At 64.9% G+C, this 54786-nt stretch carries 50 protein-coding genes and 1 tRNA gene (1 of these 51 cut by a window edge); 33 read left to right on the forward strand and 18 right to left on the reverse strand.

Features of this window, described 5'->3' with window-relative positions; genetic code table 11:
• Positions 1-706 carry the 5' portion of a cation diffusion facilitator family transporter gene (locus GTW58_RS01300; protein WP_342453285.1) on the reverse strand. It extends 218 nt beyond the left edge of the window, so only the first 706 of its 924 coding nucleotides appear in the window; it begins with the start codon at positions 704-706; its stop codon lies off the left edge, out of view.
• A gap of 214 nt (positions 707-920) precedes the next feature.
• Here GTW58_RS01300 and GTW58_RS01305 point away from each other — a divergent pair, with 214 nt between their 5' ends.
• On the forward strand, positions 921-1580 hold the full coding sequence (locus GTW58_RS01305; protein ID WP_052209478.1) for a hypothetical protein: 660 nt from the start codon (positions 921-923) through the stop codon (positions 1578-1580).
• Positions 1577-2200: a CDP-alcohol phosphatidyltransferase family protein gene (locus tag GTW58_RS01310; protein ID WP_052209477.1), complete on the forward strand. Its 624-nt coding sequence runs from the start codon at positions 1577-1579 to the stop codon at positions 2198-2200. Before GTW58_RS01305 ends, GTW58_RS01310 begins: the two co-directional genes overlap by 4 nt.
• Positions 2201-2238: 38 nt before the next feature.
• Here the strand turns inward: GTW58_RS01310 and GTW58_RS01315 are convergent, their stop codons facing one another.
• A complete protein-coding gene (locus tag GTW58_RS01315; RefSeq protein ID WP_157980502.1) occupies positions 2239-2910 on the reverse strand; it encodes a GNAT family N-acetyltransferase in 672 nt (223 codons plus the stop codon).
• Positions 2911-3068: 158 nt separating this feature from the next.
• Here GTW58_RS01315 and clpB point away from each other — a divergent pair, with 158 nt between their 5' ends.
• Positions 3069-5708 carry an ATP-dependent chaperone ClpB gene (clpB, locus tag GTW58_RS01320; RefSeq protein ID WP_119933158.1) on the forward strand — a complete coding sequence of 880 codons (2640 nt, stop codon included), beginning with the start codon at positions 3069-3071 and terminating at the stop codon, positions 5706-5708.
• A 173-nt stretch (positions 5709-5881) separates the two neighbouring features.
• Positions 5882-6091: a DUF3073 domain-containing protein gene (locus tag GTW58_RS01325; protein WP_047689669.1), complete on the forward strand. Its 210-nt coding sequence runs from the start codon at positions 5882-5884 to the stop codon at positions 6089-6091.
• A 118-nt stretch (positions 6092-6209) separates the two neighbouring features.
• Here GTW58_RS01325 and purM read toward each other — a convergent pair whose 3' ends face one another.
• The 5 genes from purM to GTW58_RS01350 form a co-directional block, all read right to left on the reverse strand.
• On the reverse strand, positions 6210-7409 hold the full coding sequence (purM, locus tag GTW58_RS01330) for a phosphoribosylformylglycinamidine cyclo-ligase (protein ID WP_052209475.1): 1200 nt from the start codon (positions 7407-7409) through the stop codon (positions 6210-6212).
• Positions 7378-8895, reverse strand: coding sequence for an amidophosphoribosyltransferase (gene purF / locus GTW58_RS01335; RefSeq protein WP_119933159.1), 1518 nt, complete (start codon positions 8893-8895; stop codon positions 7378-7380). Before purF ends, purM begins: the two co-directional genes overlap by 32 nt.
• A 4-nt stretch (positions 8896-8899) precedes the next feature.
• Positions 8900-9343 carry a hypothetical protein gene (locus GTW58_RS01340; RefSeq protein ID WP_157980503.1) on the reverse strand — a complete coding sequence of 148 codons (444 nt, stop codon included), beginning with the start codon at positions 9341-9343 and terminating at the stop codon, positions 8900-8902.
• Between the two features lie 86 nt (positions 9344-9429).
• On the reverse strand, positions 9430-9861 hold the full coding sequence (locus tag GTW58_RS01345; RefSeq protein ID WP_047689663.1) for a sterol carrier family protein: 432 nt from the start codon (positions 9859-9861) through the stop codon (positions 9430-9432).
• On the reverse strand, positions 9861-10901 hold the full coding sequence (locus tag GTW58_RS01350; protein ID WP_119933161.1) for an asparaginase: 1041 nt from the start codon (positions 10899-10901) through the stop codon (positions 9861-9863). The genes GTW58_RS01345 and GTW58_RS01350 overlap by 1 nt, the downstream gene beginning before the upstream one ends.
• Before the next feature lie 57 nt (positions 10902-10958).
• Between GTW58_RS01350 and purD the strand changes: the two genes are divergently transcribed.
• Positions 10959-12263, forward strand: a complete 1305-nt coding sequence (purD, locus tag GTW58_RS01355) for a phosphoribosylamine--glycine ligase (RefSeq protein WP_119933189.1) — start codon at positions 10959-10961, stop codon at positions 12261-12263.
• A 5-nt stretch (positions 12264-12268) separates the two neighbouring features.
• Positions 12269-13273 (forward strand): phosphoribosylaminoimidazolesuccinocarboxamide synthase, encoded by a 1005-nt coding sequence (locus tag GTW58_RS01360; protein WP_052209481.1) that lies wholly within the window; start codon positions 12269-12271, stop codon positions 13271-13273.
• 472 nt (positions 13274-13745) lie between these two features.
• On the opposite strand, the gene GTW58_RS01365 is transcribed toward GTW58_RS01360, so the two are convergent.
• The 3 genes from GTW58_RS01365 to GTW58_RS01375 all read right to left on the reverse strand — a co-directional run bounded on the left by GTW58_RS01365 (position 13746) and on the right by GTW58_RS01375 (position 17166).
• Positions 13746-13819, reverse strand: a tRNA-Pro gene (locus tag GTW58_RS01365).
• An 83-nt stretch (positions 13820-13902) separates the two neighbouring features.
• The gene (locus tag GTW58_RS01370; protein WP_119933162.1) at positions 13903-14862 is read right to left on the reverse strand and encodes a metallophosphoesterase; all 960 of its coding nucleotides are present in this window, start codon (positions 14860-14862) and stop codon (positions 13903-13905) included.
• 3 nt (positions 14863-14865) lie between these two features.
• The gene (locus GTW58_RS01375) at positions 14866-17166 is read right to left on the reverse strand and encodes a transglycosylase domain-containing protein (protein ID WP_119933163.1); all 2301 of its coding nucleotides are present in this window, start codon (positions 17164-17166) and stop codon (positions 14866-14868) included.
• A gap of 84 nt (positions 17167-17250) precedes the next feature.
• Here GTW58_RS01375 and GTW58_RS14245 point away from each other — a divergent pair, with 84 nt between their 5' ends.
• Genes GTW58_RS14245 through GTW58_RS01385 form a run of 3 tightly spaced genes read left to right on the forward strand, consistent with a single transcriptional unit; the run spans position 17251 to position 18813 of the window.
• Positions 17251-17448: a DUF4177 domain-containing protein gene (locus tag GTW58_RS14245; RefSeq protein ID WP_047689651.1), complete on the forward strand. Its 198-nt coding sequence runs from the start codon at positions 17251-17253 to the stop codon at positions 17446-17448.
• A gap of 2 nt (positions 17449-17450) precedes the next feature.
• Complete coding sequence (locus GTW58_RS14250) at positions 17451-17924, forward strand: RidA family protein (protein WP_119933164.1); 474 nt, start codon at positions 17451-17453, stop codon at positions 17922-17924.
• Positions 17908-18813: an NUDIX hydrolase gene (locus tag GTW58_RS01385; protein WP_157980504.1), complete on the forward strand. Its 906-nt coding sequence runs from the start codon at positions 17908-17910 to the stop codon at positions 18811-18813. Before GTW58_RS14250 ends, GTW58_RS01385 begins: the two co-directional genes overlap by 17 nt.
• Before the next feature lie 148 nt (positions 18814-18961).
• On the opposite strand, the gene GTW58_RS01390 is transcribed toward GTW58_RS01385, so the two are convergent.
• Positions 18962-19639: a Crp/Fnr family transcriptional regulator gene (locus tag GTW58_RS01390; RefSeq protein ID WP_047689648.1), complete on the reverse strand. Its 678-nt coding sequence runs from the start codon at positions 19637-19639 to the stop codon at positions 18962-18964.
• 241 nt (positions 19640-19880) lie between these two features.
• On the opposite strand from GTW58_RS01390, the gene GTW58_RS01395 reads away from it, so the two are divergent.
• The gene (locus tag GTW58_RS01395) at positions 19881-21092 is read left to right on the forward strand and encodes a MarP family serine protease (RefSeq protein ID WP_157980505.1); all 1212 of its coding nucleotides are present in this window, start codon (positions 19881-19883) and stop codon (positions 21090-21092) included.
• A 101-nt stretch (positions 21093-21193) separates the two neighbouring features.
• On the opposite strand, the gene acs is transcribed toward GTW58_RS01395, so the two are convergent.
• A complete protein-coding gene (acs, locus tag GTW58_RS01400) occupies positions 21194-23137 on the reverse strand; it encodes an acetate--CoA ligase (RefSeq protein WP_119933167.1) in 1944 nt (647 codons plus the stop codon).
• A gap of 251 nt (positions 23138-23388) precedes the next feature.
• Here acs and nth point away from each other — a divergent pair, with 251 nt between their 5' ends.
• Together nth and GTW58_RS01410 are read left to right on the forward strand one after the other, a co-directional pair.
• Positions 23389-24321 (forward strand): endonuclease III, encoded by a 933-nt coding sequence (gene nth / locus GTW58_RS01405; RefSeq protein ID WP_119933168.1) that lies wholly within the window; start codon positions 23389-23391, stop codon positions 24319-24321.
• Positions 24322-24368: 47 nt separating this feature from the next.
• Positions 24369-25205, forward strand: coding sequence for an NUDIX hydrolase (locus tag GTW58_RS01410; RefSeq protein WP_119933190.1), 837 nt, complete (start codon positions 24369-24371; stop codon positions 25203-25205).
• 4 nt (positions 25206-25209) lie between these two features.
• Here GTW58_RS01410 and GTW58_RS01415 read toward each other — a convergent pair whose 3' ends face one another.
• Positions 25210-27036, reverse strand: a complete 1827-nt coding sequence (locus tag GTW58_RS01415; RefSeq protein ID WP_119933169.1) for a bifunctional 3'-5' exonuclease/DNA polymerase — start codon at positions 27034-27036, stop codon at positions 25210-25212.
• A gap of 195 nt (positions 27037-27231) precedes the next feature.
• Here GTW58_RS01415 and ssd point away from each other — a divergent pair, with 195 nt between their 5' ends.
• The 7 genes from ssd to GTW58_RS01450 all read left to right on the forward strand — a co-directional run bounded on the left by ssd (position 27232) and on the right by GTW58_RS01450 (position 32593).
• Positions 27232-28533 carry a septum site-determining protein Ssd gene (gene ssd, locus GTW58_RS01420; RefSeq protein ID WP_119933170.1) on the forward strand — a complete coding sequence of 434 codons (1302 nt, stop codon included), beginning with the start codon at positions 27232-27234 and terminating at the stop codon, positions 28531-28533.
• Positions 28530-29711, forward strand: a complete 1182-nt coding sequence (locus GTW58_RS01425; RefSeq protein ID WP_119933171.1) for a TadA family conjugal transfer-associated ATPase — start codon at positions 28530-28532, stop codon at positions 29709-29711. The genes ssd and GTW58_RS01425 overlap by 4 nt, the downstream gene beginning before the upstream one ends.
• Positions 29708-30670 (forward strand): type II secretion system F family protein, encoded by a 963-nt coding sequence (locus GTW58_RS01430; protein ID WP_232818059.1) that lies wholly within the window; start codon positions 29708-29710, stop codon positions 30668-30670. The genes GTW58_RS01425 and GTW58_RS01430 overlap by 4 nt, the downstream gene beginning before the upstream one ends.
• Positions 30667-31317 (forward strand): type II secretion system F family protein, encoded by a 651-nt coding sequence (locus tag GTW58_RS01435; protein WP_119933172.1) that lies wholly within the window; start codon positions 30667-30669, stop codon positions 31315-31317. The genes GTW58_RS01430 and GTW58_RS01435 overlap by 4 nt, the downstream gene beginning before the upstream one ends.
• Positions 31318-31412: 95 nt before the next feature.
• Entirely contained in the window at positions 31413-31670 is a 258-nt protein-coding gene (locus GTW58_RS01440; RefSeq protein ID WP_047689165.1) for a DUF4244 domain-containing protein, read from the forward strand.
• A gap of 109 nt (positions 31671-31779) precedes the next feature.
• Positions 31780-32220 (forward strand): TadE family type IV pilus minor pilin, encoded by a 441-nt coding sequence (locus GTW58_RS01445; RefSeq protein WP_280842249.1) that lies wholly within the window; start codon positions 31780-31782, stop codon positions 32218-32220.
• Positions 32207-32593, forward strand: a complete 387-nt coding sequence (locus GTW58_RS01450; protein ID WP_119933173.1) for an Rv3654c family TadE-like protein — start codon at positions 32207-32209, stop codon at positions 32591-32593. The genes GTW58_RS01445 and GTW58_RS01450 overlap by 14 nt, the downstream gene beginning before the upstream one ends.
• On the opposite strand, the gene GTW58_RS01455 is transcribed toward GTW58_RS01450, so the two are convergent.
• A complete protein-coding gene (locus tag GTW58_RS01455; protein ID WP_232818060.1) occupies positions 32580-34964 on the reverse strand; it encodes a DEAD/DEAH box helicase in 2385 nt (794 codons plus the stop codon). The genes GTW58_RS01450 and GTW58_RS01455 overlap by 14 nt on opposite strands.
• 103 nt (positions 34965-35067) lie before the next feature.
• Between GTW58_RS01455 and GTW58_RS01460 the strand changes: the two genes are divergently transcribed.
• From GTW58_RS01460 to GTW58_RS01500, 9 genes are all read left to right on the forward strand, one after another.
• Positions 35068-35523: a pyridoxamine 5'-phosphate oxidase family protein gene (locus GTW58_RS01460; RefSeq protein WP_232818061.1), complete on the forward strand. Its 456-nt coding sequence runs from the start codon at positions 35068-35070 to the stop codon at positions 35521-35523.
• A 95-nt stretch (positions 35524-35618) separates the two neighbouring features.
• Complete coding sequence (gene trhO, locus GTW58_RS01465; RefSeq protein WP_119933176.1) at positions 35619-36527, forward strand: oxygen-dependent tRNA uridine(34) hydroxylase TrhO; 909 nt, start codon at positions 35619-35621, stop codon at positions 36525-36527.
• Positions 36524-38263, forward strand: a complete 1740-nt coding sequence (locus GTW58_RS01470; RefSeq protein ID WP_119933177.1) for a DUF7059 domain-containing protein — start codon at positions 36524-36526, stop codon at positions 38261-38263. The genes trhO and GTW58_RS01470 overlap by 4 nt, the downstream gene beginning before the upstream one ends.
• A gap of 42 nt (positions 38264-38305) precedes the next feature.
• Positions 38306-38758 (forward strand): pyridoxamine 5'-phosphate oxidase family protein, encoded by a 453-nt coding sequence (locus GTW58_RS01475; RefSeq protein ID WP_119933178.1) that lies wholly within the window; start codon positions 38306-38308, stop codon positions 38756-38758.
• Positions 38759-39004: 246 nt separating this feature from the next.
• Entirely contained in the window at positions 39005-41809 is a 2805-nt protein-coding gene (gene topA, locus GTW58_RS01480; protein ID WP_119933179.1) for a type I DNA topoisomerase, read from the forward strand.
• A gap of 10 nt (positions 41810-41819) precedes the next feature.
• On the forward strand, positions 41820-42800 hold the full coding sequence (locus tag GTW58_RS01485; RefSeq protein ID WP_119933180.1) for a Ppx/GppA family phosphatase: 981 nt from the start codon (positions 41820-41822) through the stop codon (positions 42798-42800).
• A 1-nt stretch (position 42801) separates the two neighbouring features.
• Positions 42802-43662 carry a sugar phosphate isomerase/epimerase family protein gene (locus GTW58_RS01490; RefSeq protein WP_119933181.1) on the forward strand — a complete coding sequence of 287 codons (861 nt, stop codon included), beginning with the start codon at positions 42802-42804 and terminating at the stop codon, positions 43660-43662.
• 48 nt (positions 43663-43710) lie between these two features.
• Positions 43711-44583, forward strand: a complete 873-nt coding sequence (gene proC / locus GTW58_RS01495) for a pyrroline-5-carboxylate reductase (protein ID WP_119933182.1) — start codon at positions 43711-43713, stop codon at positions 44581-44583.
• Positions 44584-44801: 218 nt separating this feature from the next.
• The gene (locus GTW58_RS01500) at positions 44802-45323 is read left to right on the forward strand and encodes a hypothetical protein (RefSeq protein WP_157980506.1); all 522 of its coding nucleotides are present in this window, start codon (positions 44802-44804) and stop codon (positions 45321-45323) included.
• Between the two features lie 105 nt (positions 45324-45428).
• Here the strand turns inward: GTW58_RS01500 and GTW58_RS01505 are convergent, their stop codons facing one another.
• The 4 genes from GTW58_RS01505 to GTW58_RS01520 all read right to left on the reverse strand — a co-directional run bounded on the left by GTW58_RS01505 (position 45429) and on the right by GTW58_RS01520 (position 49605).
• On the reverse strand, positions 45429-46334 hold the full coding sequence (locus GTW58_RS01505; protein ID WP_119933184.1) for a CPBP family intramembrane glutamic endopeptidase: 906 nt from the start codon (positions 46332-46334) through the stop codon (positions 45429-45431).
• A 124-nt stretch (positions 46335-46458) separates the two neighbouring features.
• Positions 46459-47451 (reverse strand): alpha/beta hydrolase-fold protein, encoded by a 993-nt coding sequence (locus GTW58_RS01510; protein WP_119933185.1) that lies wholly within the window; start codon positions 47449-47451, stop codon positions 46459-46461.
• Between the two features lie 59 nt (positions 47452-47510).
• Entirely contained in the window at positions 47511-48185 is a 675-nt protein-coding gene (locus tag GTW58_RS01515) for a potassium channel family protein (protein WP_255349590.1), read from the reverse strand.
• Entirely contained in the window at positions 48178-49605 is a 1428-nt protein-coding gene (locus GTW58_RS01520) for a TrkH family potassium uptake protein (RefSeq protein WP_047689193.1), read from the reverse strand. The genes GTW58_RS01515 and GTW58_RS01520 overlap by 8 nt, the downstream gene beginning before the upstream one ends.
• 383 nt (positions 49606-49988) lie before the next feature.
• Here GTW58_RS01520 and GTW58_RS01525 point away from each other — a divergent pair, with 383 nt between their 5' ends.
• From GTW58_RS01525 to GTW58_RS01545, 5 genes are all read left to right on the forward strand, one after another.
• Positions 49989-51137 (forward strand): acetoin utilization protein AcuC, encoded by a 1149-nt coding sequence (locus GTW58_RS01525; RefSeq protein WP_370448281.1) that lies wholly within the window; start codon positions 49989-49991, stop codon positions 51135-51137.
• A gap of 56 nt (positions 51138-51193) precedes the next feature.
• Positions 51194-51748, forward strand: coding sequence for an ArsR/SmtB family transcription factor (locus GTW58_RS01530; protein ID WP_119933194.1), 555 nt, complete (start codon positions 51194-51196; stop codon positions 51746-51748).
• A gap of 166 nt (positions 51749-51914) precedes the next feature.
• Positions 51915-53261 carry an NADP-specific glutamate dehydrogenase gene (gene gdhA / locus GTW58_RS01535; RefSeq protein WP_119933186.1) on the forward strand — a complete coding sequence of 449 codons (1347 nt, stop codon included), beginning with the start codon at positions 51915-51917 and terminating at the stop codon, positions 53259-53261.
• Between the two features lie 28 nt (positions 53262-53289).
• On the forward strand, positions 53290-54243 hold the full coding sequence (locus GTW58_RS01540; RefSeq protein WP_119933187.1) for a FadR/GntR family transcriptional regulator: 954 nt from the start codon (positions 53290-53292) through the stop codon (positions 54241-54243).
• A 195-nt stretch (positions 54244-54438) separates the two neighbouring features.
• On the forward strand, positions 54439-54537 hold the full coding sequence (locus tag GTW58_RS01545; protein WP_005504750.1) for a 30S ribosomal protein bS22: 99 nt from the start codon (positions 54439-54441) through the stop codon (positions 54535-54537).
• Positions 54538-54786 lie beyond the last annotated feature (249 nt).

Consider the following 54786-nt stretch of genomic DNA (forward strand, 5'->3'; position numbering starts at 1 on the left):
CCACGGAGGCGTGGAGATCATGCACGGCCAGCACGCGGGGGACTGTTTCCAGGTGGGCCGCAACCTGATCCAGATCCAAACCGCGCGGAGCCGATTCCATGAGCACTGACCCTGATTCCCGCAGGATGCGGGTGGCGCGGGGAATGATCAGAAGAGCAATGGCCATGCCGGCCACGGCGTCGGCCCCGGTCCAGCCGGTCCAGGCGATCGCCACGGCGGCAATGATCACAGCCACGGATCCCAGGGCGTCATTGAGGACCTCCAGGAACGCGGCTTTCATGTTCAGAGAAGCTTCCCGGGCGGTGGTGAGCACCAGCAGGGAGGCGATGTTGGCCAGCAATCCCACCGCGCCGATCACGCCCAGCAGCACCACGTTGAACTCATTTGCCGGGGTGGGGTTGAGCAGGCGCTGGACACCCTCCGCCAGTGCGTAGATGCCCACTGCCATCAGAACGGTGGCCTGGACGCCTGCGGCGATGATCTCGGCGCGCAGCCACCCCCAGCTGCGGCGGGCCGAGCGTGGGCGGGTGATCAGGATGGAGGCCGTCAGGGCCATGAGCAGACCGATTGAGTCCACGGCCATGTGCGCGGAGTCCACCAGCAGTGCCAGGGAGCCGGTCAGGACCGCGCCCACCACTTGGGCCAGCAGCACTGTGGTGGTGATGGCAAAAGCGATGCCCAGGCGGGTGCGGGAGGAGCGCGCCACGTCATGCGAATGCCCGTGCCTGTCTCCATGGCTGTGGTCCGTGGCTGAATGCACGGCCGGCGCGCTACGACGTGATGCTTCCCCACATGACATATTAGAAAAATAGCATATGTTGCGTGGAGTGAGGCAGGTGCCGGCCGGTCGGGATGGCCGGCGGTGCTGCCGATGTGACGCTGCAATCGGCGCACGGGCTCCAGGTTCGTAGACTTGAACCATGCCCACCGAGTCCCCGGTCGAATCAACCCCCGCTGAGCACGCCGGAGGCCGTGAGTCCACGCAAAGTTCTTCAGTGGTGTTCACGGATCGCCGTGGAACGGTGGTTCAAAAAGTTGTCCCAGTGTTGGCCCCGGTCATGCCGCTGGTGTTGGCTGCGTGGCTGGTGCTGGCATCCGTACCGCTGGGTGGCCCGGGGGGCAGGGCGCTGATCTGGCTCGGAGTGCTTGCCGCACCTTTGGGTGTTCTGCTGTGGATCTCCGGGGCATTGGTCCTTGCCGAGCGGGCCTACCACCGTCCCGCATACGCTCGCCCGGTGACCACCGTGCTGATCGTGTGCGCCTGGGTGGGTGCGGTGGTGCTCGGCTTCTTCCTGCCCGATCTGATTGACGGGCGGGGGCAGTCCCTGTTCACGGCTGCGGCCGGACCCGATTCCGTGGGACTGAGCGCAGGATTCGCCAACACGCTGGGTGTGCTGACCTTTGCAGCAGCGGCAGGCTCGGTGGTCAGTGCCGCGTTGGATGTACGTTCCACCAAGGCTCGTTTGCGCGGAGACGTTGTGGAACTGGACCCTGAGGAGGAAGACCGCCTGCGGCAGCAGTGGGTCAACTCCTTCCAGGACCCAGCTGACTTTGCCCGCGAGTACGGAGATCCCCGGTGAATGGCATCCGCAAGGCTCTGCGGGACGGACTGGTGCCGCCACCGCCGAGCGCCGAACCCGTCAAGCACCGGGACGCCGGTGTCTGGACCATTCCCAATCTGTTCACGCTGCTGCGGTTCCTGCTGATCATCCCAGCGGTGATCTCCATCTTCTACATCGACGAACGCCCCTGGCTGCCCCTGACGTTGGTGGCCGTGTTCAGCTTGACGGACTGGGTGGACGGATTCCTGGCCAGGCTGCTGGATCAATACAGCGCGATCGGCGCCAAGTTCGACCCCTTGGCCGACCGCCTGGGACTGGGGCTGGTGGTCATCGCCCTGGCCTGGGAGGGGCTGCTGCCGTGGTGGGCCATCGTCATCATCGCCACCGTGGACCTGTTCCTGCTCTTCTTCATCCTCCTGATGGACGCGCACCAGGCCATGCGGGTCAACTGGATCGGCAAGTTCCGCACCGCCCTGACCATGGTGGGTGTGGTGGCCGTGCTGGCCGGCCCGGCCTTTGCCCAGCCGGTGTTGAGCACCATCGGGGTGCTGTGCGTGGAGGTCGGTGCCTTCCTGCACATCATCACCGGAGTCCAGTACGCCCGGTTGGCCTGGCTCGGGAGGCGACGTTTCCGCTGAGAACCGTCAGGGTTCAAGGCCGGTGAGCTCAGGGGCCATCAGGCGCGCAGCCACATGGCGTACTGCGTGACTGCCCGGGAATCCACCACCTCCTGGTGCAGGGTGAATCCGTGGCGTTCGTAGAGGCGGCGACTAGCCGGAGTGGTTGATTCCAGGGCCACCGATGTGCCTGCGGCGCGTTGCAATCCGTGGCGCAGCAGTTGTGTCCCGGCGCCCAGACCTTGTGCCGCAGGGCTGACGGCCAACATCTCCAGATGCCAATGCGGTTCGGGCGGGCGGGCGGCCACCACGAGTTCGTGATCTGCTGCAACCTGTTCGGCATCCAGCTGGTGGGTGCTGACAAACAGCTCCTCCAGCTCCTGCGACTGCTCAGGCGCCAGTGGCGGACTCCATTGGGCCACACCCACAATTCGGCCGTCGTCGTCCCCGGTGCCCAAGCCGGTGGTCACTACGACGACGTCGATGTTCTGGTGGGCCAAACCATGTTCGCGCAGTGCTCGCTGTTGGTATTGCGCTGCCTCGGGTGAGCCGATGGCTGCAGCTGGGATGTGCCCCAGGGTCCAGGGGTCCTGCGCAAAGGCATCCAACAGAATCTGTGCAGCCGCTTCAATGTCCGCCTCCGTGGCTGCCCGGACCGTGGTTCTGGGTGCTGCAGACGTGGGCTGGCTGGCTTGCTCACTGTATGGGCGGGGATCAGTGGGGGAGGTCATGGTCATCGAGTTTAGGTTCGGGGTCAGACGGCACCGAGCTCGTGAGGATCCACCATCGGAAAGCTCAGTGCATCTAGCGAAAGAAAGTTGATACAGGTAGACTCAAGTATGAACCTCACGGCCTCAGCACCTGGGGCCCACAACAGTCAAGGAGTGACATGGACACCAAACTCACCACGCGCTCGCAGGAGGCCGTCAGCGCTGCTGCCACTGAGGCATCCACGGCGGGCAATCCGCACATTGAACCCGTCCACCTGCTCAAGGCGCTGGTGGACCAACGCGACGGCGTTGCGGACGCCGTCCTGCAAGCTGCCGGTGTGAATGTGGCCGGGCTGGCCACCAAGGCAGCCCATGCCGTTGCGGCACTGCCGTCGGCATCGGGGTCCACCACGGCGCAGGCACAGTTCAACCGCGGCACGCTGCAGGTGATCCAGGCTGCGGAGAAGTTCGCCCAGGGCCTGGGGGATGAATACGTCTCCACCGAACACCTCCTGATGGGTCTGGCCCAGGTGGACAGCCCCGCCTCCCGTGTGCTGATGGAAGCCGGTGCCACGGAGCAGGTCATTCGGGACACCATCCCGGCCGTGCGTGGAGACCGCCGGGTGACCAGTCCGGACCCGGAAGGAACTTTCCAGGCACTGGAGAAGTACGGCACGGATCTGACCGCCATTGCCCGTGAAGGCAAGTTGGATCCGGTGATCGGCCGCGATTCGGAGATCCGCCGAGTGGTTCAGGTGCTCTCGCGCCGGACCAAGAACAACCCGGTGCTGATCGGTGAACCGGGGGTGGGCAAAACCGCCGTCGTGGAAGGTCTGGCGCAGCGCATGGTGGAGGGGGATGTCCCGGAGACCCTGCGCGGCAAGACTCTGATCTCCCTGGACCTGGGGTCCATGGTGGCCGGGGCCAAGTACCGCGGTGAGTTCGAGGAACGCCTCAAGGCCGTCCTGGATGAGATCAAGGGCTCGGAAGGCCAAGTGGTGACCTTCATTGACGAGCTGCACACCGTTGTGGGGGCCGGTGGCTCCTCGGACGGTTCCATGGATGCCGGCAACATGCTCAAGCCCATGCTGGCCCGCGGCGAGCTGCGTCTGATCGGTGCCACCACGCTGGATGAGTACCGGGAGAACATCGAGAAGGACGCAGCCCTGGAACGCCGTTTCCAGCAGGTCTACGTGGGTGAGCCTTCCGTGGAGGACACCATTGCCATCCTGCGCGGGCTCAAGGAACGTTACGAGGCCCACCACAAGGTCCAGATCGCCGATTCCGCTCTGGTGGCCGCGGCCTCGCTGTCCAACCGGTTCATCCCGGGCCGCCAGTTGCCGGACAAGGCCATCGACCTGGTGGATGAGGCCGCCTCCCGTCTGCGGATGGAGATCGACTCCGCCCCTGAGGAGATCGACCAGCGGCGCCGCCAGGTGGACCGGCTGACCATGGAGGAACTGGCACTGAAGGACGAAACCGATCCAGCATCGGTGGAGCGCCTGGAAGCACTGCGCAAGGACAAGGCGGACAAGCAAGCTGACCTTGACGCCCTCAACGCGCGGTGGGAACAGGAGAAGGCCGGTCTGAACCGGGTGGGGGATCTCAAGGCCAAGATCGACGAACTGCGCTCTCAGGCCGAACGTGCCCAGCGCGGCGGGGATCTGGGGGAGGCCTCCCGTCTGCTCTACGGGGAGATCCCGGCTCTGCAGAAGGAGCTGGATCTGGCTCAGGAGCAGGAAAACGCGGAGGAGGCTGACCATGAGTCCATGGTCTCCGAGGAGGTCACCGCGGACGACGTCGCAGAGGTCATCTCTGCCTGGACCGGGATTCCCGCCGGGCGCATGCTGCAAGGTGAGACGGAAAAACTGCTGCACATGGAGCAGCGCCTGGGCCAGCGGTTGATCGGCCAGACGCAGGCCGTGGTGGCCGTGGCGGACGCCGTTCGGCGCTCCCGGGCAGGGATAGCAGATCCGGACCGTCCCATCGGCTCTTTCCTGTTCCTGGGACCCACGGGCGTGGGCAAGACCGAGTTGGCAAAGTCCCTGGCGGAATTCCAGTTCGACGACGAACGTGCGCTGATCCGCATCGACATGTCCGAGTACGCGGAGAAGCACTCCGTGGCGCGCCTGGTGGGAGCCCCTCCCGGTTATGTGGGTTACGAGGAAGGTGGCCAGCTCACGGAGGCCGTGCGGCGTCGTCCGTACTCCGTGGTGTTGCTGGATGAGGTGGAGAAGGCACACCCGGAGGTCTTCGACATCTTGCTGCAGGTGCTCGACGACGGCCGGCTGACCGATGGGCAGGGGCGCACCGTGGACTTCCGCAACACCATCCTGATCCTGACCTCCAATCTGGGCAGCCAGTTCCTGGTGGACCAGAGCATGGATGAGGATGCCAAGAAGGAAGCGGTCATGAATGTGGTGAACGTGTCCTTCAAGCCGGAGTTCCTGAACCGGTTGGATGAAGTCATCATGTTCGACCCCTTGAGCACGGAGGACCTGTCCAAGATTGTGGACATCCAGGTCCGTCACCTGGGGCAACGGTTGGCCCAGCGGCGTCTTCAGCTGGACGTCAACCCCGCAGCCACCGAGTGGCTGGGTCTGGCCGGTTACGACCCCGCTTACGGTGCCCGGCCGCTGCGTCGGCTGGTGCAGCGTGAGATTGGCGACAAGCTGGCCAAGGGGATTCTCTCCGGGGCCATCGTGGACGGGGACACCGTGCGGGTGGACGTCAACCCGGACGTTGCCGCTGACGGACTGCTGGTGACAGCCGGCGATGCACCCGGCAGTCCTTCAGGTGAGACCTCCCAGGAGGACTGAAGCAGGGGCGGCTCGGCGCCCTGGGTGTCGTGGATTGCGAAAGCCACGGGAGTCGAGCCGCGCCGCGTGAGCGTGTACGCTGGGGCCACGACACAGACTGACAACACACCGGGGCCGTATCGTGTACCAAACGTACCGCCGACCGGGACCGAGAGACAGAGGGGGTCACGCTCATGGGGCGCGGCCGTCAAAAGGCGAAGGCAACGCGACAGGCGCGGGAGATGAAGTACTTCAGCCCGCAGACCGATTACTCCGCCCTGCAGCGGGAATTACGGCAGTCCGGCAACAGCGGACCTGCCGTGGCTCCCTACCAGGATGACTTCGCCGAGGGTGATGACTACTCGGAGGACTCGGGGTACGACTCCGACGACGACTACCGTTGAGTCGCTCTGACACGAAGGGGCCGGATCCATCACGGATCCGGCCCCTTCTGCATGCCGGCCCCTGCACATCCGGCGCGTGCCGCGATGATCAGGCCAGGTGCAGGTACGTTTCAGCGGCTCACGATGCGTAGTCACCCACCATGTGAACCACTCCACCGTCCACGCCCTTGGCACCTTGGACCCAATCGGGGCCATCCCCCACGCCTGCGGCATCCGTGGTCTCCACGGTGCCCAAGATCCACGATGGGACCCCGCGTGCTTCCAGGTGCTTGACGGCGGCCTCCGCCACGGAGGGGTCCACCACCGCGATCATGCCAACCCCCAGGTTCAACGTGCGTTCCAGGTCGGCCAGGGGGACGTTGCCCAGGGTGGAGACCAGTTGGAAGACCGGGGGCAGAGACCATGTGGCACGGTCCACCGTGGCCGTCAGACCTGTGGGCAGCACACGCGCCAGGTTGGCTGCCAGGCCGCCGCCGGTCACGTGAGTGAAGGCCCGGACACCGGCACCTGTTGCCCCGGAGGAGTCATTGACGGGGAAAGTCTGGGCAAGATCCAGGACGTCGGCCGCGTAGACCCGGGTGGGTTCCAGAAGTTCTTCACCCAGGGTGCGGCCCAGCTCAGGGACGTCGTGGTCCAGGGACCAACCGGCCACACTGACCACACGGCGCACCAGGGAATACCCGTTGGAGTGCAGACCGGAGGAGGCCATGCCGATCAGCACGTCTCCGGCCTTGACCCGCTGCGGGCCCAGCAGTTCGTCGGCTTCGATCACTCCGGTGGCCGCCCCGGCGATGTCGTACTCATCCGGGCGCAGCAGGCCCGGGTGTTCTGCGGTTTCCCCACCCACCAGGGCAGTGCCGGCAGCGGAGCAGGCACTGGCGATGCCGCGAACGATGTCCGCCACCCGCTCCGGGACCACCTTGCCGGTGGCGATGTAGTCGGTCATGAACAGCGGCTTGGCGCCCACCACCACGATGTCGTCCACCACCATGCCCACCAGGTCCCAACCGATGGTGTCGTGGATGTCCAGGGCCTGGGCAATCGCCACCTTGGTTCCCACGCCGTCCGTGGAGGTGGCCAGATAGGGCTTGCGGTAACCCACCAGGGCTGAGGCGTCAAAGAGACCGGCGAAACCGCCCACACCGCCGATCACCTGATCCGTGTGGGTGGCCTTGACCGCCGACTTCATCAGTTCGACGGCGCGGTCACCGGCCTCGACGTCCACCCCCGCCTGGGCGTAGGTGATGGTCTGCTGAGAGGGTGCGGAATCGGTCACCGAGGGTTCCTCACTGGTTGGGCTGTTCGGCAAGTTGGGCATCCGAAGCGGGAACGGGTGGTTTACGGCGGGCCTCCACCACGGATTTGCCCAGGTCTTCGGCGGCAGGAAGCTCCGTGGGGTAGCGACCGGAGAAGCATGCCGTGCACAGTTCATGGGGCTCTTGCTCGGTGGCTTCCACCATGCCCTCTTGGGAGATGTAACCCAGTGAGTCAGCACCCAAGGATTCCCTGATGTCCTCCACGGCCAGGCCGTTGGCAATCAACTCGGCACGGGAGGCAAAGTCGATTCCGTAGAAACACGGCCACTTGATGGGCGGAGAGGAAATGCGCACGTGGATCTCCGCTGCCCCAGCTTCACGCAGCATGCGGACCAGGGCGCGTTGGGTATTGCCCCGCACGATCGAGTCATCCACCACCACAAGGCGCTTGCGGGCCACCACGGACTGCAGAGGATTCAGCTTGAGTCGAATGCCCAGCTGGCGGATGGTGTCCGAAGGCTGGATGAAGGTGCGGCCCACGTAGGCATTTTTGACCAGACCGTTGCCGAACGGGATCCCGGAGGCCTCCGCGTACCCGATGGCAGCCGGTGTCCCGGATTCGGGGGTTGGCATGACCAGATCGGCCTCCACCGCGTGCTCGCGGGCCAACTGGCGGCCCATCTCGACCCGGGACTCATAGACCGAGCGGCCGTGGATGGAGGTGTCCGGGCGGGCCAGGTAGACGTATTCGAACACGCAGGCGGCTCGGCGAGTTTCCGCAAAGCGCTGTGACCGCAGCCCGTCCTCGTCAATGGCCAGGAACTCACCGGGCTCCACCTCCCGAACAAAGGAGGCGCCCACGATGTCCAGGGCAGCCGTTTCAGAAGCCACCACCCAGCCGCGTTCCAGGCGTCCCAGCACCAGGGGGCGGATTCCCTGGGGATCCCGTGCCGCGTAGAGGGTGTGTTCATCCATGAAGGTTAGGCAGAAAGAGCCCACCAGCTGCGGAAGCAGTGCCATGGCGGCTTCTTCCAGGGACCCATGGGGGTGTTCTGCCAGAAGGGAGGTGACCAGAGCGGTGTCCGTGGTGTTGCCCATGGCCATCTCACCACGGGACGGGAAGCCCGATTTGTCGATCAGGGAGTCGTAGAGCTCAGCAGAGTTGGTCAGATTCCCGTTGTGGGCCAGGGCAACAGTTCCGTGCGGGGTGGCTCCCAAGGTGGGCTGGGCATTGGCCCAGTTGGAACCGCCCGTGGTGGAGTAGCGGCAGTGTCCCACGGCAATGTGGCCGGTCAGGGTGTTGAGCGTGGATTCGTCGAAAACCTGGGAGACCAGGCCCATGTCCTTGTAGACGTTGATCCGGGAGCCTGTGGAGGTAGCGATTCCCGCGGATTCCTGTCCACGGTGCTGCAGCGCGTAGAGGCCGTAATAGGCCAGTTTGGCCACGTCCTCACCCGGCGCCCACACGCCGAACACACCACATTCGTCCTGGGGTGATTTCTCACCAGGGAAGGTTTCGAAGCTCAGCTTTCCATCAGGGCGCGCCACGGGCTCATTCTTTCACGCCAGATTCCGAATCGGGCACCTGAGCGTGACGATTGTTTCCAGGGGCATGCTCGGCCGTGCGGCGCACGACGCGTTCGCTGGCATGTGCCTCCACGCGAGTTTGCACTTCCTGGGCCCGCTTGAGTGACACACGATCGAGAATCAGGGCGACGACGGCGCCCACGGAGAAGCCCAGTAGCGTGAAAATGGCGATCATGTAGCCCACCACCTGGCCGGTGGTGAACATGGCGTTGCCTGAACCCAGCACTCCCACCAGCATGCCCACCACTGCTCCCAGGGCCCCGCCAAGAATCAGGAACACCGGCAATTTGGGTGCCCGGCGATAGGACATGACCTCCGTGTATTGCTGTTGCTGCTCACCGTGCTGGTGCGATTGCTGCGTGGCTGGTGGCTGCGGATTGGGGTCGGCGGGGTGGCTTGCTAGGACCATGGTTTCCACCCTAACGCGATTCACGGGCCGCAGATCCGGCCCGCCAGCGCCTGTGCAGGGAGTTCTCAGCTGGTTTGTGGCAATCCTCAGGCCTGCGTGCGGGTGGGCCCGGAGAACAAGGGAAGGACCTGCTCCAGTCCGGCCCGCGTCCCGGAGGCGTTGACGGCACCTGTGGCCAGTGCTTGGTCCCATGTCAGTTCTCCCGTGACCAGTTGCAGCCACGTGGTGGCATCGGTCTCCACCACGTTGGGTGGAGTACCGCGGGTGTGCCGTGGACCTGGGATGCACTGGGTCACGCCAAACGGTGGAACGCGCACTTCAACACTGTTGCCGGGAACCCGCTCACCCAGCTCTTCCAGGCTGAACCGGACAGCGGTGGCCAGGGTCTTGCGGTCCACCCCTTGGCGTGGGGCAGCCGCAGGATCCCGGGGCTGCTCATCCACCACGCCTTCTTGTGCGCGACGCCATGACGCCAGGGCCAAGGTTCCGTCCGCTGGGTCCACTCGACGCCGGCCCATCAGACGGCGGTCTTTCCGGCCAGGTCATCGATGGCCTGCAGGGTGGCTGTACTGAGGGCAAATCTGCCTGCACTCTGTGCTCCGCCGGTCACAGACGGAGTGAAGCGCTCGGCAACCGCACGGGCCGCACCGGCTTCCACGGCGCCGGCGGCGATCAACAGTTCCAGGCACACCAGGTGATTGGTGCGTCCGCTGCCGTCCAGGGACTTGAGGACCACGGAAATTCCGGACTGGGTGGCCAGGCACAGCACGCCTTCCGCACCGAACTTGGCCAGCACCCCCAGGTCCTCCATGACCACGGTGTTGGCGCGGTCCGGGGCGTGCACGTATTCGGGGTAGTCCAACATGGCGGTGGCCACCGTGGCCAGGCGGAAATCAGCCCGGATGTTGTAGGCGGCCGCCCCCAGTGCTGAGTACATCCGTCCCAGAGCGGCCAAGGACACCGCAGGAAGTGGAGCCCCGCAACCGTCCGTTCCCACCACGGCGGGTTCTTCACCGGCGTACTCGGTGACGGCGGCCACCACCGCCTGCTGCAGCGGGTGGGCCGGGTCCAAATAGGTGGCCGTGTCCCACTGACTCTCCGCACAGGCGGCCAGGAACGCCGCATGTTTGCCCGAGCAGGGGTAGTTGAGGGGGGAGCCGCCGTCGTCGGTCGATGCCGGGCGTCCGCGGCGGTCGGCTGCGGGGCAGGACAGGGCGGATTCATCCAATCCCACCTTGGCCAGAATGCTGCGCACGGAATCCAACTGTGCATCCGTGGCCTGGTGTGAACCGGAGGCCACGGCAATCTGATCCCACTGGATGGGCGCCCCGTTGCTCAAGGAGACAGCAGTTTGGAACGGCTTGAGAGCAGACCGGGGGAACATGGGGGCCTGGACGTCTCCCAGCGTCGCCAGGATTCCATCCGGGCCCGTGACCACGGCGGCACCCAAGTGACGGGACTCCACCAGTCCGCTGCGCTGAAGGTGGGCCAATTCCACGGCGCCATCCGTTGTGAGTCCGGGCAAGGGTGCATCAGTGGGGAAGTGCTGCGTGGTCATGCAACCAGTATCCAGCACGTGTCTGCCCAACCCCAGGGAGGGCCTGCGGCAACTAGGCTGTTGAGTGTGAAAACTCTGGTGATCGGTCCCGGCGGTCGTGAACACGCCATTGTCCGTGCGCTGCTGTGCGATCCCGGTGTGGAGGAGGTTCACGCAGCCCCAGGCAATGCCGGCATGGCTCAAGACGTTCCGGTCCACCCACTGGACACCACAGATCCTCAGGCCACCGTGGAGCTGGCCAGCTCACTGGCCGCTGACCTGGTGGTGGTGGGACCAGAGGTACCCCTGGTGGCGGGGGTGGCGGATGCCCTGCGAGAGGCCGGGTTTCCGGTGTTCGGCCCGTCCGCCCAGGCGGCCGTCCTGGAGGGCTCCAAGTCATTCGCCAAGGAGATCATGGCAGCAGCCCAGGTTCCCACCGCCGCTGCCCGCACCTGCTTCACAGCACAGGAAGCCGCTTCCGCTCTGGAGGAGTTCGGCGCCCCGCACGTGGTCAAGGACGACGGCCTGGCGGCAGGCAAGGGAGTGGTGGTCACCTCTGACCGTCAGGTGGCCATGGACCATGCAGCAGCGTGCTTTGCCGCTGGTGGGCACGTGGTGATCGAAGAATTCCTGGACGGCCCAGAAGTCTCCTTGTTTGTGCTGTGTGACGGTTCGGATGTGGTTCCACTGTCCCCGGCGCAGGACTTCAAGCGCATTTTTGATGAGGACCAGGGCCCCAACACCGGTGGCATGGGTGCCTACACGCCCCTGGACTGGTTGCCGGATGGGTTTGTGGACCAGGTGGTCCAGACGGTGGCCCGCCCTGTGGTGCAGGAGATGGCACGTCGGGGCACTCCGTTCAACGGGGTGCTCTACTGCGGATTGGCCGTGACCTCACGGGGAGTGAAGGTCATCGAGTTCAACGTCCGGTTCGGAGACCCGGAGACCCAGTCTGTCCTGGCACGGTTGGAGTCCCCGCTGGGGCAGGTGCTGTTGGATGCAGCCAACGGAGAACTGGGATCCAGCGGGCATGTTCCGTTGCAGTGGAATCCGCAGGCCTCGGTGAACGTCGTCGTCGCATCTGAGGGTTACCCCGAATCCTCCCGCAAGGGAGACGTGATCACGGGACTGGAGGCAGCCGCAGCAGTGGACGGCGTGGCCGTGTTGCACGCGGGCACGGCCTTCAACCACGATCACCAGGTGGTGGCCGACGGTGGGCGGGTGCTCTCCGTGGTGGCACTGGGGGAGAACCTGAACCAGGCACGGGAACGGGCCTACCGCGGGATCCAGGAGATCGGTCTGGAAGGATCCCAGCACCGCACGGACATTGCGTTGAAAGCTGCTCGCGGAGAAATCACCGTGGCACAACTTGGGCAGGAGTGATGAACTTGAGCACCCAGAAACCCACCTCCGTCCTTGCCGACGGCCGCCCAGAACACCCGGTCTTTACCGGGCACCCCGCGCCCCCTGAACTTCAGGGGTGGAAGCACGTCTACTCCGGCAAGGTCCGCGAACTCTACGTTCCGGAGGACGACCGCATGGTGGCCATGGGCACCTCCGTGGACGACAACGCCGAATACCGCGCCGGTTGCGTCCTGGTGTTGGCCACGGACCGTCTTTCCGCCTTTGACCAAGTCCTGGCCACGGAGATCCCGGACAAAGGCATAGTGCTGACCCAGATGTCCCTCTGGTGGTTCAACCAACTCTCCGAGGTTCCCAATCACGTCCTGAGCACAGGTGTTCCGGAAGAGGTCCAGGGACGGGCCATGATCTGCAAGAACCTGTCCATGTTCCCCGTGGAAGGCATTGTGCGCGGATACCTGACCGGTTCCGGGCTCAAGGACTACCGCGCCTCCGGTCAGATCTGCGGGATCTCCCTACCGGACGGGTTGCAGGACGGTTCCCGGTTGGAGCAACCCATCTTCACCCCCACCGGCAAGGCCGAAGTGGGGGAGCACGATGAACCCATCACGTTCCAGGAAATGGTGGACGGGATGGGCAAGGCGGTCTCTGACCGCCTGCGTGAGTTGTCCTTGCAGATCTACTCGCGGGCCGAGCAGATCGCGCGGGAGCGCGGCATCATCTTGGCGGACACCAAGCTGGAGTACGGGCTGGACTCCTACCGCGGGGCGATCACGCTGGGGGATGAGGTGCTGACCCCGGATTCCAGCCGGTTCTGGGCTGCAGAAACCTGGCAACCGGGACAGGCACAACCATCCTTTGACAAGCAGTTCGTACGGGACTGGTTGACCTCGGAGGAATCCGGTTGGGACGGTCACGGCCCCACTCCGCCCCTGCCTCAGGACGTGGTGGACAAGACCCGCAGCCGCTACATCGAGGGTTATGAGCGCCTGACGGGGGCCACGTTCAGCGCGGACGGGCCGTTCGCCTGACCGTGCCCTGACTCCCCGCAAGAGTGAGGCACGCGAGCCGGGGCAAGTTTTTCAGTATTTTCTACAAACCTGGACCAAAGTCCATGGTGCGTTCCGCGAGCCCACCAGATAATTCTTGGTGAGCGTTGCCCGTGACGACCAGATTCGGGCAAGGCGATTCGGTGAGGAACATCGTGTAGCACTGCCGGGGCGTTCCACCCCTCGGGCCAACGGGGCGCATGACGTCCGAGTCGTTCAGCTCCGGAAGGGTCTTAGGACTGCTGATGCTCTCCCCATCAGCACCAGGTTCTCTTCAGACACCGCGCAAGGCTTGGATCCCCTTGCGGCCAGGTGTAGAACCAAGACCATCTGAGGTGGAACGCTGAGCGGCTCCTTCGGCCCACGAAGGAGCCGCTCCATCTTTCTGACGCACAAAAATCCCCGAGCCCGGTGAGGGTTCGGGGATTTTCCGATGTGGTGAAACATCACGGTGTCGGGATGACAGGATTTGAACCTGCGACCTCCTCGTCCCGAACGAGGCGCGCTACCAAGCTGCGCCACATCCCGATGTGGCACCCGGACCCTTGGCCCGTGGGCAACCCGATCATCATACGGTGTGCTCCACGGGAAGTGAAATCCAGGTGAGACCGCTATCCGGCCCTGGCAGTGAGGGTCATGAGCACTGCCTCCGGGGGGCAGAAAAGGCGAACGGGGGCAAAGCGCGATTCACCCAGACCGGCCGAAATCTGCACCGGCAAGCCCCCCTGTGAGGTCACGCCCTTGCAGCGTTCTGGTTCGATGTCGCAGTTGCTCACCAGGGCTCGCCCACCGGGCAGGCACACCTGTCCTCCGTGCGTGTGACCGGCCACCACAAGATCGGCCCCGTCCTGGGCGAATCGGTCCAGAGTCCGCAGGTACGGCGCGTGAGTCAACCCCAACCGCAACGACGCCGACGCCCCCGCTGCCGGTTCGAACTGACCCAGCCCTGACCCCGGGTGAGTGGCAGGCAGGAATCCGGGGTGTTGGTCGTAGCCCAGGTGGGGATCATCCACGCCGGAGACCTCGATGACGTGTTCCCCGAGCCTCAATCGATCGGCGCGATTGATCACACCCACCCAACCGGCGTCGTCGAAGGCTTGGTGCATGGCCTGCCACGGGAGGATCTGGGCCTCCGTACGGTCATCTCCTGCGCTGGTGCGTTGCCAGAGGTAACGAGCAGGGTTCTTGAGCATGGGGGCGAAGTAGCAGTTGGAGCCGGGCACGTAGAGGCCGGGGAAGGCGAAGAGCGGTTGCAGGATCTCCAGCAAATACGGCAGCGCGCCCATGTGGGACAGGTTGTCCCCGGTGTCCAGAACAAGGTCAGGTTCCAACTGCGCCAAACCGTGGACGAACTTCTTCTTGGCCTCCTGGCCCGGCACGGTGTGCAGGTCGGAGATCTGAAGGACCCGCAAGTCCGGGCTGCCCGGAGCCAGGACCGGGAGGGTCTCATGGCGTACTCGGAAACGGCGCCGTTCGCCGAACACGGCCCATCCGGCCACCGCGGCAGAGGATACGGCCGTGGCCGCCAGGGTGGTGGCGGCCACGGAAGTGAGCGTTGCTCGAGGGCTCATGGATCAGCCGGCCCGGTTGGTGGTGCCGGTGCTGCCCGATGCCGAGTTGGCACCTGTACCAGTACCCGTGCCGGTGCTGGTCCCGGTGTTCGAGTTGCTGTTGGTGTTGGATGCGGAACCACTGCTGGGGCGGGGGCTGGCGCCGTTGCCCTCAGTCATGTTCTCCGGCGGCTCCGGGAAGGTGTCCGTGTTGTAGTCACGGGCAGTGGCATTCATGAACCGCTGCCACTGACCACCGGCGTAGGTGGAGCCATCCACAAAGTCATCCGGGTCTGAGGTCTGGGACCGCGGGGTGTCGCCGCCGATGGAGATGTCGTTCAGGGAACGCGAGCCCTCCAGGTAGTTGCCCACCCAGGAGGCGGTGGACAGGCCCTGGGTGTAACCCACCATCCACGTCTGAGTCGAGTTGTCTGTGGTGCCGGTTTTGCCCGCCGAAGCGTTCGGAAGGCCAATGGGAATCTGGTAGCCCGAACCTCGGACCAGAACCTGTTCCAGAACAAAGTTCACGGTGCGGGCATCGGTCTCGCTGATGGCGCGCTCGCAGTTGACCTCCGGGACGTCATACTCCCGGCCGGTGTAGTCAGTGACGGACATGAACGCCCGGGGATCACACCGCACACCATCATTGGCGAACGTGGCGTAGGCCGTGGCCATGGTCATGGGGGAGATGTTGTCATCCGAACCACCCAGCAGTGTGGACAGCCGTGTGGTGTTCACGGGTTCACCGGTCTGACCGTTGTGGATGCCAAGGTCCTCCGCCAACTCGCCGATGCGGCACAGATCCAAGTCGGAAGCCATGGCGTAGAGCGCCGAGTTGATGGAGTTGTACATGCCGTAGTCCACGGCCATGTTGCGGTCATATCCACGTTCGGCGTTCTGGAACCTGAACCCGTTGCCGTCGTCGCCGGGCTCGAACACGGCGCCGCCCTCAACACAGGAGGCGTTCCACGCGTAGTCAGCGGGGTAGGACATTCGACTGGAGTTCACCTCCTGGCCCACCGAACGGCCGTCATCCACCCAAGCCAACAACGTCATGGGCTTGAAGGTCGAACCCACCTGGTATCCGCCCGTTCCTCCCTGCCAGGAATCCGTGTTGAAGTTGAACACCGTGTTGGAGGTGCCCTCTTCAGAGGTGTAGTAGGTGTTCTGAGCCATGGCCACGATGTTTCCACTGTCCGGCTCCACTGAAACCATGGAACTGCCCACATTCTCGGGGTTGTCATCCCGCGACTGGGTCTCGTTCACGGCGTCGTTGGCTTCACGCTGGGCGTCAATGTCCAGGGTGGTAACAATGTTCAGGCCACCACGTTGCAGCGTGTTCAAACGGTCTTCCGGGTTCGAGCCGAAGGAATCCGATGCCAGGATCTGATTCTCCACGTAGTCGCAGAAGTACGGCGCATCCGTGGCCGCCGTGCACCCTGCGGAGGTGGGGTGCAGATCCAGGTTGAGGGGTTCGTTGATGGCATCGTCGTACTCCTGTTGAGTGATGCGATCCTCATCCAGCATGGTGTAGAGCACAATGTTGCGTCGCTCCATGGAGACCTCCGGATTGACCGAAGGATCGTAGTACGCAGGCGACTGCACCAACCCAGCCAGGGTGGCTGCCTGGGCGATGCTCAGATCAGAAGCCGGGATCCCCCAGTAGTACTGGGAGGCGGACTCCACGCCGTAGTTGCCGGTGCCGAACATGGCGATGTTGAGGTAGCCCTCCAGGATCTCGTCCTTGGACTTCTGCTCCTCCATGGACAGGGAGAGCTTCACCTCACGCAGTTTGTCCGCGTAGCCCTTGTTGGCGCCCAAGGTGGAGGGGTCCCGACCGGCGCGAACGTCCTGGTCAATGATCAAGTTGTTCACGTACTGCTGGGTGATGGTGGAAGCACCCTGACGCCCACCGGTGTTGATCACGTTGTTGCCGATGGCGCGCATGATGCCCGCAACGGAGACACCGCCGTGATCATAGAAATCACGGTCCTCAACGGAGAGGATCGCGTCCTGCATGTTCTGGGAGATCTGATCCAGAGTGACCGGTGTGCGCTTCTCCGCGTAGAACGTGGCCAATTCCGTCTGGCCGTCACGGGCATAGACGGTGGAGGACCTGGACAGCGGACCGTCCTGGAAGTCTGAGGGGAGGTCCTTGAACCATCCGATGGACCCGTTGGCGGCCATGCCGACTGCCGCTGCCGGTGGGAACACCAGTCCGGTGACCACAAGACCGGCCAGCAGGCTGGTGGCGATGAACGCGATGACCCGACCCATGGTCGAGCTGCCGTTGACGCCGGCGGGAGAGCTGGAGGATGAAGCCATTCGGTCAGTTTACAAGCCCTACCTGGGAACCCATTCGATTGGTAGCCAGCGCCACACTGCGCACCGAACGGATACTGTGGTGCCATGACTACCTGGGAATACATGACCGCGCCCATCATGATCCACGCCACCAAGCAGATCTTGGACAACTTTGGTTCCGAAGGCTGGGAACTGGTGGCCGTGCTGCCCGGCACCCAGCAGGCCAGCGTGCCGGATGCTGCCGTGAACGCACCCGTTCAGACCAACCCGATCGCCTACTTCAAGCGCCCCAAGGAGGCCTGATCATGTCGTCCTCGGTTGAGCAGCGAATCACCGAGCTGGGGTTGGAGCTCCCGGCCGTCCCGGCTCCCGCCGGCGTGTACGTCCCCGCACTTGTCAGCGGCTCCTACGTCCACACCTCGGGTCAGCTCCCGTTCATTGACTCGCAGCTGCCGGAAACCGGCAAGGTGGGCGAGGGGGACGGACTGGTGAGTCCCCAACGTGCCCAGGAACTCGCTGCTGTAGCCGCGTTGAACGCGCTGGCCGCCGTCAAGTGCGCCATCGGTGACCTGGACCGAATTGTTCGCATCGTCAAGGTGGTGGGATTCATTTCCAGTCACCCGGAGTTCTACGGACAGCCAGGTGTGATCAACGGTGCCTCCAACCTGCTGGGAGATGTTCTGGGCGATGCCGGCGTGCACGCCCGATCCGCCGTCGGAGTTGCCGTGTTGCCCCTGAACTCGCCTGTTGAGGTGGAGTTGGTTGCCGAATTCGCCTGACCTGACCCGCCGCCCGCGCAGCTTTCCGCTCCTGCCGGAGTACTGGCGAGCGGCGCAGGTCTGGCAGGAGGCAGACGGTGGTCTGCGCCCAGTCACGCCCGTGGATGCGGCGGGTATCATCCTGCTGAGGGACGGGCCGGGCGGGGTGGAGACGTATCTGACCACCCACGCTCAACGGTCTCCTTTTGGTCCGGTGGCCTTTCCCGGCGGTCCCGTGGACGCCGCCGACGACGAACCTCTGCCGTGGACCGGCCCGTCCTCCATCGAATGGGGGCGGCGCTGGCACGACGACGTAGGTGTCACCCGCCGCACGGTGGTGGCAGCGGCACGTGAGTTGTTTGAACGCACGGGGATCCTGCTGGCCGGGGCGGAACCCCATTCCACCGTGGAGACCGGTGATGGCCGGGATTGGGCTGATGCCCGCCAGAACATCTTGTCCCGCCACGAATCCATGCGGCATCTGCTGGAGAGCAGGCATCTGAGACTGCGCACCGATCTGTTGTGGCCGGTGGCGCGGTGGGTGACCCCTGAGTTCCTGCACCGCCGCTATGACACCCGATTTTTTGCGGTGATTCTCCCGGAACGCCAAAAGGTGACTGATCTTCCGGAGCACCCACGGCCGGGGCTGTGGGTGACCATGCAGCAGCTGACCACGGAGAACACCTGGCTGGGTGACACGTTGGGTGCACCGCACACCGTGGGGCGACCGCTGAGCGAACTGTTGGGGGCCACCATGAGCGGATTGCTGCAGGACTTGGCCTCAGCTCGGTCAGTGGTTGAGATCATTGCCAGGCCCAGAGACTTGTCCGCCCGAATGCCGTTGTTGGCATCGGATGGCGGATGCGGATTTCAGCTGGTGCTGCCTGGGCGCCAGCGCCCCATGCGGTGAAACACCGCGGATCAGCCGTACCGCGCATAAGGTACGGACATGCCGAGGGCTGCCGCGCTCGCATGCGGAGCACGACAGCCTTCCGTGGCAACTGCGCCTTGCTGATGTGGTGGCTGCGGACGGCGAGGGCTGCCCCACGCCGGACCCGTCAGCGGGAGCGCTGCTTTAGCCGCTGGAGGTCCAGAATCACCACGGCACGGGCTTCCAGGCGAATCCAACCGCGCTGGACAAACTCTGCAAGAGCCTTGTTCACGGTTTCACGCGAAGCACCCACCAACTGGGCGAGCTCCTCCTGGGTGAGCTCGTGAGCCACCAGCACCCCGTCCGGAGTCTGGCGACCGAACCGGTCAGCCAGATCCAGCAGCGCCTTGGCCACGCGGCCGGGCACATCGGAGAACACCAGGTCAGCCAGGTTCTCATTGGTGCGGCGCAGACGGCGGGCAAGAGCCTGCAGCAACTGCTGGGAGACAGCCGGGTTGCGCTCGATGACCTTCTTCAGGTTGTCGTGGTTCAGGCCCGCCAAGTGGGTTTCGGACACTGCCGTGGCGGCGGTGGAACGCGGTGACGGATCAAAGAGGGCCATCTCCCCGAACAGCTCACCGGGGCCCATGACGGCCACCAGGTTCTCGCGGCCGTCGCTGGCCGTGCGGCCGAGCTTGATCTTCCCCGAAATGATGAAGTACAGGCGATCGCCCTGATCGCCCTCGTGGAAGAGCGTGGCACCGCGGGGCAACTCCACCTCGGTGATTTCGTCCGTGAGCGCCGCGAAGGCCTCGTCGTCCAAAGAGGCGAAAAGCGGTGCGCGTCGTAGGACGTCTGTATCCATGATGCTCCTCGTGTGGTTCAGCTCAGTCGGTCAACTGATGATTTGTGGATGTGACGCAGTCGACATCATCAGTACCACTTTAGTGCGACGTGGCGCTATTCCAAATGGAATTGCTTTCAGGCGTGGCCCCTCAAGCCAATTCTCATGTGTTGTCCAGGGCCGTTGCCTACGCTGTCACCTCCATTCGGCACGTGCGTCATCCTGCGCCAAGAGCACGCCAACAACACATCGGGGAGATCACGTGGAGTTCAACGGAGACCTGGTTCTGGGACTGACCGTCCTGGACCTGGTCATTCTGGTGCTGCTGCTCCTGTTTGTGCTCCACGGCGTGGCACGCGGAGTGGGGCGCACCATCGGAGGTGTGGTGGGCCTGGTGCTCGGTGCAGCGCTGGCCCTGTGGGTGCTGCCGCACATCGAGGTCACCGCCGTGGACCGGTGGATCCGCCTGGCAGTGGTGGGCGTGGTCCTGCTGATCTGCATGTTGGGTGGTCAAGCCATCGGGGAGGGTCTCTTGGGCCGCCTCACCGGCTCACCGCCGCGGTCCTCCCGAGCAACCACTGCCGTGGATCAAGCCGGTGGTGGCTTGTTGGGAGGCGTGATCGGCGCCGTCGTCGTCCTGGCGGTGAGCGGATTCCTGAACCAGGTTCCGCTGCCGTGGCTCAATGCGCAATTGGAGGGGTCACGCACGCTGGCCGCCATGCAGCGGTGGGCGCCGCAGGAGGTCACCGACGGTCTGGCCACGGCACAGGAGGAGATCGCCGGGGCACCTGCCATACGCGAACTCGACGCCTTGCTCTTCCCGTCCGTCCAGCCGCCTCAGACCGAGGTGGATGATCCGGACGTGCTGGCAGCTTCAGCCTCCACCGTCCAGATTCTGGGCTCCGCCACACGCTGCGGTTACAACCAGTCCGGTTCCGGGTTCGTGACCTCTGATTCCCAGGTGGTCACCAACGCACACGTGGTGCAGGGAACGGACAGCGTCTCCGTGTTCAGCCCGGAGGGTGTGCGCCATGCCGCGGAGGTGGTGCAGTTCGTCCCGGAACACGATCTTGCCGTTCTGGAAGTTGCCGACCTGGACCTGGCCCCGCTGCGCATTGCTGAGGATGCGCAAGGTGGGGTCGAGGACGGTACCTCGGCCGCCTTCATCGGGTACCCACGATCCGGGCCGTTGTCCATCGGGCCGGCCACCGTCCAAGGCAGCGCCTACACCGTGATGGGCTCCGTGGACGGCTCCCAGCCCATGCAGGTCATGCAGTTTGCAGGGGACGTCCAGCGGGGCAACTCGGGTGGTCCGCTGGTGGACATGGAGGGCCAGGTGATCGGAGTGGTTTTCGGCAAGGCGGTGGAGGATCCCGCCGGTTATGCCGTGGACACCGGGACCTTGGGGGAGGTGCTGGCTGATGCCGCCGGTGCCACTTCTCCCGTGGACACCGGAGTGTGCCAGGCGGCCTGAGCCCACTGACCTGAATTCGCCCAGAATCGACTTGTGCCGCCCATCGGAGCTGATGAGCGGCACAAGCCACTGTTCGGCTGGGGAGAACCCGGCAGGCAGGCTCAGTCCTGCAGTGAATCCACGATCTGCTGCATCACGGTCTGATCGGCCAACGTGGTCACGTCACCGACCGGGCGGTCCTCCGCAACGTCCTTAAGCAGGCGGCGCATGATCTTGCCGGAACGGGTCTTGGGCAGTTCCGGGACGATCAACACACGCTTGGGCTTGGCGATCGGGGAGATTTCCTGACCCACGTGGGCCCGCAGCTTCCCACCCAGCTCAGCCTTGTCGTGCCCCTCGGCAGCGGCCTCATCCGTGAGGATCACGAACGCCACCACGGCCTGACCGGTGGTCTCGTCCTCAGCACCCACCACGGCGGCCTCGGCCACGGTCGGGTGGGAGACCAGAGCGGACTCGATCTCCGAGGTGGACAGGCGGTGCCCGGAGACGTTCATGACGTCATCCACACGGCCCAGGATCCAGATGTCGCCGTCGTCGTCGAACCGGGCGCCGTCGCCGGCAAAGTACATGCCGTCAAAGCGGGACCAGTAGGTCTGGACAAAACGGTCGTCATCGCCCCAGATGGTGCGCATCATGGACGGCCAGGGCTCGCGGACCACCAGGAAGCCGGACTGCCCCTTGTCCAGGGACTCGCCCATCTCATCCACCACGTCCACCTTGACCCCGGCCAGCGGGCGCTGGGCGGAGCCGGGCTTGGCCACGGTCACACCGGGCAGCTGGGTGATCATGTGGGCGCCGGTTTCGGTCTGCCACCAGGTGTCCACGATCGGGCAGTTGCCGCCGCCGATCACGCGGTGGAACCATGTCCAGGCCTCCGGGTTGATGGCCTCGCCCACGGTGCCCAGAAGGCGTAGTGAGGTGAGGTCGTACTCGGCGGGGATCTCCTCGCCCCACTTCATCATGGTGCGGATGGCGGTGGGTGAGGTGTACATGATGGTCACCCCGTACTTCTGGACGATCTCCCAGAACCGGCCGCGGTGCGGGGAATCGGGGGTGCCCTCGTAAATGACCTGGGTGGCACCCATGACCAGCGGACCGTAGGCCACGTAGGAGTGCCCGGTGACCCAACCGACGTCGGCGGTGCACCAGTAGACGTCCGTCTCCGGCTTGAGGTCAAAGGTGTACTTCATGGAGAAAGCACCCTGGGTGAGGTAACCACCCGTGGTGTGCAGAACGCCCTTGGGCTTACCGGTGGTGCCGGAGGTGTAGAGGATGAACAGCGGATCCTCCGCGCCCATCTCCTCCGGGGTGTGCTCGGTGGAGGCCGTGTCCACGACGTCGTGCCACCACACGTCACGGCCCTCTGTCATCTCCGTGTCCACGCCGTTGCGCCTGACCACCAGCACGTGCTGGACGGAGTCCCCACCCTTTTCCAGCGCGGCATCCACGGCGGGCTTCAAGGTGGTGGGCTTGCCACGGCGGTAGGAGCCGTCAGCGGTCACCACCAACTTGGCCTCGCCGTCCTCCACGCGGGAGCGCACGGCTTCGGAGGAGAAGCCACCAAAAACCACCGAGTGGATGGCGCCCAGGCGGGCGCAGGCCAGCATGGTGATCACGGCTTCGGCAATCATGGGCATGTAAACGGCCACCCGGTCGCCCTTGCCCACCCCCAGGGAGGCAAAGCCGTTGGCTGCCTTGGAGACCTCGTCCTTGAGTTCTGCATAGGTGTAGGAACGGGAATCGCCGGGCTCACCCTCGAACAACAGGGCCACACGGTCTCCGTTGCCGGCCTCCACGTGGCGGTCCACGGCGTTGTAGGCGGCATTGAGGGTGCCGTCCTCGAACCACTTGGCAAACGGCGGGTTGGACCAGTCCAGCGTGGTGGTGAAGTCCTTGGACCAGGTCAGCAGCTCCCGGGCCTGGGCGGCCCAGAACTCGGTGCCTTCGGCCTCGACGCGCTCGTAGAGGTCAGTGCCGCCGTTGGCCTGATCCACGAATGCCTGCGGCGGGGCGTAGGTCTGCTGCTCGTTGCTCTGCTCGGTCATCGGCTGGTGCTCCTTACCAAGGTGGCTCGCCGCCCGGAGATGGTGCCCCGGGCGGCGAGGACGACGGCGCGTTTGTGCCCGGCGTCACATGTTGGGTTTGAGACTAGAGCACTTGCGGGGTCGGATTCCACACGTGTCTAACTTGGGGCCCGCATTACGGCTCCGGCAGGTATCTGCCGGAGCGGATTCGGGGCTGGTGCCGCCCGGTCCGCTCACGCGGTGCCCGGATGGCACCACGTAGCATCAGAACCATGACCACCACCGACGACGCCGCCCACGCACCCGGATCTGACACGCACCCGCATCCTTTGCACCGGTCAGTTGGTGGCCCCGTCCCAGATCATCTGCGCGTGGTGGATCCTGCCAAGGCCAGGGCGGGAGCTTCCCGGCGTCGTCGTACGGGGAGAATCGAAACCGAGCTGGCCCGGAAACGGCGGGCGCGCAAGATCAACACAGTTCTGGGTCGCAGTTACCCCTATGCGGTGGCCGAACTGGATTTTGGATCGGCGTGGGAACTGCTGGTGGCCACGGTGCTCTCCGCCCAGACCACGGATGTGCGGGTCAACGCCATCACTCCGGCCTTGTTTGGGCGGTGGGCCACGCCGCGTGCGCTGGCGGAGGCGGAGCGAACTGACGTTGAGGAGATGGTGCGCCCCTTGGGTTTTTACCGCTCCAAGGCCAAGTCCATTCAGGGACTGGCTCAGCGGGTGGAGGATGATTTCGACGGCGATGTCCCAGGGACTCTGGAGGAGTTGGTGACCCTTCCCGGGGTGGGGCGCAAGACCGCCAACGTGGTGTTGGGCAATGCCTTTGACACCCCGGGTATCACCGTGGACACGCATTTCGGGCGGCTGGCCCGCAGGTTCGAGTGGACCGAGCAGGAGGACCCGGTCAAGGTGGAGCAGGACGTGATGGCCTTGTTCGAACCCAAGGACTGGACCGACCTCTCCCACAGGCTGGTGTATCACGGGCGGCGTATCTGCCACGCTCGCAAACCCGCCTGTGGAGTGTGCCCCGTGGCGGATCTGTGCCCGTCCTACGGGGCAGGACCCACTGAAACGGAGACGGCGGCGGCATTGATGACTTACGAATTCGGGGCCGGGCGTGAGGAGTTGTTGCAGGGGTACATGGATGGCTTGACCCGGCGTGAACTGCGCGCAGCCGGCCACGGACTGGAGCTGTGACCATGAGGGAGGCCAGCAGGGACCCGAGCACAACGGTGCAGGTCGGCATGAATCAAGCCCGAACTGATCAGGCCGGAGTCGATCACGGTCGGACCGACCAGAGCCGAACCGATCAGGCCCGGGCGGATCTGATCCACGCCATTGAGACGCTGAATGCGGGCGGACCGTTGCGCATCCAGGACATCCCCGCCGGGGAGAACATGCGGGAGTCCGCAGTGTTGATCCTGCTGGGGACCCTGGACGACGTGCCTGCTGTGCGCTGCGAGTGTGCTGGTCACGTGACTGCGGAGCTTGATCTGCTGTTGGTTCAACGCGCCGCCACACTGCGGGCCCACCCCGGGCAGGTTGCCTTCCCGGGAGGACGGTTGGATCCGGAGGACGGAGATCCCCACGATCCTGACGATCGGATCAAGCTGCCCGCCGGTGACGCGCAGGCTGCCTACGTCCGTGCTGCGCTACGGGAAGCGCAGGAGGAGACCGGGCTGGACCCGGACGGTGTGGAGGTCCTGGGTGTGCTGCCGCGTACCCCGTTGGCGGTCTCCAGTCACCAGGTGACCCCTGTGGTGGGGTGGTGGAAAGAGCCGGTGTCCGTGAACGTGGTGGACCACGCGGAGTCCTCCTTGGTGTTCCGAACGCCCGTTCTTGACCTGGTGGACCCGTCCCGGCGCCACTACGCGGAGGTACGGATCTCCGGCCCGGACTTTCCGCGCCTGCGTCACCGGTCACCGGCCTTCCGGATCCCTCGGGAGATCACGGATCCCGCAGGCGGTGATGGTGATGTTGTGGTGTGGGGTTTCACCGGGATCCTGTTGGATCACCTGCTCAGTGCGGCCAACTGGCATCAGCCGTGGAACACGGAGGACGTCCGCCCGGCTCCGCGCTGAGGACTCATTTGGCTTGGTCGTAGCTGTCCACGGTGACCACCGTGACCGGGAACTGGACGGGAACGTTGCCGAACACGATCCGGGTGGCCTCCCATGCTGCCGAGCGCACCACGGCCTCCACCGTGTCCGCTTGGGATTCTTGGGTGTCCACCATGATTTCGTCATGCAGGAAGAACACCAGGTCTGCATCCAATGCGGCCTGCTTGAGTCCTGCCCGCACGCGGCCCATCCACGCCATCGCCCATTCCGCGGCACTGCCTTGGACCACAAAATTCCTGGTGAACCGCCCCTGCGTTCTTCTCATGGACTGCGCTCGCCGTTCACCTGCGGCCGTGGCTGTGTCCGCCGTGGTGGTGAACCACTGATCGTCCGGGCGTGGTGACCAGCGGCCCAGCCACGTGCACACCGGATCACCGCGTTCACCCACCCGGGCAGCGTGCTCCACGTAACCCACGGCTTTGGGGAACATGCGGGTCAGTTGTGGCATGAGTCGGCCGCTGTCCCCGGTGGTGGCCCCGTACATGGCCCCCAACAGGGCCACCTTGGCGTGGCCCCGCTCAGTCAACCCGGTGTTCCTGGCCCGGCCTTGTTCTGCAATGGACAGGTAGAGATCCCGATCCCGTGAGGCCTCTGCCAAGGCATCATCCCTGGCCAGGACGGCCAATACGCGCGGTTCCAGTTGGGCGGCATCGGCCACCACCAGCTTGCGCCCCGGTCCCGGACGCACTGCTGAGCGCACCACCTTGGGGATCTGCAGCGCACCGCCCCCGCGGGCCGCCCATCGGCCGGTGACCACTCCGCCCACCACGTACTCGGCGTGAAACCGGTCCTTCCTCACCCAGTTCTCCAACCAGTGCCAACCGTTGGCAGTGAGCAGGCGAGAGAGCTTCTTGTAGTCCAACACTGGTTGGATCAACGCCTCCCGCCGCTCGCGTTCCCCAACAGACGACGACGGCGCCCCCTGGACCCAGCCCGTCAACAACCACTGGCTGGTGGATTCCACCGGCACCCCGGCATCTTTCAAGGCGCGCAGCAGGGACTGCGGCGAATCCGGGTTGACGGTGGGGGAGCTGAGGGCGTTCTGCACGGCCACGGCTGCGGTCTGCATCTTGGCGGGCCGCTGGGTGCCGTGGGGTTCTGGTCCCAGGCTGTCCTCAAGCAACGCACGGTGGACGTGGGTGTCCCAGGCGATGCCCACCTGGTTCATGTCCGCGGCCAGCAACGCGCCGGTGGATTCCAGGGCCACCAACAGGCCGAGCTTGGAAGGCGAACGAGCGTTCTTGATGGCTGTCAGCTGTGCGCTCAGTTCAGCCACCAGGGCTTGCATGTTCTCCTGTACTTGTGGGGCCTGGGGATCTGACCGCGGGTTATCGAACAACCCCAATTGACCCTCCCCGGGGCCGTGCCAGGTGGACCTCACGGGGGCTGTGGGTGCGATTCCAGGGTGCTCATGGGGCGGCAGTGGTGGCAGAACGGGGTGGTAGGTGACCCCGGAGCCCTCCGCCTGAGCAGCTGTGTGCAGGATGGCTTGGGCCAAACGCAGGTCATGCAGGTGGGTCAGCGGCAGGGTGGGGTCCTGGGCCAAGAGCTGCGGCAGCAGGACCGCGCCGCGTTCAAAAACCCAGCGTGGGGCTGTTCGGCCGTTGGAGTGGGCGGCCTGTACCCGGTCATGAATGAACTGGACGACGTCCGGCAGGGCCAGGGTGTTGACGGTCCCGACCGGAGAGCCGGAGACCTCGACCTCCTGAACCAGGAAGGCCTGTGCTGATGCCTCCGTGGCGCCGTCTGATGCGGTACCGGGGGTCTGCTGAGAGGCAATCACGAACACCATGCCATTGTGCCTGGGCACTGGCTGGTGCGCTGACTGTTGTGGATCCGATGAACGCGGTGGTCCCAGTGCTTGGGGGCGATGGGCTGGGGTTCGGTGATCCACAGTGCCATCACTTCCACTCGCCCTCTGGGCGTTGTGCACAGTTGGTGAGCATGCCCCAGCGAACCCCTGCTGACCGGGGGCAACGTTGTGCTCATGAACACACCAACCCGTTCCGCAAACCGGCCACGAGGCGCCCACAGCGCCCCACCGTGGCAGTCGCAGCAGAGCGCTCACGCAGGCTCTGGCGGTGAGCCGGAATCTCTCACCCACACCCAGGACCTCACCTGGAGCCACGACCACGCCGCCCAGGCCGGTCCGGATTCCCCCGCCTGGGTGGGGGATGTGGTCCAGGGTGAAGGACTGCGTGTGGGCTTGGTCAGCCACGACTCCGTTCTGCGAGACATGGTGGCCGGAATCTGCGCATCTGCCGGGGCTCAGCTGCAGATCAGCCCGGTTGGTGGTGCATTGGCGGGTGTGGACGTCTGCCTGTTGGACGTCCAAGCCCTGACTGACGGATCGGGCCAGCGGCCGGAGGGCGGCGACGTCGTTCTGCTGGGGCGGGCCGGGGACAACGGCCTGTGGGATGCCGCGGCCCTGCTGGGTGGGTGCCCCGTGGCGTTGTTGCCGGAGGCGGAATCCTGGTTGGCGGACCGTCTGGCCCCGCGCACCGCCACCACTGCCGCCACTCCGGCGGTGGTGGTGGGAGTGGTGGGTGCCGTGGGCGGAGTCGGAGCCTCCACCCTGGCCTGTTGGTTGGCTGCCGATGCCGCAGCCGATGGTGCGTTGAGCGTGTTGGTGGATGCCGATCCTGACAGCTGTGGAGTGGACCTGCTGCTGGGGCTGGAGTCCGTGGAAGCCATGCGGTGGCCGGATCTGTGCAGGGCCCGCGGGGTCCTGCGTGGTGAACAGCTGCTGCCACTCTTGCCGCAGCACCCGGACCAACCTGGCTTGCACTGGCTGTCCTGGGACCGGGGGACCTGGTTGCGCCAGGACGCCCCGTTGACCCACGTGTTGGCTGCCCTGCGCACCGTGGCTCAGGCGGTGGTACTGGATCTGGGGCGGGCCCGGGCCGGATTGGAGTCACTGGCGGCACAGTGCGACGTCGTGCTGGTGGCCATGCCGCGAACCGTCAGGGGTGTGTTGGCGGCACACCAGGCCACCAACGTCCTGAGTTCGGGTTGCGCCGAATACGTGCTGTGCGGTGTGGACGTGGCTGACGTCGACGAAACCCTGGTGCAGGAAGCCCTGGGGCGCACGCCCCTGGGACATGTGCGTTTTGACGGCCGTGTGCCGGAGGCCGCAGAAAGTGGCCGGCTGCTGGAGCGCGGGCGCAAGCGCCACCACCAGCACACCGTGGCGGCGGTGTGGGACGAGCTCTCACAGAGCCTGACTTCCGGTGCTTTTGGCCGGTCCGGACGTGTTCTGACAGGTGTGCTGGGTGGTGACCCGCGATGACCTCCACAGTTCCCAGCCATGCTGTCGCCGCCGTGGACCCCGTGCTCCTGGAGACCGTTCGGGAGGCCTTGTTGTTGGACGGGGCAGCAGTCACGGATGAGCGCATTGCCCGCGCCGTTCGGGCTTCCGGTCACGTGCTGGGTGCTGCCGGGACCCTCCACGCGGTGCGCAGCATCCGTGCAGAGCTGACCGGCCTGGGTCCCTTGCAGCACATGCTTCCTGCCACTGGGCTCACCGATGTCTGGATCAACGGAGCACGGGAGGTCTGGTGGGAGGCCGGCAACGGCCCGGTACGTGTGGCCTCCCCGTTCACCAACGACGACGAAGTCCGCGCCCTGGCCACGCGCCTGATCTCCGCTGCGGGCCGCCGCCTGGACGAGGCCCACCCGTGTGTTGACGTACAAACCCCTGACGGCATGCGAGTCCATGCCGTCCTGCCACCCATCTCCACCGGCGGAACGCTGGTCTCCGTGCGCTTCCGCCACAGAGACGTGATCACCGTGGAGGACCTGGTGGACAGCGCCACCGTCACCCGCCAGGTCCTGGACCTGCTGTTGGCTGCCACCGCCGGTGGAGCCAACCTGCTGGTCACGGGCTCCACTGGTGCCGGCAAAACCACTGTTCTCAACGCCCTGCTCAGTGCCTGTCCGGCGCATGAGCGCATCGTGCTGATCGAGGACGCCGCCGAACTCAGGCCTGCCCACCCACACGTGGTGGGGATGCAGGCCCGCCACGCCAACGTGGAAGGTGCCGGAGCCATTGAGCTTGCAGAACTGGTCCGCCAGTCACTGCGGATGCGCCCGGACCGCATTGTGGTGGGGGAGTGCCGCGGAGCGGAGGTCCGCGAACTGCTCACGGCATTGAACACCGGGCACACCGGAGCCGGCACGGTGCACGCCAACTCTGCAGACGCCGTTCCTGCCCGCCTGGCAGCACTGGGCGCATTGGGTGGCATGAGCAGCCAGGCCGTTGCCCTGCAGGCAGGATCCGCGCTGGATCTGGTGGTGCATCTGGACCGGCGTGGCTCCCGGCGCGTGGTGCAGGCCGTGTCCCTGCTGGAGGAAGCCCACGGGGCCCTGCACATGAATCCGGCCTGTTCCTACAACGGGGAGGGCTACACACCCGGTCCTGGTTGGGACGCTTTGGCGCAGCTGGCTCAGCGGGGTGAGCAGTCATGACCGTGCTGAGTGTGACCGCAGGTGTGTTGTGCACCGTTCTGGCACTGGGGGTGCTGCTGCTTCCCATCGGTTCCCGCAGCCGGGTGCTGACCACTGTGGCGCGAACTGACCGGCACGGACCGGGCGGGGCCCGTGACTTCCGGAAGCTCGGATCCGCAGGCACCGGCGAGCCCCAGGAACCTCGTCATGCCGGCCCTGATGGTGGGCCGATCATCGTTCTCCTGCGGCGCATCCGCCCGGGGCAGGCCAGGCGTGCCGCTGCCGAATCCGCCGAATGGGTGGTGTGGATGCGCCAGTTGGCAGCTCTGCTGAGGGTGGGAAGGACCTCCGGCTCCGCCTTCGAGGTGGCAGCGCTGTCCCTGGCCGAGGCCCCGGACCCCTCCCACACCGGCCGGCGGATCAACGCGGTGTGCTCCACCGTGGCGCGGGCCACCACCATCGGACGGGCGCCATCCGTGACGTTGCGTTCGCTGGCGCACCAACCCGCTGCGCAGAGCCCCCGGCTGCGCAGGGTGGAGGTTTCCGTGCTCTCGGATCTGGCCCGCTGTTGGGAAGTTTCCGAACGCACCGGTGCGCCCCTGGCCGCCCTGCTGGAGGGGTTGGCGGAAGCCACGGAGGCAGATCTGGACGCGGCAGCCGCTAGAGAGACAGCCCTGGCCGGATCGCGGGCCACCGTGAACATCCTGACGTGCCTGCCGGTGCTCGCCCTGGGGCTGGGCATGCTGATCGGCGCGGATCCCGTACGCACCTTGCTGACCACCCCGTGGGGTCTGGCAGCAGGTTTTGTGGGGGCTGTGCTCACGGTGATCGGGCGGATCTGGACCGGGCGCCTTGTCCACCGTGCCGAACACGCCGCCGACGCCAAACCGACTCGGGGCGCATCAGGCCGGCGGAACCGTTCGACCAGGCGCCGCCCTGGGGATTTGAGCGCCCCAGCATCCCAGGCGGTGGCGTCATGAGTGTTGTGACCTCCGTGATCTTGGGACTCGTGGTGGCCTGCTTGCTGGGTGCCGGCCTGGGCCTTCTGTGGTTGCCGGTACGCCAGGGAGGCGTTCGCGCTCTGGAACACCTGGCCAGCGAGGGAGCCACCCAGACCACGTCGGTGGCGGGGGCCCATGCAGCGCAGTCGGAGAGGACCACCTCCGGAACCAACCGTGGCACTGATCACGAGCAGGTTTCCGCGGGAGTTCTGGTGGAACTGGTGGCCTCCATGTTGGACGCCGGTGTCCCCGTGGACCGCAGCCTGGTGGTTCTGGGCCAGAGCATCGAGGGTCCTGCAGGTGTTGCTCTGCGCACCGTCGGGGCAGGTCTGTCCCTGGGGTTGCCGTGGCGCCAGGCCTGGGCGGCAGCGCCCTCACCTCCGGTCTCCGTCCTGGACCTGCGCTCCGCGCTGACGTTCGCGGCAGTCTCCGGGGCGCCGTCGTCCTCGGCATTGCGTGCCGCATCTGCACAGGTGCGCCGAGCCGAACACCGGCGGGCAGAAGCCGCTGCGGAAAAACTCGCGGTGCACCTGGTGGTCCCGCTGGGGCTGTGTTCACTGCCCGCCTTCATCGCCTGGGGAATCGTCCCCGTCCTGATCGGTCTGGTCCCGGATTTTTTCGGCTAGGCCACCGGTGCCGCGGCACCGCCCACAAGCCCCGGACCAGCACCTGCTGGGCCGGTCACCAACCCCATCAGGGGTCTACAGAAGGAGGAAGAACAATGTCCACCATCAACAACTCCGCCACCGCCGCCACCAACAACAACGCCGTGGTCACCGATCAGGCCCTGGAAGGCGAGGTCATGGCACCGGGAACGCAGCTGCTGGCTCACGACCCCGATCTGGGTGCCTCCACGGTCGAGTACGCCATTGTCCTGCTGGCTGCTGCTGCCTTCGGCGGCGTCATGGCAGCGGTGATCGCCTCGGATGCCGTGAGCGAACTGCTCATGGCCATCATCAACAAGGCCCTGGGCATCTGAGCACTCGGGCCGCCGCGGAATCCTCTGCGGCGGCCTGAGGACTTCCCCACCTCCACACTCACCGGGTCAATCCCGGGCAGCTTCATTCGATCCTCATCAGGAGGTCAGCATGTCCACCCCACTGTTCAGCCTGCGGCATCTGTGCGGCAGGGTTTTCGGAGACCCGCCGCACGCACCCCTCCACAGGCCCAAACACAACGACGACGGCGCCGTGACGGCCGAAACCGCCGTGGTGCTGCCGGCCATCATGCTGGTGCTTGCCGTGGTTCTGGCCGGAGGAGCAGCTGCTGCCACCCAAGTGCGGTGTGAAGAAGCCGCCGGGGCTGCCGCGCGGGTGGTGGCGCGTGGAGAGACCGAGACCGCCGCGGTCAAGGAAGCCCGCTCCATTGCCGGAGAACGAGCAGAAGTCACGGTGGCCATTCGTGACGGCCGAGCCGAGGCGGAGGTGGTCATGCCGGCACCCGGGATCTTGGGGGACTGGGGTGCCCTGGATCTCTCGGCATCGGCCTCCACCATCACGGAAGGGGTGGTCCTCGATGGACAACCGTGATGTGGATGACGGGTCCGGCACCGTGTTCGGCCTGACCACCGTGTTGGTGGCCATCTTCCTGCTGGGCGTGGTGCTTCTGGTGGGGCAAGCCGCTGTGCTGAAACACCGAGCCGGAAACGTGGCTGACCTCTCCGCGTTGGCTGCCGCGGATGTGACCCGCGGTCTCATGCCGGGGGACCCATGCCAGATCGCCGCACAGGTGGCGTCGGACAACGACGCCGAGTTGTTGGAGTGCACCCTGGTGGAACCTGAACTGAGCACGGTGGACGTGACGGTGGGGATCGACCTCACCGGTGCGCTCGCGCCCCTGGGGCAGGCCGAAAGTGTCAGCCGTGCAGGGCCTCCCCAGGACAGCCCCTTCAGCGGCCAGTGACCCCATCTGTCGGTGTATCGGACGTGGCTGGTGAGGGGGCGTGGTCCAGAAATGCTGCCAACAGTGCTATCGCACCAGCCTTGTCCAACGGGTTGTTGCGGTTGCCGCACTTGGGCGACTGCACGCAGGACGGACACCCGGACTCGCAGGAACAGGACTCAATCGCCGCTTTGGTGGCAGCAAACCAGGACGCCGCCATGTCATAACCTCGTTCGGCAAAACCGGCACCTCCGGGGTGGCCGTCGTGCACAAAGATCGTGGGCAGTTGGGTGTCGGCATGCAGGGCCGTGGACAGGCCACCCACATCCCAGCGGTCACACGTGGCCAGCAGGGGCAGCAAGCCGATCATGGCGTGTTCGGCGGCGTGCAAGGCACCCGGGAAATCAGCTTCCTGAACACCTGCCGCGGCCAGCACCGGTCCTGGTGCGGTGAACCACACGGACTTGGTGAACAGATCCGTGGGAGGCAACTCCAAGGGTTCCTCCCCAATGATCTCGTTGCCCGGAATCGCCTTGCGTTGGTAGGAGACCACCTGGGAGGTCACCTGCACCTGGCCCGAATGCACGGTGATGGGACCCCAGGTCTGGTGACGTTCCTCCTTGATCACCTTCACAGAGGTCACGTCCCGCGCCTGGGTGTAGTAGTCAGGGTGAGCCCGGGTCACGGAGACCACGTGGTGTGCCAGGTCAAGGTCCTCCACCACGTAGGTTCGGCCCTGATGCACGTAGATGGCACCAGGGTGAGTCTGCTGGTGGGCCTGACCCGTTCCAATGGATCCCAGCAACTGCCCGGTGTCGGTCTCAATGATGTTCAGCGGGCCGCCACCTTCTGCCCGGATGGAGATCATGGCCGCAGGATCTTCCGATCGGGTCCAGAACCAGCCGGCCGGGCGTCGTCGTAACTGTCCGGCGTTGACCAAAGATTCCAGGATGCCGGGTGCGGCGGGGTCGAACAGGTCCAGATCCGAGGGTTTGAGGGGCTGCTCGGCAGCGGCGGCGCACAGGTGCGGGGCCAGGACGTACGGGTTGCCGGGGTCGAAGATGGTGGCTTCCACGGACACATCAAAAATGGCCTCCGGGTGGTTCACCAGGTAGGTGTCCAGGGGGTCGTCCCGGGCAATGAACGCAGCCAGGGCGTCCTGCCCTGCACGTCCCGCACGTCCCACCTGTTGGAAGAACGACGCCCGTGTTCCAGGCCACCCGGCCACCAACACTGCATCCAGTCCGGCAACGTCGATCCCCAGTTCCAGCGCTGATGTGGAGGCCAGGCCCAGGAGACGGCCGTCGCGCAACTGCTCCTCCAGCTCCCGGCGTTCCTCCGGAAGGAAACCGGCGCGGTAGGCGGCCACGCGGTGAGCCAGCCCCGGTTCCACCTCATCCAGCTGCCGGTGCGCCATCTGCGCCACGGCTTCCGCACCACGGCGGGACCCCACGAAAGCCAGCGTGCGGACCTGTTTCAGGGCCAGGTCCGTGAGCATGTCCGCGGACTCGGCCAACACACTGCGGCGCGTGGGTGCACCGTTCTCACCCTCCGGGCCGGACTGTTCGGGTTCCCAGAGCACCACGGTCACGGCGCCGTGAGGGGAATCATCTCTGGTCACCGCCGTGACAGCATCCGGGTTCACACCGATCAACCGGGAGAACGAGTCCTGGGGTGCAGCAGAAGTCGCAGATGCCCCGATGAACACCGGATCGGTGCCGTAGAGGGCGGCCACCCGGCGCAGCCGCCGCAGCACGTTGGCCACGTGTGAGCCGAACACACCCCGGTACACATGGGCCTCGTCCACGATCACGTAGCGCAGCCGCCGCAGGAACCTGGACCACTGAGGGTGATTGGGCAGCACCCCGGTGTGGAGCATGTCCGGATTGCACAGCACCAGATCTGCATGGTCCCTGATCCAGCGGCGCTGTTGCTGCGGGGTGTCGCCGTCGTAGCTGTGCACCCGGGCGCTCAGGTGCCGGGACAGCGCCTGCAACGCGGTCAACTGATCTGCAGCCAGGGCTTTGGTGGGTGACAGGTAGAGGGCAGTGGCTTCCTCCGGGTGCTGCAGGACACCGGGGGAGGCCTGGGCGATCAAACGGCCCGCGTGAATGGTGGACAGCACGGGTGCTTGGTATGCCATGGACTTGCCAGAGGCGGTACCCGTGGCCACCACGGTGTGGCCCTGACCGGCAGCAGTCATGGCCTCTGCCTGGTGCCGGTACGGATGATGAACCCCTGCCAGTGCGTAGGCCTGCACCACATCCGGGTGAATGGCATCCGGCCACGGCGAGGTCACAGCCTCACGGGCGGGCAGGTTTCGGATGTGCCGGATCTCCTCCGGGGCGGCACCACGGCCCAGCAAGGGGATGAGGGAATCGAATTCAGGCACAGGCGGCATTCTCCCACCGCCGCAAGGCATGAACTCCACTGCCGATGGGTAAGAAATTGCCAGCCTGTGTGATGCCCGCCACGGCGGGTGCAAGAATCTAGGTATGAGCACCGGAAGCATGATGAACCCAGCCCCCTTGCCGGATGACAGCCAGGCCCACCAGCAGGCCAAGGCCAGTGAGGCTCTGACCGAGGACCAGTGCTGGGAGTACCTGGAGGCGGCGCGATTCGGGCGTCTGGCCACCATGGACGACCAGGAAATCGAGATCACCCCCATCAACTTTGTGGCCTCCAACCGGAAGCTGTACTTCCGCACTGCCCGCGGCGCCAAACTCTTCCGCCTGACCCTGACCGGCAAGGTGGCACTGGAGATCGATCGGGTGGCCGGTGACACCGCCTGGTCCGTGATGGTGCGTGGCAGCGCCCGTCAGCTCACGGATTCTGCGGAACTGGAACACGCGCGGTCCTTGGATCTCAAGCCGTGGCTGGACACGGATAAGATCGAGTTCGTGGAGATCGAACCCACCCGGGTCACCGGACGCAGCTTCCGCCTGGGCTGAGGCCCGCACTACGTCTGAGGCATCAGCCCCGCCTGGCTTGCCGGGGCTGATCCAGCCCGGCACCCCGTTCACGGGCACGCGACTACCCTGGTTGCGTGTCCGTGAATCGCATCCTCTTGTACTACAGCCTCACTCCGCTTCCCGATCCGCAGGCCATAGCGCTGTGGCAACGGGAACTGTGCGAACGCCTGGGCTTGCGCGGCCGCATCCTGGTCTCCCCGGAGGGTCTCAACGGAACCGTGGGTGGTGAGGTCAACGCGCTGAAGCAGTACGCCAAGATCACCCGTTCCTACCCGGGATTCCGGGGCATGGAACTGAAATGGTCGGATGGATCGGCCGGGGATTTCCCGCGTCTGTCCGTGAAGGTGCGTGATGAGCTGGTGGCATTCGGTGCACCCGGTCAGGTGACCGTGGACCAGAACGGTGTGGTGGGCGGTGGCACCCACATCTCCCCGCAGGAGCTGGACCACATGGCTGGTTCCCGGGATGACCTGGTGTTCTTTGACGGCCGTAACGCCTGGGAAGCGCGGATCGGCAAGTTCAAGGACGCCGTGGTCCCGGAGGTGGAGACCACCCACGACTTTGTGACGGAACTGGATTCCGGCAAGTACGACCACCTCAAGGACAAACCTGTGGTCACCTACTGCACGGGTGGCATCCGCTGCGAGTTCCTCTCCGCCCTGATGATCCAGCGTGGTTTCCAGGAGGTCTACCAGCTGGACGGTGGCATCGTCCGCTACGGGGAGGCCCGCCAGGACTCGGGTTTGTGGGAGGGATCGTTGGCCGTTTTTGACGCTCGCGGCGCCATCGACTTCTCCCCGGAGGCTGCCGTGATCGGGACCTGCGACGTCTGCGGGAAGCCGGCCAACACCTTTGTCAACTGCAGTGATCCCACCTGCCATCACCGCGTCCTGGCCTGTGCCGAGCACGTCCGGATTCACGACGACGACGGCCTGCGCTGCCCCACCGGATGCCGTCCCGCCCACCCCGAGGTCAACGCATGAGAACCACTTCTGCCTTCAGCCAGGTGGCCGGAGCGCCCCGCTCTGATGACCTGAGTGCCATCCGCGCTTTCCGTGAAGTCCTGGAATCAGCGGATTTCACTGCCGACGGTGTTCGGCGCCATCTGGGTGACTCCGCGGTGGAGGCCCTCAGCCGCGATCAAGCAGCACCGGCCCTGCTGGCTCTGGACCGACACCGAAGCACCGGGACCTGGGACGGGGCCTGCGCACTGATTGAACTGTTCATCCTGGCCAGGCCGGTGAGTGTGCAGGAAGTCAAGCGTGTTCTGCCGCAGATCGAGCTTGACCAGTGGATGGACCTGGGCCTGGTGGAGGCCGCCTTGGGCCTGAGTTCTCCGGGGGAAGACTCCGTCCAGGACGGTGGCCTGACGCAGAACGTCAGCCAGGGTTGGGTCCGCTCCGTGGTGGATCTTGATCTGCATGCCGCAGACAGCGGACTGGAGTTGTGGGTGGCTGCGGATCTGACCGCCTTCCAGCGCCCGGGTGCTGCACTGCGCCACGATTACGTGCTGGGCATCGGCGGAGCCTCCCTGACATTGGCACAGATCACGGAACGCCCACAGGTCCAGCGGGCTCTGGACATCGGCACCGGGTGTGGGGTCCAGCTCTTCCATCTTCTGCAGCATTGCCGCCACGTGGTGGCCACGGACCTATCCGAGCGTGCGCTGGCGTTCACCCGATTCAACCTGGTGCTCAATGCGCCGGCGCTGGGGTTGGATCCGGAGCATCTGGAAGACCGGGTGGCACTGCGGCAAGGGTCCCTGCTGGAGCCCGTGGCCGGTGACCAGTTCAACCTGGTGGTCACCAACCCGCCCTTCGTGATCACCCCGCGCTCACCAGGGGAGACGGAAGCAGAGCGGTACACCTACCGCGACGGCGGCCGCCCCGGGGACCGTCTGGTGGCGGATCTGGTGGGGCAGTTGGACACCGTGATGACCACAGGTGCGGTGGCGCATCTTCTGGCCAACTGGGAGGTCCCCGCCACGCGGCAAGAATTCGACGGGACGGGCAGCCAGAACGGCGCGAGCTTCCAGAACGGAGCCGGCGGCCAGGACGGGCAGGGTTGGCAGGACCGGGTGGCCGCGTGGATCCCGGAGGCACTGGATGCCTGGGTGATCCAACGCGAAACCCAGAGTCCGGAAAGCTACGCCGAAACCTGGTTGCGGGATGCCTCCGAACACCTGGACCGTGACAGCTATGAGTCCGCGTATCGCGCCTACTTGGAGGACTTTGCCGCACGGAATGTGGCTGCCGTTGGTTTCGGCTACGTCCGGTTGCAGAAACCGGGGCGTTCCAGGCAGCGTCGTCGTCGTTTTGAGGAACTGACCCACCCATTCCAGCAGCCCATTGCCCCGGTCACGGCCGAGGCGGTGCAGCGTCAGGACGTCCTGGACGTACTGGGGCAACGCTGGACGGATCTGCATCTGGTGGTGCCGGAGCACGTGACCGAGGAGCGGCACCTGCGCCCGGGCGCTGCGGACCCCTCCGTGATCCTGCTGCGCCAAGGGGCAGGACTGCAGCGAACCAACGTGCTGACCTCCAACACGGCTGGACTGGTGGGGGCCTGTGACGGTGAGCTGTCCGTGCATCAGATCGTGACCGCACTGGGTGCCCTGTTGGGCTGGGAGCAACCGGCGGAAGAATCCGTGGAGGGCAAAGCCGCTCTGGAGGAGGCCCGCCACCTGTTGACGGACGGATTCCTTGCCCCGGATGACTGACACGGGGCTGACTGGGGGCTCGTGCGATGAAATAATGCCCGCATGAGCACCGAGAACCGATACCGCGAACTGACCCGTGATGAAGCCTGGGAACTGCTGGATTCGGAGCCTTTCGGGCGCCTGGCCGTGGTGGTCTCCGGAGTGGTGGACATTTTCCCCGTGAACTTTGTGGTCCACCAGCGCAAGCTGTGGTTTCGCACCGCGCAGGGTTCCAAGCTGGCCTCCCTGGTGATCAACAACCAGGTGGCCTTTGAAGCCGACCGCAAGGTGCGTCTGGATGACGAACACCAGGAAGTCACTTCCGTAGTGGTCCACGGACGCGCTCGCCGTATCGAGGACGGTCCTGAGTTCGAGATGGCCGAAGGTCTGAACCTGCGCCCCTGGATCCGTTCCTTCAAGCCCTACTTTGTGGTGATCGAGCCTGAGCAGGTCTCCGGGCGCGCCTTCCCCGTCTCGGCCAACACCGCAACGGATTCCCAAGACCAGGACGACTGAATCACATCACCGCTTGTGGCCGCGGAACCTTGGAGGGTTCCGCGGCCTTTTGCTGTGCTGCACCGAGCCTGGCTCGGGTGCCTGATCCCGCCTTGCCTAGCCCGCGATCCCACCTTGAACAGTGCCCGATCCCGCGATCCACAGGGCTGGGCGCGCGGACGGCGCCCAATGTTCGTGCGGTTAAGGTGGGGAAGTTACGGTGTGAAGTCGGCAGAGACAACCGCGCAGAGGCGCTGAGGAGAGACTGTGGCCAACAAGAACACGGGAACAGGCAAGAGCCTGCTCATCGTGGAGTCCCCGTCCAAGGTCAAGACCATTGCGGGGTACCTGGGTGACGCCTATGAGGTGGATTCGTCCATGGGCCACATCCGTGATCTTCCGCAGCCCTCCGAGTTGCCCACGGAGATGAAGAAGGGCTCCTACGGCAAGTTCGCCGTGGACGTGGACTCCGGTTTTGACCCCTACTACGTGGTCAACCCGGACAAGAAGAAAAAGGTCACAGAGCTCAAGCGCAAGCTCAAGGAATGTGACGCCCTCTACCTGGCCACGGATGGTGACCGTGAAGGTGAGGCCATCGCCTGGCACCTGTACGAGGTCCTCAAGCCCAAGGTTCCCGTCTACCGGATCACCTTCCCGGAAATCACCCGGGAGGCCATTGAGCGCGCCTTTGGCGAGTTGCGGGACCTGGATCAGGACCTGGTGGACGCCCAGGAAACCCGGCGTGTGCTGGACCGCCTCTACGGTTACGAAATCTCTCCCGTGCTGTGGCGCAAGGTCTCCTCCGGACTTTCTGCAGGCCGTGTTCAGTCCGTGGCCACCCGCATGGTGGTTCAGCGCGAACGCGAGCGCATGGCGTTTGTCTCCGCCGACTACTGGGATCTCAATGGCCAGTTCACGTGCACCACGGGCCCGGATGCCGGTTCCACCTTTGGCGCCCGGTTGGTCACCGTGGACGGCAAAAAGGTTGCCGGGGGCAAGGATTTCAACGACGACGGCGCCCTGAAGAAGCCCGGCACACTGGTCCACCTGGGCGAGCAGGAAGCCACCTCCTTGGCCAAGGGCTTGGCAGAGGCCGCCTTCACGGTCGTGTCCCAAGAGACCAAGCCCTACGTCTCCCGTCCCAAGGCCCCGTTCACCACGTCCACGTTGCAGCAGGACGCCGCCCGCAAACTGCACTTCTCCGCACGTTCCACCATGCAGGTGGCGCAGCGGTTGTACGAAAACGGCTACATCACTTACATGCGTACGGACTCCGTGGCCCTGTCCACGCAGGCCGTCACGGCAGCGCGGCGCCAGGTCAAGGAGCTGTGGGGGGCGGACTACGTTCCGGATTCCCCGCGCACCTATGCCTCCAAGTCCAAGAACGCCCAGGAGGCGCACGAGGCCATCCGCCCCGCCGGGGACTCCTTCCGCACACCGGACCAGGTGCGCAAGTCCCTGTCTGCCGATGAGTTCAAGCTCTACGAGCTGATCTGGCAGCGCACCGTGGCCTCCCAGATGGCTGATGCCAAGGGTTTCACTGCCACGGTCCGGTTGGGCGCCACCGCAACGGATGGCCGCGCCGCCGAATTCACGGCCTCCGGCACCGTGATCACCTTCCCGGGTTTCCTCTCCGCATACCAGGAAGCCAAGGACACCTCCAAGGACTCGCAGGATTCTGGCAAGGCTACGGACAAGCGCCTGCCGCAGATGGAAGAGGGCGATGCCCTGGAGGCCGCAGAGGTCACCGCGGACGGTCACTCCACCCGTCCTCCGGCCCGCTACACGGAAGCCTCCCTGGTGGCGGCCATGGACGAGATGGGCATTGGCCGACCCTCCACCTACGCGGCTGTGATTTCCACGATCGTGGACCGCGGCTACGTCAAGGTCCGCGGCACCGCACTGATCCCGTCCTGGACGGCGTTCTCCGTGGTCCGTCTGCTGGAAGAACACTTCTCCGACTACGTGGACTATGACTTCACCGCAGAGATGGAAGAAGGCCTGGACCGGATCTCTCGCGGTGAGGAGGACCGTCAGGAGTGGCTGCAGCGCTTTTACTTCGGAGAGGACGGCTCGGAGAACGGTCTCAAGCCGATCGTGGATGACCTGGGGGACATTGACGCCCGGGCGCTGAACTCCATCAAGCTCACCGAGGACGTCACCCTGCGTGTGGGTAAGTACGGGCCCTACCTGGAATCAGGGGGATCGGTGGATGCCGAAACCGGTGAGGTCACGGATCCGGTGCGCGCCAACGTTCCCGAATCCCTGGCCCCGGACGAGCTGACGCCGGAGAAGGTCACCGAGCTCATGGAGATTGGCCGGGCCGATGGCCGTGAACTGGGCTCGGACCCCCAGACCGGGCGCACCATTGTGGTCAAGGACGGCCGCTACGGCCCCTACGTTTCAGAGGTCATTCCTGAACCCACTCAGGAAGAGCTGGATGCCATTCCCACCGAGTACTACAAGAACGGCAACCCCAAGCCCAAGAAGATCGAGAAACCCAAGCCGCGGACGGCGTCGTTGTTCCAGTCCATGGACATGCAGGAACTGACCCTGGACGATGCCCTGAAGCTGCTGTCCCTGCCCCGCGAAGTGGGTGAGGACAAGGACGGGGAGATGATCACTTCCCAGAACGGGCGCTACGGGCCGTATCTCAAGAAGGGCTCGGACTCACGCTCGCTGAGCACAGAAGATCAGATCTTCGGCATCACGCTGGAGGAAGCCCAGCGGATCTACGCACTGCCCAAGCAGCGCGGACGCGGTGCCGCCAAGCCGCCCCTGAAGGACCTGGGCACGGATCCCATCACGGAGCGGCCCATGATCATCAAGGAAGGCCGGTTCGGCGAGTACATCACCGATGGCGAAACCAACGTGACCGTGCCGCGTTCAGAAACCGTGGAGCAGATGACCCCGGAGCGGGCCAGCCAGCTGCTCTCGGAGAAGCGCGCCAAGGGACCGGCTCCCAAGAAGACGGGGCGGGCGTCGTCGTCGCGGGCCAAGTCCGGGAGCCCGGGGACTCGCAAGAAGGCGGGAACCACCACCCGTAAGCGATCCACGGCTGCGGCCAAGTAGGCTCGGACCCATGCGCTTGGGAGTCCTGGACGTCGGGTCCAACACCGTTCACCTGCTGCTGCTGGATGTGTATCCGGGCTCCCAACCGGTGCCCTACGCCTCCCACAAGACGGATCTGCGGTTGGTGCGGTACCTGGATGCTGCGGGCAACATCAGTGCGGAGGGCCGGGATGCCCTGACCTCCTTTGTCACCGAGGCCCGAGATTTTGCCGCGGAGAACGACGCCGAGGACCTCCTGGCCTTTGCCACCTCCGCCATCCGCGAGGCCGGCAACGGTGGCGAGGTCCTGGAGCACGTGCAGTCACGCTCCGGTGTGAACCTGATCGAGATCTCAGGCGACCAAGAGGCTGCCGTGACCTTCTCCGCAGTACGCCGATGGTTCGGGTGGAGTGCTGGGCGGATTCTTGACCTGGACATCGGTGGCGGTTCCTTTGAAATGGCCATCGGGGACAACGGATTGCCGGCTGCTGCCGTGTCCGTGCCGTTGGGGGCAGCGCGTCTGACCCGCCGGTTCATCCACGGGGAGGCCGCACTGCCCTCGGAAACCAAGCGCCTCCGGCAGCACGTGACCCGTCTGTTGACCCCTGCCGTGGAGACCATCTCCGCCGTGGGAACCCCCACGTTGACGGCTGGGACCTCCAAGTCTTTCCGCTCTCTGGCCCGGATCTGCGGTGCAGCACCCAAGGGCGAGGGGCCCTACGTTCCGCGGCCCATGCACCTTGAGGACCTGCGCCTGTGGACCCGACGCATGGAGGCCATGACCGCCTCCGAACGCGCGGAATTGCCCGGGGTCTCCGTCAACCGTGCCGCACAGATGTTGGCGGCAGGCATTGTGGCTGAGTCGGCCATGTCCATGTTGGGGGTGGAGACCGTGCAGATCTGCCCGTGGGCATTGCGTGAAGGTGTGATCCTGCGACGCCTGGACCGTTTGCACGTGGACCCGGATGTGGTGCTGAACCGCCCGTCAGAGATCATCGGGCGGGTGAGCTGACATGGCTGAGTCGGCTGCACAAGATCCTGGCCCCAACCCTGTTGCCGGTGCATCGGGGGAGTCCGCCGGGCCCACCCCGCACGTGGCGCTGTCCACCAGCTGCCTGTTCCTGGCAGAGCCCCCGGAGACCTTCCGGGTGGCTTCAGAACTTGGCTACGACTCCGTGGAGGTGCTGGTCACCCACCAGCGCATGACCCAGCTGACCCATCAGCTGTTGGATGCTTCCCAGAAGTACCAGATGCCCATTTCCGCCATCCACGCGCCCACGCTGTTCTTCACCCAGCAGGTGTGGGGCAGACCATGGACCAAGATCCAGATGGCCGCCAAGATGGTGGAACAGGTGGGCGCGGACGTGGTGGTGGCCCACCCGCCCTTTGCCTGGCAACCCAAGTACGGGCGTTCCTTTGTGGAAGGCGTGCACAAACTCTTTGACATGACCGGCGTGAAGATTGCCGTGGAGAACATGTACCCGTGGCGGGTGGGTGGGCGCGAAATGCAGATGTACCGCCCCCACTGGGATCCCCGGAAGTTCGACTACGACTGGGTCACCTGGGACTTCTCCCACGCCTCGATCGCCAAGGTCAACTCCTTGGAGGCCGTCCGGGAGCTGCGTTCGCGACTGGGCCACATCCACTTGACGGACGGCAACGACGGCGGCACCTCCGATGAACACCTGATCCCCGGCCAAGGCCAACAGCCGGTGGCAGAGACCTTGCGCTACCTGGCCGATCACGACTGGCAAGGCGTTCTGGGCGTGGAGATCAACACCCGTTCCGCCAAGTCCGAAGACCACCGGGACGCCATGATGGCGGAGTCCTTGGACTTTGCCCGGACCCATTTCCGCAAGAGCTCGGGAGCCTGACGGTCAGGACGGCCCCCGCGTGACGTGCGTTTGTGAAAGGACCGTTCCATGACTGACACATCAGCCCCGGCGGAGACCGCTGACGCAACGGCTCCTGTGATCGCCTTCTTGGGCACCGGCTCCATGAACGGCTCCATCCTGCGCGGGGTGCTGGCCTCCGGGGTTTCCGCGGACAGGATGCGGGCCACCACGCGCTCGGAGGAATCCGCACAGAAGCTGGCGGAGGAAACCGGTGTGCAGGTGTTCGCCTCGGATGCGGATGCAGCAGCCAACACGCGTGCCGTGGATGGTGCCGACGTGGTGCTGCTGGGGGTCAAGCCCTACGCCATCCTGGAACTGTGTGATGAGATCTCAGAGGCGTTGAGCCCAGGAACTGTGGTGGTTTCCGTGGCAGCAGGCATCACGCTGGCCGCCATGGCTGATCATCTGCCCCAGGGACAGCCGATCGTGCGGAGCATGCCCAACACGCCGTCCTCCGTGGGGCGCGGTGTATTCTCCGTGACGGGAGGCGAGCACACATCGCAGGAGCAATTGGACACCGTGTCCGGTCTTCTCTCCCAGGTGGGCACCGTGGTGAACGTCCCGGAGGAGCAGATCCGTGCCGTGACCGGGGTTTCCGGTTCCGGACCTGCCTATGTGTTCCTGCTCGCCGAGATGATGCAGAAGGCCGGCCAGAAGCTGGGCCTGGACCCGGAGGTGGCCCGTGTCCTGGCCAAGGAGACGGTCAGCGGCGCCGGAGTGCTGCTCTCCCGTGAGGACGCCGATGCCGAGGCCTTGCGCAAAGCCGTGACCAGTCCCAACGGCACCACGGAACAGGCCATCAACACCTTCTTGGACGGAGGGATCGAGCAGCTGGTGGCCGATGCCGTGGCGGCATCGGCCAATAGGGGAGATGCCATGGAGCAGGAGTTCTGCGGCTGACCCCCACCCCCACCCCCTGCCGAGACCTCCGTTACAGCCCACATTTGCCTGATTTTCGGGTCATAACGGAGGTCTCGACCTTTCTGTTGGCTGGGTCCAGCAACCGGTGTGATGGGCACTGGTACCAGTCCGCGAGTTGCGATCGTGATTGACTGTCAATGATGTTGCTCTGATGGTCAGGGGGAAGTGGCGTGACTAGTTTTGGTGGAGACCCATACTTGAACAGTCGGATTGACTTGGATGAGCCCTGGGAGCCACCAAGTTTCGGTGACATTTTTATTGGCCGCATCGTGCTCGATATTTTCACCTATGGGCTTCCGTTGATCGCCCTCGGACTCTTGTTGCCTTTCCTCCTACCTCTTGAGCGCTTGGGTTTTCTTGTGTGCGCGGGGCTGGTGGTTGCCCTAGTCCTGGTACAAACTCTGGTCGGCTCGTTGGTTTTTGCTCACTTCACTCGGGTGCAGCGGCATCCGAGTCCCGGCGGCGTGGGCCTCCTTCTGGCTGATCTGGTTATCGCTGCCGCATCGGGCGTTTTGGTGGGTGGATTACTGGCCACACCGGGCGCGTGGAATGGTCCATGGGCCTTTTCTCTCGGAGCACTCGCGCTATTTGTTGCTGTAGGTCATGCCCTGTTGTGGGACAAGCAGTGGAAACAAGGGATGGCCCACGCGCAGATTCGACGCAAGGTTTCAGAAACGCAAGCGATGACCGATGAGTTTCTGCGCGAGAATCGGAAGTGACTCATCAGCACGGAGGCGTTCCACCCGCCCCGAGACCTCCGATAAGGCCCACATTCGCGTGATATTCGGGTCATAACGGAGGTCTCGGTGACGGGCGGTAGAAACTCAATGGCGACTCCGTGGTTCAGAGATGGCGGATGGGGTGTAGGTGCCACAGGTGGCGATCTCCCGCCACCGACCGCTCGGTGTCTGTGCCATCAGAATCACTCCCACCACAAGGTGCGCGGTGCCCAAGACCAACCACAGTCCGGGTCCTTGCAGGGTGAGCCCCAGCGCAAAACACAGGTACGTGGACACGTGGAACCCACCGTGGACACCCACCGCCGCCCACACGGAACGAAACCTGATGGCCAGAGCCGCCGCACTGACGGAGAAGCCGAACGGGATCCAGAGGTAGATCAGGTGCTCCACTGCAGATTCCTGCCCGCCTTGGGAGCTCAGGTGCGGCACGGCGAACGCCGCGGCAGCAATGAACACCGCCGCCCTGGGCGATTTGTTCAGGGTTTGCAACAGGTAGCCGCGGAACAGTACTTCCTCCCCGATGCCCTGCAGCACGAAAGCCTGCCCAAGCAGCAGAACCAGCAACGCAAGGTCGGGGTATTCCAGGAATGAGTCAGCCGCCTGGGCGGCGTCGCGGCCCAGGCCCAGGACATCTGCCACCACCGTGCCTCCGACACCCACCAGCAGGGCCACCAGCACTCCAACCCCCATGCCCGTCAGGCCGTGGACGGTGACCTTCAAACCCAGGGCCGCAGCAGGACGGCGGTCCACCCAGCGCACCAGAAGGATCGAAACCACCAGATATGCCGTCAACGCGATGCCAAAGGCAGCCACGAGTGTGACGGCACCCCACAGTGTGGGTTGGTCGGCTGCATGGCGCACTGCAGGTAGCTGCAACGCCAGCAAAGGGCTGGCAGCCAGAGGCATGAACACCACCACCGGGATCAGTACTCGTGCCCACGCAGGCAGGCGCGGCGGGTGGTTGCGGGGATGAACGGGGGAGGTGGTCACGTTGCTCCTCGTATTCCGGTGGTCTCACCGTCCACGGTAGAGAGGCCCGGTCGGCGCCACCTCAGCCGATGGTGCCGACTTGTCTCCTCACAACGGGGGAGACCATCCCCAGCGGGGCAGTGCGTCAGCCGCGATCAAAGAACGCTTGCAGCTCAGGAGTCCAGTCCTTCAAGGACATGGACCAGCAGCTCCACTCATGACCTTCGGTGCACTCACCGGCAGGAGCGTGGGCGCCGTCGTCGTTGAGTTGCGCGTACGTGCGTTCGGTGACCTGCGCACCAGAGGACGTGGCTGCCCGCGCGAACTCCTGTGATGTCTCCTGCAGCTGAGCCTCGTAATAATCCCCAGAGCCCGAGTACACCCACAGGGGCTTGCCTGCCAGGGACTCCGTGTTCAGGGAGGGGTCATGGTCATCCCAATCGGCCCGGGTGGTGCGCTGACAGTCTCCGAACAGATCTGGCCGCACCTCCGCGTAGGTCATGGCCCCGAACCCACCAGCGGAGGCCCCTGCCACGGCGCGACCGGAGGGGGAGTTGATGGTGGGGAACGTGGCATCCACCCACGGGATCATCTGATCCAGGTGGAAGGTGCGCCAGGCACGGGGCTCATCACCGGGCACGGTCCAGTCCGTGTACCAGCCGTACCAACCGTCATCCAGGGCCACCACAATCGCGTTCAAACCGGCGGTGGCATCCTCCACGGAGGCTTCGTCGTACCAGCCAGAAGGAGATTCACCCTCGGCGGTACCGGTGAGCAGATACAGCACGGGGTACTTCTGTGAGGGGTCGTATCCCTCCCGCAAGGTGACCATCACGGTGGGGCCGTCTGTGGTCTCGGGCGTGGCCACCAGGGGTGTTGAGAGGGAGTACAGGGTGGTGCGTTCGCTCAACGCCTCCTGGCCGGTGACCTCCAACGCACCAAAACTGGGAACTGGGGCCGGAGGTACCGCGGTGGCTGCCGGTTCCGTGCTGTCCGCAGCGGAGCCCACGGCAATTTTCTCCTCAAAATGCTGTTCATAGCCGCGCACCCGGTCCCAGTTGAGGACCAGCGCCAACAGGAGAAGGACCGCGGCCAGGGCAACGGCCACCACCAGTACGTGACGTGATCGAGCGGACATGCCCAACTCCCTTGCAACCGGCTTGCTGACGCAGGCCTGGCACCGGAGCCGGTGTTGACCTACGGTCGGGCGGCGAAGCGTTCGATCAACTGAGTGTGCCCGGCAACGATCAGAGTATCCCTGGATGTCACGGTGGTCCCCGGTGTGGCGTAACTGAATTCTTCACCGGGGGACTTCACACCCACCACGGTGACCCCGTACTTGGCCCGGACATCCGATTCGGCCAGCGTGAAGCCCTGGGTTTCACGGGGTGGGTGCATCTTGACGATGGCAAAGTCGTCATCGAACTCCATGTAGTCCAGTAGCCGCCCGGAGACCAGGTGGGCGGTGCGGCGTCCGGCGTCGGCCTCCGGGAAGATCACGTGATGGGCACCGATCCGGGAGAGGATCTTGCCGTGGGACTTGCTGATGGCCTTGGCCCAGATCCGCTCCACACCCAGGTCCACCAGGTTGGCGGTGATCAGCACGGATGACTCCACGGAGGTGCCCACACCCACCACGGCGTGGCGGAACTCGGCCGCTCCGAGCTGCCGGAGGGCATCAATGTCCGTGGCCTCGGCCTGAACGATGTGCGTCATGTGCCCCACCAGTTTCTGCACCAGGGACGGATCACGTTCAACGCCCATGACCTCCCGGCCCTGGTTGACCAGCTGCAGGGCGGTGGCCGTGCCGAACCGGCCCATGCCGATCACCAGCACGGGAACTTCATGGGACTTGCTGTGACGATCACCCAATGATGGGCCTCTCTTCCGGGTACTGGTACAACCTACGCCGTGACCGCAGTGCCAGGGCCGTGGCCACCGTGGTGGTTCCGATGCGCCCCACCAACATCACCACCACCAGGACTCCCTTGCCTGCGGCCCCCATTTCCGCGGAGAGCCCGGTGGACAGGCCGCAGGTGGCGTAGGCGGAGATCACCTCGAACGCCACACGGTCCAGCGGCTGCCCGGAGATGGCCAGCAGCAGCCCGGAAGCCACCAGAACAATGGTGGCCCCCATGGCAATCACGGAGATGGCAATACGCAGCACGGATTCGGGGACGGTGCGGTGGAAGGCGATCACATGCCGCTCACCGCGGGCTTCGGCCAGGATGGCCAGTACGACGACGGCCAGAGTGGTCACCTTGATGCCGCCGCCTGTGGAAGCGGGAGCACCACCAGCGAACATGAGGGCGTCCGTGAGCAGCAGGGTGACCGGTTCCACCTGGCTCATGTCCACCAGGTTGAATCCACCCGAACGCATCATGGTGGAGGCAAAGAACCCTTGGAAGATCTTGTGACCGGCTGATTCGTTTTGGATGGTGGCGGAGTTGTTCCACTCGAACGCCGTCCACAGCACCCACCCCACAAAGGTCAGGATGAACGTGGTGACCACGGTGAGCTTGGTGTTGAGGTTCCAGCGGGAGAACTTCAACCATCCCACCTGCCGCAGCACCAGGATCACGGGAAAGCCCAAGGAACCCAACAGCACCCCCAGGGTGATGGGGAACAGGATCAGCCACGTGTGCGCTGCGGTGTCAAAGTACGGGACCAGACCGTCCGAGTGCGGCGTGAACCCACCGTTGTTGAAAGCCGAGATGGAGTAGAAGACCCCGTGCCACAAGGCTGTGGCGGGATTTTCACCGGCCACCAGGAAGCCGATGGTCAAGATCAGTGCCAGGGTGCCTTCGATCACCACGGAGGTGATGGCCACGGTGCGCAGCAGCGAGCCGACTTCACCGAGCCGGCCCACGTTCAGGGCTTCCTGCGTGATCAGCTTGGAGCGCAGCCCCAGCTGGCGGCCGATGGCCATGGCCAGGATGGAGGTCATGGTCAGGGTGCCCAGGCCGCCGATCTGGATGGCGAACAGGATGATGACCTGCCCGGTCAGCGACCAGTGCTCCGCGGTGGGCACCACGGTCAGGCCGGTCACCGTCACGGCGGAGGTGGCGGTGAACAGGGCGTCTGTGAAGCTGGTGGCACGCTCTCCTTGGGAGGAGGCCGGAAGCCACAGCAGCAGGGTGAAGACCACGACGACGCCTGCGAACACCAGCACGGCCAGTCGTGCCGGTGAGGACTGGGCCAGACGATCCACCAGATCGCGGGTAGCACCCAGCGCGCCACGTACTCGTGTGGTTTCTGCGGAGGGGACGCGGGCCCCCAGGGTTTGTGGCACCTGGGCTCCTTGGAGGATGTGGGGGTGTGGCCGTGGTGGTGGTCACCGGGTGGTGCGCACCGATTGGCGTGGTCCGGATGACGTGCACCGGATGGTGTCACCGGTGCCTGCCACCGGATCGTGTGACGATACGGGTGACAGTATGACCCCAGGATGAGGGCATGGGAGTCGGATGTGGCCTGCATGTGACTGCTTTTGGCCTGCATGTGACCGGTTCTGGCCTGCGAGTGACCGGTTCTGGCCTGCGAGTGACCAGGCAAGCGCGTCAACTGTGTGCAGAACTGGGAACTTTGTCACATCAAAGGTGGCTCGGATGGTCTAATAAAGGTGTGATCCAGCCAACAGTAGCCTCGCAGCCCACTCGGCTCTTCTGGAGCCCACAGTTGCTGAACTATGACTTCGGCTCATACCACCCCATGCACCCCTCCAGGCTTGATGCCACGTGGCGCCTGGTCCAGGAGTACGGCTTGGATCGTCGGGATTCGGTGACTGTGGAGGTCCCGGAGGTGGCTGAGGATGACCACTTGAGGTTGGCGCACACGGCGGATTACGTGACCGCGGTGCGTGAGGTCAGCCAGGACCCCACACTGTCCCGCCCGGACAGCGGTTTGGGTACTGAGGACACCCCTGGTTACGCCGGAATCCATGAGGCCTCCGCCAGATTGGCCGGTGGTTCTTTCCAGGGTGCACAAGCCATCTTGGACGGGACGGTGGTCCGGGCGGTGAATTTTGGTGGTGGCATGCACCATGCGTTTGCGGACAAGGCCAGTGGTTTCTGTGTCTACAACGACTGCGCTGTAGCCATTCAGCATCTGCTGAACAACGGCGTCAAACGGGTGCTGTACTTGGATGTGGACGGTCACCACGGGGACGGCACGCAGTCCATCTTTTTGGACAACCCGAACGTGATGACCATTTCCATCCACGAATCCGGGACCACGCTGTTCCCGGGTACGGGGTTTGCCAATGAGATCGGCACCGGGGAAGCCATGGGCACCTCCGTGAACATCGCCATGCCGCCCACGGCGGAGGATGCCCAATGGTTGCGCGCCTATCACGCTGTGGTGCCGGCGTTGGTTGAGCAGTTCCGCCCGGAGGTGATCGTCTCCCAGCACGGTTGTGACTCCCACCTGTCCGACCCCCTCACGCACTTGCGCGTCAGCATTGACGGTCAGCGGGAGATCATGTTGAACGTGGCGGAGATGGCAGACCGGTTCTGTGAGGGCCGATGGATCGCCACCGGCGGTGGCGGTTACGACTGCTACGACGTCGTCCCCCGGTCCTGGTCCCACCTGGTGGCGGTGGTCAGTGGCAAACCATTGCCCGTGACCACTCCGATCCCGCCCACCTGGCGGGACTATGTGAAAGAGAACTACGGCGGCAAGCCCCAGGAGTACATGGGGGACCGGGTGGATCTGTGGTGGCGGTCCTGGGAGGTCGGATTCGATCCCGACGACGACACCGACCGTGTGGTCATGGCCACCCGCCGTGAAGTGTTCCCCCAGTGGGGTTTGGACCCCTGGTACGACTGACACCCCGGATGCCGTTGAGTCGCCCCTGACGAGTGGGTGCGGCCGATAGTCTGGCCATGATGTCATCTGAGATTTTTGCGGTGTTGGCCGATCCCACGCGTCGTGCCCTGTTGGTGGCCCTCTCCACGGGTGAGCGCCCGGTGGGGGATCTGGTGGAGGAGGTTGGTGCCTCCCAGCCCACGGTCTCCAAACATCTGCGTATTCTGCGCGAAGCCGCACTGGTTGAGCAGCGTGCGGACGGTCAGCGCCGCCTGTACCGGGTCAATGCCGCAGGTTTGGAGCCCATCCGGCAGTGGCTGCAGCAGTTCGCAGCACTCACGGCAGCTGACCAGGTCAACCAAACAGGCTCGAATCCGGTTCAGACACGGGTGGTTCCGCGCCCATCAAGCGCGGTTTCAGGCCAGAGAGGTGCGCTTTCAGACCAGACAGGTTCAGTTCCACGCGAGGCAGAAGCCGGCCCGTCCAAGGTTGTTCTCCAGCCTGACGGGGCACCTCACACGCCGTCCGTGCCGGTGCTTGATCCCCACGTGGTGCTCCAGTCTGATGAGCAACCGCGCAGCAGGGGTTTGTTGGCGCAGGTTCTGCGTCGTCGTCGTGGACGATCCGGGTGAAACGGACACGCAAAGTCACCCGTGTGACGCTCCTGCGGCAGCAGGCCTGAGCCCTCAACTGTCCCCCGGGCGGCTGGTCTGCCAGACTGCTGGGGGTGCATCGGCGGGTCACGCGCTCGATTGCCCCACCCTGATTCAGAGCTGACCCCCACGAAAGGTGTCTGAGGTGGACGAAAAACTGCAGCCAGTGCGCGATGCCGTTCTCAAGCGCAACCCCGGTGAGAAGGAGTTCATCCAGGCAGTGGACGAGGTCCTGGAATCTTTGGGCCCGGTGGTCTCGCGGCGTCCGGAGCTGTTGGATGCCTCCGTGATCGAGCGGATTTGCGAGCCCGAGCGTCAGATCATCTTCCGTGTGCCGTGGGTTGATGATGCCGGCAAGGTGCAGATCAACCGTGGTTTCCGGGTCGAGTTCAACTCCGCCCTCGGCCCGTACAAGGGCGGGCTGCGTTTCCACCCCTCGGTGTACCTGGGCATCATCAAGTTCCTGGGCTTTGAGCAGATCTTCAAGAACTCCCTGACCGGCATGCCGATTGGCGGCGGCAAGGGTGGTTCCGACTTCAGCCCGGCCGGGCGCTCGGATGAGGAAGTCATGCGCTTCTGCCAGTCCTTCATGACCGAGCTCTACCGCCACATCGGGGAGTACACGGACGTTCCCGCCGGTGACATCGGCGTGGGTGGGCGTGAAATCGGTTACCTGTTCGGCCAGTACAAGCGCATCACCAACCGCTACGAATCCGGTGTCCTGACCGGCAAGGGTCTGTCCTGGGGTGGCTCCCTGGTGCGCACGGAGGCCACGGGTTACGGCACCGTCATGTTCGTCCAGGACATGCTGGCCTCCCGCAATGACACCTTGGACGGCAAGACCGTCTCCGTTTCCGGTTCCGGCAACGTGGCCATCTACGCCACCGAACTGGCGCAGCGGTTCGGAGCCAACGTGGTCACCGCCTCTGACTCCAGCGGCTACGTGCACGATCCCAAGGGCATTGACCTTGAGCTGCTCAAGCAGATCAAGGATGTGGAGCGCGGGCGCATCAACGACTACGTCGAGCGTCGCGGCGGCTCCGCCAAGTTCATTCCTTCGGGGAAGGGCTCCGTGTGGGAGGTCTCCGCCGACGTCGCCCTGCCCTGTGCCACGCAGAACGAGCTGCACGGCAAGGATGCCAAGGCGCTGCTGAGCAACGGTGTGGTGGCAGTGGCTGAAGGTGCCAACATGCCCACCACGGCTGAGGCCACCCGGTTGTTCCAGAACGCGGACGTGCTCTTTGCCCCGGGCAAGGCGGCCAACGCAGGTGGTGTGGCCACTTCAGCGCTGGAAATGCAGCAGAACGCTTCCCGTGACTCGTGGGGCTTTGACTACACCTATGACCGCCTGCGCGAGATCATGCGCGGAATCCACGACAACTGCGCTGCAAGCGCGGAGGACTACGGTCTGCCCGGCAACTACGTTGCAGGTGCAAATATTTCGGGATTCATGAAGGTGGCTGACGCAATGCTCGCCCAGGGAGTCATCTGATCGCTGGGATGCACGTAGGCTAAAGGGCATGGCCACGCATAGAAGAGTCCTCCAATGGTTGGAGAACGAGCTGTTTGACGGGAACCTGGTACTGGGTCAACAACTCCCGACGGACAAGGATCTCGCCTCCGTGCTGGGCGTGAACCGTGGCACCATGCGTGAAGCCCTCAAGATCCTGGAAGCTCAGGGTGTCTTGCGGCTGTATGAAGGCAGCCGCAAGACCATCCTGCCCATGCTGGTGCGGGAGCCCGCAGCCTCTGCGGGCCCCGCTCTCCAGCTGCACATGGCAACGGCGGACTATCCGCTGCGCGACATTGTGCAGACGCGTGTCCTGTTGGAAACCTGGGCGCTGACCAATGCGGATCACCGTTCTCCGGCCATGGCGGAACTGCGGACCCTGCTGCGTGAAATGGGGCGGGATGACATCTCCCTCAAGGAATTCCACCACCTCTACGTGAGCTTCCACATAGCCCTGGTGAAATCCGCGGACAACACGTTGGTGGCAGCGTTGATGTCCGCGCTGCGGGATTCGATTTACGAATACACCATGGCGCTGGTGGGTCACGTTCCGTTGTGGTCCAAAACCGTGGACCGGATCCGTGCCGAGCACCAGGCGATCTTCTCCGCCGTGCTGGCCGGGGACAACACCTTGGCTGCGCGTCTGGTGGAGGAACACATCGAGTACCAGTACGTGGAGGCCGGGGTGGACCCAGAGCGCGCTCCGCGTACCGACGGCATGGAGACCGTTGGTCCCACCACGGGTCCGCTGGCCTCCGGGCGCGTGTGGTCCAACGGGGCGCAACCTGCGGATTCCACAGCGGAGCAGAGCCCGGTCAAGGAGGCCGTTGCCTTGCAGGTGGCCCGCAACTCCGGGCACGACGTCGACACCCCCGGTGATTCCGAAGCCGTTCAGTCATTACCTGCTGACGATGACATCCCGGAGGATTTTGCCGCCGGGCGGGATGAACGTCGTACCGGCTGAAGCCGGTGAACTCCTCGAATAACGCCGTTGCAGCCGAAACGGGTAGACTTCCGGGGAACCAATCTTCGAAAGGTCCATTCAGTGGCCTTTCGGTTCCACCCGGTGAACCGCCGTCGTGAGCCGTTTGAGCTCATGAAGACGCACGTGACACTGCCATGGCGGGCCGGGCCGACCAGACACAAGTGAGGATCGTCTATGGGCTCCGTCATCAAGAAGCGCCGCAAGCGTATGTCCAAGAAGAAGCACCGCAAGTTGCTTCGTAAGACCCGCCACCAGCGCCGCAACAAGAAGTGATCTTGGGCGCAGATCTGTTGTGGGTCTGCGCTTCCCGGTGCAGCCGGTGAAAGCCGTGGGTGGGACACTCCTTTCGAGTGTCCCACCCACGGCTTTTGTGCTGCCGGCACCGGTCCGTCCGTGAAATCACCGGCTATTGATGAGATGACACCCTGTTGCTGGTGATCTCATCATCAGACCTGACTCGTGCCACTTGAGAGCTCCTGGCTGACTTGGCCGGTGTTGTCGCTGGTCAGAGTCCTGTGGCGG

It is taken from the genome of Kocuria subflava (genome assembly GCF_012163155.1).
Classification (GTDB): domain Bacteria; phylum Actinomycetota; class Actinomycetes; order Actinomycetales; family Micrococcaceae; genus Kocuria; species Kocuria subflava.

Coding starts and splice junctions, on each gene's coding strand:
- GTW58_RS01305 (WP_052209478.1), top strand. CDS start 921: ATGCCCACCGAGTCCCCGGTCGAATCAACCCCCGCTGAGCACGCCGGA.
- GTW58_RS01315 (WP_157980502.1), bottom strand. CDS start 2,910: ATGACCTCCCCCACTGATCCCCGCCCATACAGTGAGCAAGCCAGCCAG.
- clpB (WP_119933158.1), top strand. CDS start 3,069: ATGGACACCAAACTCACCACGCGCTCGCAGGAGGCCGTCAGCGCTGCT.
- GTW58_RS01325 (WP_047689669.1), top strand. CDS start 5,882: ATGGGGCGCGGCCGTCAAAAGGCGAAGGCAACGCGACAGGCGCGGGAG.
- purM (WP_052209475.1), bottom strand. CDS start 7,409: ATGCCCAACTTGCCGAACAGCCCAACCAGTGAGGAACCCTCGGTGACC.
- GTW58_RS01340 (WP_157980503.1), bottom strand. CDS start 9,343: ATGGTCCTAGCAAGCCACCCCGCCGACCCCAATCCGCAGCCACCAGCC.
- GTW58_RS01345 (WP_047689663.1), bottom strand. CDS start 9,861: ATGGGCCGGCGTCGAGTGGACCCAGCGGACGGAACCTTGGCCCTGGCG.
- GTW58_RS01350 (WP_119933161.1), bottom strand. CDS start 10,901: ATGACCACGCAGCACTTCCCCACTGATGCACCCTTGCCCGGACTCACA.
- GTW58_RS01370 (WP_119933162.1), bottom strand. CDS start 14,862: ATGAGCCCTCGAGCAACGCTCACTTCCGTGGCCGCCACCACCCTGGCG.
- GTW58_RS01375 (WP_119933163.1), bottom strand. CDS start 17,166: ATGGCTTCATCCTCCAGCTCTCCCGCCGGCGTCAACGGCAGCTCGACC.
- GTW58_RS14245 (WP_047689651.1), top strand. CDS start 17,251: ATGACTACCTGGGAATACATGACCGCGCCCATCATGATCCACGCCACC.
- GTW58_RS14250 (WP_119933164.1), top strand. CDS start 17,451: ATGTCGTCCTCGGTTGAGCAGCGAATCACCGAGCTGGGGTTGGAGCTC.
- GTW58_RS01390 (WP_047689648.1), bottom strand. CDS start 19,639: ATGGATACAGACGTCCTACGACGCGCACCGCTTTTCGCCTCTTTGGAC.
- acs (WP_119933167.1), bottom strand. CDS start 23,137: ATGACCGAGCAGAGCAACGAGCAGCAGACCTACGCCCCGCCGCAGGCA.
- nth (WP_119933168.1), top strand. CDS start 23,389: ATGACCACCACCGACGACGCCGCCCACGCACCCGGATCTGACACGCAC.
- GTW58_RS01410 (WP_119933190.1), top strand. CDS start 24,369: ATGAATCAAGCCCGAACTGATCAGGCCGGAGTCGATCACGGTCGGACC.
- GTW58_RS01415 (WP_119933169.1), bottom strand. CDS start 27,036: ATGGTGTTCGTGATTGCCTCTCAGCAGACCCCCGGTACCGCATCAGAC.
- ssd (WP_119933170.1), top strand. CDS start 27,232: ATGAACACACCAACCCGTTCCGCAAACCGGCCACGAGGCGCCCACAGC.
- GTW58_RS01425 (WP_119933171.1), top strand. CDS start 28,530: ATGACCTCCACAGTTCCCAGCCATGCTGTCGCCGCCGTGGACCCCGTG.
- GTW58_RS01430 (WP_232818059.1), top strand. CDS start 29,708: ATGACCGTGCTGAGTGTGACCGCAGGTGTGTTGTGCACCGTTCTGGCA.
- GTW58_RS01435 (WP_119933172.1), top strand. CDS start 30,667: ATGAGTGTTGTGACCTCCGTGATCTTGGGACTCGTGGTGGCCTGCTTG.
- GTW58_RS01440 (WP_047689165.1), top strand. CDS start 31,413: ATGTCCACCATCAACAACTCCGCCACCGCCGCCACCAACAACAACGCC.
- GTW58_RS01445 (WP_280842249.1), top strand. CDS start 31,780: ATGTCCACCCCACTGTTCAGCCTGCGGCATCTGTGCGGCAGGGTTTTC.
- GTW58_RS01450 (WP_119933173.1), top strand. CDS start 32,207: ATGGACAACCGTGATGTGGATGACGGGTCCGGCACCGTGTTCGGCCTG.
- GTW58_RS01460 (WP_232818061.1), top strand. CDS start 35,068: ATGAGCACCGGAAGCATGATGAACCCAGCCCCCTTGCCGGATGACAGC.
- GTW58_RS01470 (WP_119933177.1), top strand. CDS start 36,524: ATGAGAACCACTTCTGCCTTCAGCCAGGTGGCCGGAGCGCCCCGCTCT.
- GTW58_RS01475 (WP_119933178.1), top strand. CDS start 38,306: ATGAGCACCGAGAACCGATACCGCGAACTGACCCGTGATGAAGCCTGG.
- GTW58_RS01485 (WP_119933180.1), top strand. CDS start 41,820: ATGCGCTTGGGAGTCCTGGACGTCGGGTCCAACACCGTTCACCTGCTG.
- GTW58_RS01490 (WP_119933181.1), top strand. CDS start 42,802: ATGGCTGAGTCGGCTGCACAAGATCCTGGCCCCAACCCTGTTGCCGGT.
- proC (WP_119933182.1), top strand. CDS start 43,711: ATGACTGACACATCAGCCCCGGCGGAGACCGCTGACGCAACGGCTCCT.
- GTW58_RS01510 (WP_119933185.1), bottom strand. CDS start 47,451: ATGTCCGCTCGATCACGTCACGTACTGGTGGTGGCCGTTGCCCTGGCC.
- GTW58_RS01530 (WP_119933194.1), top strand. CDS start 51,194: ATGATGTCATCTGAGATTTTTGCGGTGTTGGCCGATCCCACGCGTCGT.
- GTW58_RS01540 (WP_119933187.1), top strand. CDS start 53,290: ATGGCCACGCATAGAAGAGTCCTCCAATGGTTGGAGAACGAGCTGTTT.
- GTW58_RS01545 (WP_005504750.1), top strand. CDS start 54,439: ATGGGCTCCGTCATCAAGAAGCGCCGCAAGCGTATGTCCAAGAAGAAG.